Below are 51,979 nucleotides of genomic sequence, written 5' to 3'. Positions count from 1 at the left end.
TGAACCAGATCGTGCGACACGAAGTCGCTTGAGAAGAGTGGTATTCACCGAGGAGGTTCGACTGATGTCGAAGGTGTAGGACCCGAGCCAGTGCGCAGGGCTCGTTCCCGCCTCAGCGTGCGTTGCGAGTAATCGCGGGGTGCGAAGCCTGAGGAACTGCCCAAGGATCCTCGTTCCATCCGGGGGTTACAGGCTGGGAAATGCCGGACGGGTGAATGCGAATGAACCCTTGATGATGCCTCGTCATGAACACTCTCGCCGATGGGTTGTTTCAGCGGGAGATAGGGACTGGCCGTTGTAAAGCGGCAGGCGCCGACTGGAGATATCTGACCGGTCGGGAGTGCACCGCCGTCCCCGGGGTGCAGAGGGCACCCTCCCCGGCAGCATCTCTCTCATGCGGAACGTGACAACCCCGATGGAGTCCAGGCCATGCATTTGTGGTCTGGTAAGCCGACCGCAAGGAAGGCCCAACTCTCCAGCGGGCGCAGGAAGACCCAGCAAGCGAATGCCGGTCGCCGAAAGGCAGCAGGAAACCGGGAACCACATGCCGACACCTTCGTCGGTGGTCCCCGCATAACTGGCCGGATAGGGGCTGATGCCCCGACCTGAAAGGGTGCTGACGTGGGTCTGGTGAGCTTGTGAAGGCACGATGACCGAAGACACCGGAACCGAAGGGCAAGTTGGACGCCATGACGATTCAGACGGCCGACGCGGCGCAAGCCGCAGCGACCGCCCCCGGCATGACGAACGGACCTGAGGACGAGATCACCGACTGGCCGTCGATCGACTGGCGGAGGGTCGAGGACGACGTACGGCGTCTGCGGCAGCGCATCTTCACGGCATCGCAGGCAGGAGACCTGGCCAAGGTCAGGAATCTGCAGAAGCTGATGCTCCGCTCCCGCGCCAACACACTCGCGAGTGTGCGGCGGGTCACGGAGGTCAACGCTGGCCGCAAGACGGCGGGCATCGACGGGAAAGTCGTCCTGCTGCCCCAGGGCAAGGCCGAGTTGGCCGACTGGGTGCAGCATGACGCGGCCCCGTGGAAACCCAGGCCCGTCAGGCGGGTGTATATCGCCAAGGCGAATGGAAAACAGCGTCCGCTCGGAATTCCCGTGATCGCCGACAGATGCCTCCAGGCTCTGGCGCTGAATGCATTGGAGCCCGAGTGGGAGGCACGGATGGAGCCGAAGGTCTACGGTTTCCGTCCCGGTCGTGGCTGTCATGACGCGATCGTGGCCATCCACACGACGGCGAGCGGCAAGAATGCCAAACGCCTGTGGGTGCTCGACGCCGACTTGAAAGCGGCATTCGACCGGATCGACCACGAGCACTTGCTCACGTCACTGGGTTCCTTCCCCGGAAGGGGAATGATCGCCGGGTGGCTGAAGGCGGGTGTGGTCGAGGAAGGTTGGTTCGCCCCCACGGTGGAGGGAACTCCCCAGGGCGGGGTGATCAGTCCCGCGCTGTTGAATATTGCTTTGCATGGAATGGGAAAGGCCGCTGGAGTCCGCTACCAGACTCTCGGCAGTGATGCCGTGATTTTGGCGCGTGACTCCCCGGTTCTGGTCGTCTATGCCGACGACCTCCTCGCCCTGTGCCATTCACAGGAACAGGCCGAGGAGGTCAAGGCGCGACTCGCCGTGTGGCTCGCGCCCCGGGGACTTGCCTTCAACGAGGACAAGACGCGCATTGTCCACCTCGACGAGGGCTGCGACTTCCTGGGGTTCAACATCCGACGCTATCGCGGAAAGCTGCTGACCAAGCCGAGCAACGCGGCCCTGCGGCGGATCCGGGAACGGCTCGCCGCCGAGATGCTGGCCCTGCGAGGGGCCAACGCCGACGCGGTGATCGCCAAGCTCAACCCGATCATCAAGGGCTGGGCTGCCTACTACCGGATCGGGGTGTCCAAGCGGGCATTCAACTCGCTGGACGCCTACGTGTGGAGGCTGGTCTACAAGTGGGCCAAGTTCTCCCACCCGAACAAGTCGAAGCGCTGGGTGACCGACCGGTACTTCGGCATGTTCAACCCGTTCAGGCAGGACAGGTGGGTGTTCGGGGACCGCACCAGCGGTTTCTACCTCTACAAGTTCGCCTGGACACCGATCGTCCGGCACCGGATGGTGCCAGGAAAGGCGTCGACCGACGATCCCGCCCTGGCCGACTTCTGGGCCAAGCGGCGTCGCCGCGGCAAACTACCGCTGGGCAAAGGCACCCTGCATCTGCTGCAGAAGCAGGACGGCCGATGTTCACTCTGCGGAGGGCTGCTGCTGCACGCCGACCACGAGCCGCAAACCCCCGACCAGTGGGAACAGTGGCTCAAGGTCACCCGCACGGCGATCCGCAAACACGCGATCACCGCCGATGCAGGCAACGGCAAGCCGGACAAACCCACCGCCCCGCGACTGATCCACACTCACTGCCACCGTCGGCTGACCACCGGCATCGGCAAGACGTCAGCACTTTTGACCAGCCCGCGAGCCATAGAGCTTGCTTGAGCCGGTTGCCCGGAAATCGGGCACGGCCGGTTCTGAGGGGGGACCGCTGCAGCAATGCAGCGGTCCTACCCGACGAGACCTGGTTCGGAATCCTGACCCGGCAGTCGATCCGCCGCGGCACCTTCGCCAGTGTCAACGTCCTGATCACACAGATCCACAACTACATCGACTCCTGGAACTCCGAAGCCAGGCCCTTCACTTGGACCGCGACCGCCGACGAGATCCTTGCGAAGGTTCGCCTCGTCCAGACCAACATCAAGAAGCTCGTCGCAAACAACTCAAAGTAATGCAAACGGGATCACGAGACAACTAGGAGGTGTCGCCATGAGCGACGCAGAACCGATTTCCGAGGCCACGCCGGCCGACCCCTCCGATTCCATTAGGGCTGAGGTCGAGCGGGAGTATGCGGGAAAGCTGGCTCGGGCTGAACTCAAGGGCCATGCCGCCCAGGCCGGGATCAATCTCCCGGACGGATTCACCGATTACCTGGATGCTTCCAAGTTGCTTGGCGAAGACGGTATGCCTTCGGCGAAGGCAATTGATAAGGCCCTGGCGCCTTTCAAGTCCAGTGAACCGAAGTTCCCTCAGCTTGTCGGCACAGGGCACAATCGCGATGGCAGCCCGATTCCGGAGCGTCGCCGTCTCTCTCTCGATGTTCGTAAGCGATAATTAGGAGTACTTGTATGAGCTTTGCCTATCAGCAGCCCGGCACCACGACCTTCATTCCGGAAATTTGGGACGCAGAGCTTCTCGTCGCCTTCGATCCGCTTCTTGTCTGGGCCTCCCCTATTTGCTCTAACAACAAATATGAGGGTGAGATTCGAAAGAAGGGCGATGTTGTCCACATCAACAGCCTTCTTCGGCCAACCGTGGGTGACTACACGATCGCTGACGGGATGACGGCCCAGCGGCCGGAAACTGTCGACCAGAAGCTCACCATTACTGAGGCGAAATATCTTCAAGTTCTCGTCGAAGATGCGGAACGGGTCCAGCTCGCTGGGGGCCTGAGCTCGCCGATCAATCAGCAGATGATTCGTGCCCTGGCCCGTGAGGCCGACACATTTATGGGCAACATCATCGTCACCGGGGCAACGGCGCTTCCGGCCGTCGTGCCGACTGCCGACAACATCCCCCAGAGCCTCTACAGTGCGATCCTGGACATGATGCTGGCTCTGGACGACAACGACATCCCGACGGGCCGTTACGTCGTTGTCTCGCCGCGCGTGAAGCGATACCTCATCGAACACCCCGCCGTGGCTAACGCCGCTGCGTATGGCGAAGGGGGCGTGACTGCAAACGGTGTCGTTGCCCGACTCGCCGGGTTCACCATCTTGACCACTACGGCCATGCCTGCCGGTGCCGACATCGTGGCCGGTCACTCGGAGTTCTCCACCTATGCAAGCCAGTTCACAGGCTTCCGTGAGGGGCAGTCGGAAAAGTACCGGGCTGACTACATCGACACCCTGCACCTGTACGGCGGCAAGATCGTGCGTTACCCGGAGCTGGACACCAAGAAGGTCGACAGCACCTTTGATGAGTCCAAGCCGACCAAGGGAATCATCAAGGCCGCTGTCACGTGGCCCTCTGCCTAACCTTGATTAGTTCGGGCCCCTGCTGATGCGGCGAGCGGGGGCCCGTTCTTTTTACTGTCCGTCGATCAGAAGCCTGCGCCGGCCGTCGACCGCACGTAATGGAACCGGAGGACCTATGCCAAAGATGCGTAACCCGAACTCACCGCACAGCCGATATCAGGGATTGCTGGAGTTGCCCTGGGAGCACGGTCTACCAGTGCCGGATATCCCAGCCGGTAGGGAGTGGACAAGTGCTGAGCTTGAGCAGTGGCGGCAATGGTGGAGCAGTCCGCAAGCTGCTATGTGGGACGAGTCATTCATACCGACCGTGGCTGTGATGCTCACCTACTTCGGAAAGATCCTGGACAGCACAGCAACCAGCACACACCAGATGGAATACCGACACCTAGCGGGGTCATTGGGGCTGACTGCCGAGGGAATGAAGCGGCTTGGATGGACTTTCCCGGGGGATGTGCGGTGAGCGCGCGGAGAGCGGCCAAGGCCGGGGCAGCCGCGCATGACGGGCTTCACCGGACCGGCGTGGAGTGCCCTTGGGATGAGCGTCAATGTTCTGACTGCCTCCAAGAGTTCGCCGCCCATGTGGGCTGGTTCCTTACGAAGGAGGCTAGGCCCTGGGCTGATGACGTGATCCACGATCCGGACCGGTGTGCACAGTGTCGGTGGTTGCCCTAGCCGACGTCAGCCTTGATGTTGGCCACTGCGTCGCCCGTGGTCCCGCATGCAGGCCCAGTCCACGCACTTCTCGCAGTGTCGGCACTCGGTGCGCTTACTGTCGGACGGCAAAGAGACTCCGCAGTCGGCGCACTTCTTTTCGCTGGCGGTTGTGGGCTGGTCACTCATTGATGTGGGCTCCTCCCCTTGGGCTGCACATCCTACCAACACGATTAATCGGCAACCCGTCGGCTCTGCGATTAGATATTTTGATTGCCAAACGCCGTTCTAGAACGGCACCCCCGGTGGGTCCTATTCCTTTCTAATTAGAAATTACCCCCGCCATTCATAAACATTTGAGTAATGCTTCAGTTATTTGTTAGTTACCGTTCCGTGATGGGAGTGAGGAAGAATGGAGGTCAAGCGGGCAGCCGTAGAGCAACGCTCCGGACGCTCGCTGAGACCTCCGCCCTAACAAAGGAATGCAGCGCTATGCGTAAGACCGTGCTCATGCCCGTGGAAAAGGTTCTGTGTGACGCTCACATAGCGCGTGATGGCAGTGAGGAAGAAGCGGGCACGACTCTTATCCTGGGCGCGCACACATGGGACCTCTGCCTTGAACACGACATCCTGTTCGGCAGGTACCTGATGGACGCTCTTGGTGTGCCTGGGACTGCCAAGGGTGCGCCGGTTGAGCCTGGGCCGGTTGTTGAGGCTGCCCCGGAGCCGGAGCCGGAGCCGGAGCCGGAGCCGGTGGGGGAGCCTGCACCCGAGCCTGTTCGGTCCGTGATGATCGCTGGTGAGGTGCCGGGTTACGAGTGGGACGACGCACGGGAAGCGGTGCGGAACCTCGGCTATGACGTGGTCGGCCGTGCGGATGACAGCACGGTCCTGCTGATCCTCGGAGAGGGTGGCGATCGAAACGCCACCAAGCTGCGGGACGCATCGGAGCGTGGCATCCCGTGCATGGACGTGCGGGAACCTGGACGCTTCAAGTCGGCTGTTCGCTCGGGTGAGTTGGGCGGTGGCGACCCGCTTCCGGAGCCGCCAAGGTTGACCGCTCCGGGATGAGCGAACGTGAGCGGAACCGTGCCGTACGGGCCTGGGCACGGGACAACGGCTACGCAGTTCCCACCAAGGGACGCATCCCCATGCATGTCCGTCACGCCTACGAACTGACCCACCGGGACGCATCCGAGGGAAAAGCGGCAGCGGCCTAACCGCCGCCCCCGCCGTGCCGGGCGTCGAGCGCGCCCGGCCTCCCCGGCCAGAGGCCACCCAACCAACCCTTTTCGAGATAGAGGCAGCATGAGCACCCCCGTTCTGTACGGTCCCATCGGTCGCGCGGTCCGCAAGATCGCTCCCTTCCTGGAAGCGGACCCCCTGGGGGTGTATGTGGCTGCCCTGTCCATGTGGTCGGCTGCGATCGGTGGCACGGTCAAGGTCTCGTCCCGTGGCAGTGGTCGGCCCGTGCTGCTGTGGTCCGCCCTGGTGGCCGGAACGGGCAGAGGCAAGGGAACCGCCCTCCGGGCCGCTCATCACGTCCTGGACAAGTCCCTGGGCCGTTTTGTTGCCACGCACACCACATCCGGGATCACGTCCGGGGCAAGCATGGTGAATCACCTCTGGGAGCAGCAGGAAGCGACCGCCGAGACCGAGCATGGGCGGGACGTCCGCAGTTTCGTGTGTGAGGAAGAGTGGTCAGAAGTACTGCGCAGAGTGAAGCGGGATGCGTCGTTCACGACCAAGCTGCGGAGCGCATGGGATGGTGCAACGCTGCGGAACACCACCAAGGATGAGGCGCAAGAAGTACGCGACCCTGCCATGGTCCTGCACTGCCACGTCACGCCCTCCGACTGGACCAAGTACGTGGGCGAGTCGGAAGCGGCGGGCGGCTCGTACAACCGCATTCTTCCCTTCCTGCTGGGCTCTGTGCCCCTGCTGGATGACGACCGGGTGAGCCTGCCCGAGGTGGACGGGAGGGACCTGTCCGACGCATACGGCTGGGCCACTGCACGGCCGCGCGTGATCACGCTTGCGGAAGACGCCCGGCCGCTGTGGCGGACCGTGCGCCGATACGCCCGCATCCTGGGCGAGACCCTGCCCGAGGGACAGGCCGTGTTCATCGAGCGGACCGCAGAACAGACGCTCAGGGTTGCGGCCTGCCTGGCAGCCTCCGAGTGCTCCGAGACAGTCACGGAAGAGACGCTGTCGGCCGCCTTCACCCTGGTCCGCCGGTCAGTACAGGACGCCGTGCGCATCACCAAGGGCGCCACATCTCCGAAGGTGCAGCGACAGCCGCTCAGCCTTGAGGACAAGGTGCGGGCCCGGATCGAAATGCACGGAGGACGCGCCACGTCCTCTCAGGTACTCCCGTACGTGGGAGCGACGGCCGCCGAGGTCAAGGAACTGCCCGGAATCGTCGTGACCGTGGAACGGGTAGGGAAGACCGGCCGACCGGCCACCGTTTTCTCACTCCGCGGTGACACTTCCGGTGACTCTGTGCCGCAGCCGGCCAGCACGGACAGCGACAGGAACCGGGACACTTCCCGTCACGCAGAGGCGCAGCCGGCCAGCGCGGAGCGTGAGGAGAACCGCGCACACGTCGTTCGCCTGGACGCCTACCGTCCAGCACCCAAGCAGACCCCCAAGCCTGCGCCGGAACCGAAGCGGTCGGAACCGCACGGGGACTCCAATCCGTTCCTCGCACTGCTCTAATCAACCAAATAAACCGCCCCGACCGCATGGTCGGGGCTTTCTTCGTTTACGGGACGGTGGCGAGGTGTCGAATCGTTGTTATCCCTTTTCCTTCTCAATCGACTTGAGGCCCTGGTATGCCTCCCGCAGGTCTACACTCTCGGGGAGTTGCCGAGCCTCAACAGCCTTGACGACTTCCAATGCGCGCCAATGATTTGAGGGAACTACCCTCCCGGACAGAATGGCTTTCTGCGCCGAATCACATGCTTCGTCGAGCCGGTCTGCCTTGAGAAGAACCAAAGCCAGATCGATATTCGCGGAAGCTACACGTCGTGGCCACTGGCTTACGTCGTCACTCGGACTCAGCCTCTTGATTACTTCCCTGGCGTAAGGTTCGGCCGCTGAATCACCGAGCCATGCAAGTGTCGTAGCTGTATAGGACAGAGCCTTTCCAGGGTCATAGCGGTAATGGTGCTCTGGTGTATCGATGGAACCGATAGCGGCAGAGAGATCCTGTACCTGTTCAACGGCTGAGTAGGTCTCTTTCCCGTTGCCTAGCCGTGCGCTTGCTCGGCCCTCTTGCGCTGTAGCCTGAATGATTGCGGAGCCATCAGCGGGAGCTATCTCCTGCGCGGCTCGGGAAAGGTCAAAGGCTTGAACGTAATCCCCATCGGTGAGGACCCGCCAAGCCTCGGTCTCATAGCACCATGCCTCAATCTCACGGTGTCCGGCTTCCCTGGCAAGCGTTGCGGCTGTCTCTAGAAGAGCCGTAGCGGCACCGTCTTGCATAATGTCGATATGGGCCGTTGCCCCGAGCAGAGACAGCCAGCCCCCGACGACCAGCAATCGACGATGTTGCGAAAGGGTCTTCCGGCCATCGAGCAATTTTCCGACGTAGGCAGAGTGTTTGCGTACCTGCCTCAGCAAGTCTTCCGGCTTGGCTTTGGGATAGGCCATGGCCAGACCATCAAAGGCACGCTCTAGACGCTCAAGGGTGGCATTCCCTACGTCGCTGACCTGTGCGCGTCGAGCCAATTCCCAAGCGTCCATCTCATCGTCATGAGTGCCGCTGTCTTCTACTTCCAGGGTTAGACCGAGGTATTCGTTAATGGCTTGTGTCAACTCAGAAGAGGGAGCTTGTTTCCCGTTGAGTACCCGGCTCAGATAGGCAACGTCGTAATGGAGTTCCTTGGCCGCACCTCTCAGGCTCTTCCCCTGTGCCTTGAGTGCCGTCCGTACCTCAGACCCGAAGTCGATCATGGTGCAGCTCCCGTTGACTGTTGACTGCCATCGTAGTCAACGCCGGTCAACTGCCCTATGCATGCGCGGAATCGGTTGAGTAGACAGACGCAACAGAAGACCCCCGCGACGGGCGAACGTCCGGGGGCGTGGCCACCAACCATCAAGGGGTTGACGACAGTGCCCAAAGCTACCGCCAGACCGCCCGAGCGGCACGAGCGGGCGGAGGCTGAGACCGACGCGCCCAGGCTGCCAGAGGGGTGGAAGCCGTTTGAGTCGGCCCCTGCCAGTGACGGCACGCGGTACTGGTATGCAACAGCGCCGTTCTCTGCGGAAGCGCTCAGGGAGCAGTACGGCGACGAAGCGGCCGGACTGGTTCAGACGGTCGACGGCCCTTCCTGGCAGCGCCTTTGTGCCGAGGCTTGGAGTCAGGATGAGCAGTACAAGCGGCTGACTGGCGGTGAGGCATGACGATCCCCGCGAAGCGCGCAAGTACTCGTGTGAGCGCCCTGCCCGACCCTGAGCTAGTCAGTGTGGTTGAAGGCTCAGGCGACGGCTGGTGGGAGGAGTACGGCGGCACCCTTGACCCGGCGTCCGGCGTGATTGCCTTCCCGCCCAACTCCCTGCCCCTCTGCCCGTTCCCGTGTGAGCGCTGCGCCCAGCGAAAGGGGACGTGACCCGCACCCCACGGCATAGGTTGAGTCAGGCACGCAAGCGCCCAACGCGCTTGCCCTATCGAAAGGGTGCGCATGAAGCGAATCATTGCCCGAGTGTGGAAACTCATTCGCGGCCCTCTGCAATGGCGCGTCCTATGGTTCGCGCACGCCAAATTTATGATTGGCGTGACGGGCGTAGTACGGAACGAGACGGGGGAAGTCCTACTCCTCAAGCACCGAATGTGGCCCGCAGACCGGCCATGGGGACTTCCGACCGGCTACGCAATCAAGAGCGAGGAGTTCCCGAAGACCATCGTTCGAGAGGTCCGGGAAGAAACCGGCCTTGAAGTCGTTCCGGGGCGACTGGTTCAGGTAACCAGTGGCTACAAGCTTCGCGTGGAAATCGCATATGAAGCGCTTCACATTGGTGGAACTCTCAAGCTCGACGGCTTCGAGATTCTGGAGGCGAAATGGTTCAGCCCGGACGCACTCCCGGAGGGGATGCAAGAGTCTCACATTCAGCTCATCAAGAAAGGTGCGGCGACTTAACGGAACTCGCCCCGAATGAGTCCGTAACCGGCGCTAAGGCAATGGCGGCGCTGGCGGCCTTGCGCGCCGACGCGTCCCCGCTCACGGGAAAGCACCCTGACCACGTGTTCCGGCCCTTGTCGGAAATGATCAGCTGGTGGGCGGCAGACGGCATCGACACCACGCCTTTCCATTCGGGCGTCGAAAACGCCAAACGCCGGTACGCCGGGTACGGGCTGACGAAGATACTGCCGCTTGACCGCGTGTTGGTCGGCTGCGAATCCTCGCGGGTCGGTGCCTTCGGTGGATTCCACCACCCGGACCAGGGATACCGGCATCTTCAAATGGTGGCCGTCATCACCATGTACGGGCCTTTGGAACGCCGGAATCCCGAGCGCCCCACGCTGGCCCTTCTCGATCTACTGCGTGCGTACGCGCATGACTGCCTTCACTATGGGTCGCGTAGGCGGTACGTGGAAGTGGCAGGGGTGCCCGTCCGCACTCAGTACGGAATCAACTACCGCCGCACAAGCGGACAGTCCTACTCGGCTGCCGACCAGCGCGGAAGCCACCACACGCGGAACCTCGGAATCGTCATGGAAGGCGCGTGCGACAAAGAGGCGCGCGCCATCACCCGGCAGACAGCAGAACGCTTCGGCGTGACGGAACCCTCAGACGTTCTCGGCGCACTCGCGTTCCGGGACGTGACGGGGACGCTGAAGACAGAGGACGCCGGGCGCGTGGTGGCCGTGCCGGAAAGCGAAGAGCAGACTCGATACGCGGCGGCCCTCAGTGGCTATGAGAAGGGCGTCAATCGCCGGTACACGCACTTCCTTGATGAGTTCGCCCCTGGGGAAGAGAGAGAGTGCCACATGCTCCTTCTCGCGGCCATCATCAGCGGTGACGTGACGGCGCTCGGAACGTGGCTGGACGAACGGCACGGCCCCGGCACCTTCACGGGCCTGTTCCGAACGCCGGGGTACTTCGACTCCGGCCTGACCGCCTGAGCGGTCCGTCGGCGGCCCCGTCCGTGCGTCCCTCCCCCGTGACGCATGGGCGGGGCTCTTCACTGCTCAGACCCGGTTGGCCACGTGACCAACGCATGACCAACAGCGGCCAGGAACGGGCAGAAACAGCAGGTGAGCATGGCCAACCCCCGCAGCCTCAATGGGAGCTCAGAGGGTATGTTTCCGCAGGTCAGCTAACTAATGAGCTGGTGCCCGAGTGGAGAGTTCAAGTCCCCCCTCGGACACCGCATGAGACATGACACCCCTGTTCACCGGGGGTCTTCTGCTTTTCCGGGTGCTCCCGCGCGCAGTCCGTCCATGACGAGGTCCAGCAGTCGGGCGGTGCGCGTGGGCCAGTCTCCGCGGGGATCGATCTGCCAGAGGCCGGCTATGGCGAGGAAGAAGTCGTCCGCGGTGACTCCCGGGCGGATGGTGCCGGCCTCCTCGCTCGCGCGGAGCAGCAGTCCGGCCGCGGCCGTGATGGGGGCGTGGCCCGGTTTCGCCGGGCCGTCCGATGCGCTGACAGCCCGCCGGATCGCTTCCGCCATGCCGGCCTTGGCCATCGCGAACTGGGCCAGCCGGTCCATCCACTCGCGCAGCGCCCGGTCGGGCGCGTGCGTCATGAGCAGCTGGGACGCGGCGTCGGCGACCTGCTGCATCTCGTAGCGGTAGACCTCCAGGACGAGCGCCTCGCGGTTGGGGAAGTTCCGGTAGAACGTGCCCTGTCCGACGCCCGCCTTCTTGGCGATCGCGCTCAGCGGGGCGTCCGCGGAGTGCGTCAGCTCGGCCAGCGCCACTTCCAGGATGCGCTCGCGGTTGCGTTGCGCGTCCGAGCGCAGAGGCGCGTCCTTCTTCTGCTGCACTCGTCCTCCCGGTGGGCGCGGCCGAAAGCCGTCCTTGCTGACCGGACAGTTGTCCACTACGTTCGAGGTAAGCGGACAGCTGTCCATTTGAGTCCACTCTAGCGCCGATACGACGGCGTTGCTCCCCCGCGTCCACCCGAAACGTCTCCTGACTCGGTTGCCTGCGGAGCGTGCCCGCCACGTGCTCCGGATACGCGAAAGAAGGCTGATCATGGCCCCACCCCCCTCGTCCACGTCCAGCGCCGTCACCTTGAAGATCAACGGCGACAAGCACACGCTGTCCGTCGACCACCGCACCACCCTCCTCGACGCCCTGCGTGAGCGCCTGGACCTGACCGGCACGAAGAAGGGCTGCGACCAGGGGCAGTGCGGTGCCTGCACGGTCCTGCTCGACGGACGCCGCGCCGTGGCCTGTCTGCAACTCGCGGTGGCGGCCGAGGACCGCGAGATCACCACCGTCGAAGGGCTGGCCGAGGCCGGGCAACTCCACCCGGTGCAGCAGGCGTTCCTCGACCTCGACGGCTACCAGTGCGGCTACTGCACACCGGGCCATATCTGTTCCGCCGTCGCGGTGATCGAGGAACACGCGGCGGGCTGGCCGAGCGCCGTCACCGACGACCTCCGCCCCGAGACGGGAGTGCCAGCGTTGACCGCCGACGAGATCCGGGAGCGGATGAGCGGCAACCTGTGCCGCTGCGGCGCCTACGTGTCGATCGTCCAGGCGGTCGCCCGGGCGGCCGAGGCGCAGGTCGCCGAGGAGGCGGCCGTATGAGGGAGTTCGACTACCGGCGCGCCGTCGACGTCTGTGGCGCCCTCGCACTGCTCGACGCCGATCCCGAGGCACGCTTCCTCGGCGGCGGCACCAACCTCGTCGACCTGATGAAGACCGGCGTCGAGCGGCCCGCCCGGCTCGTCGACGTCCGCGAACTCCCGTTGAACGGCATCGAGTCGACGGAGAACGGCGGGTTGCGCATCGGCGCGACCATCACCAACAGCGACCTCGCCGCCCACCCCGAAGTCCGGTGCCGCTACCCGGCGTTGACCCAGGCCGTCCTGGCCGGCGCCTCCGGGCAGCTGCGCAACATGGCCACGGTCGGCGGGAACCTGCTCCAGCGCACCCGCTGCGGTTACTTCGCCGACGTGACCAAACCGTGCAACAAACGCGTCCCCGGCAGCGGTTGCCCCGCAGTCGAGGGCGAGCACCACAACCACGCCATCCTGGGCACCTCCGAGCACTGCGTAGCCGTCCACCCCTCCGACATGGGCGTCGCGCTGACGGCCTTCGACGCGGTCGTCTCGTACGAAACAGCCCAGGGGCCGGGCGAGTTGCCCCTTGCCGAGTTCTACCGGCCGGTGGGCGACACCCCGCACCTGGAGACCGCGCTGCCGCCCGGAGCGCTGATCACCGGCGTCACCCTGCCGCCCGTCCCCGTCGCCGCCCACTCCCGCTACCGCAAGGTGCGCGAGCGTGCCTCGTACGCCTTCGCGATCGGCTCGATCGCCGCCGCGCTCGACATCGAGGACGGTGTCGTACGCGAAGTGCGCCTGGCGTTCGGGGCGGTCGCGTCCCGGCCGTGGCGGGCCCGGACGGCCGAACGCGCGCTGACCGGCGCACCGGCGGACGCCGAGACCTTCGCGGCCGCCGCGGACGCCGAACTGGCCGCCGCGAAGCCGCTGCCGCACAACGGATACAAGGTGACCCTCATGCGCAACCTCGTGGTGGCCGTGCTGACCGAACTCGCCGAGGAGGCCGCCCGATGACCACCGCCCCCACGCGCCGGCACTCCGTCGGCACCGCGCACACCCGCGTCGAGGGCCGCGACAAGGTCACCGGGGCGGCCCGCTACGCGAGCGAGATCCCCTTCGATCAACTCGCCCACGGCTGGCTGGTGTTGTCCACCGTCGCCCGCGGCCGCATCAGCTCGGTGGAGGACACCCCCGTCCTGGCCATGCCCGGCGTGGTCGCCGTCCTGCACCACGGCAACGCCCCGCGCGTCGACACCGACTACACCGGCCTGCTCGGCACCGCGCCGGACCCGACCGCGGCTCTCTTCCAGCACGACCGGGTACCGCACGCGGGCTGGCCGGTCGCCCTGGTCGTCGCCGACACCTCCGAACAGGCCAGAGAGGCCGCCGAAGCGCTGGTCGTGCAGTACGAACAGGAGCCGCACGACGTCGACTTCACCGCCGAGCACCCGGACGCCTACCCGCTCGACAGCCATCTGCCGGCGGTGGTCGAGAAGGGCGACCTGGAGGCCGAACTCGCCGCGTCCGCCGTCGTCGTGGACGCCGAGTACACCACCCCGGAGGAGCACCACAACCCGATGGAGCCGCACGCGGCGGCGGCCCGCTGGGACGGCGGACGGCTCGACGTCGTCGACTCCAACCAGGGCACCCTGTGGGTCGCGAGCGAACTCGCGAACCTGTTCTCGCTCGACCCGGCCTCGGTGCGGGTACGGTCCGAACACGTCGGCGGCGGCTTCGGCAGCAAGGGCCTGCGCGCCCACCAGGTGGCCGCGGTGATGGCCGCGACCGTCCTGCAGCGCCCGGTCCGGGTTGTCATGACACGTCGTCAGATGTTCTCGCTGGCCGGCTACCGCAGCCCGACCCGGCAGCGCCTCAGGCTCGGCGCCGACGCCGACGGCCGGCTGCGCGCGCTGGAGCACCGCTGCCTGAGCCTCACCTCGACCGTCCACGAGTTCGTCGAACCGGGCGCGGGCCCGGCCCGGACGATGTACGACGCCGACGCCCACCACACCGCCAACCGGGTCGTACGACTCGACGTGCCGACGCCGACCTGGATGCGCGCGCCGGGCGAGGCACCCGGGTCGTTCGCGCTGGAGTCGGCGCTCGACGAACTCGCCGAGAAGCTGGGGACCGACCCGATCGAGCTGCGCGTCCGCAACGAGCCCACGCTGGGTCCCGTGTCCGGGCTGCCGTTCAGCGGCCGCAACCTGCTCGCCTGCTTCCGGGAAGGCGCCCGCAGGTTCGGCTGGGCCGACCGGGACCCGCGGCCCGGTCTGCGCCGCGACGGACGCCGGCTGCTCGGCACCGGCACCGCGGCGGCCTCCTTCCCCGCCGGCGCCGCACCCTCCACGGCGGCCGTGACGGCCGAGGCGGACGGCACCTTCACCGTGCGGATCAACGCGGCCGACATCGGAACCGGTGCCCGCACCGCGCTCACGCTGGTCGCCGCCGACGCGCTGGAGGCGGCGCCGGAGCGGGTCCGGGTACGCATCGGCGACAGCGACTTCGGGCCCGCGTTCATCGCCGGCGGATCGATGGGCACCCGCTCCTGGTCGTGGGCGGTCACGGTCGCGGCCGAGGAACTGCGGGAGCGGCTCGCCCTCGGCGCCGCCGTCCCGCCCGAGGGGATCACCGTACGGTCCGACACCACCGAGGCCGTCGGCGCCCTCGCCCGGAAGGAACGGCACTCCTTCGGCGCACAGTTCGCCGAGGTCGCCGTGGATGTCGACACCGGCGAGGTGCGGGTGCGCCGCATGCTCGGCATCTTCGCGGCCGGCCGGATCGTCAACCCGCTCACCGCACGGGGCCAGTTCGTCGGCGGAATGACATGGGGCATCTCGATGGCCCTGCACGAGGAGGCGGTACGGGACGCCGGCACGGGCGGCCACTACGGCGCCGACCTCGCCGGCTACCACGTGGCCGCGCACGCCGACGTCCCGCTCGTCGAGGCGGACTGGATCGACGACCCGGATCCGGACGACCCGGTCGGCATCAAGGGTATCGGCGAGATCGGCATCGTGGGCGCGGCGGCGGCCATCGCCAACGCGGTCTGGCACGCGACCGGCGTACGCCACCGCCACCTGCCCATCCGGCCCGACCGCGTCCTGACGGCAGGCCGGCATGCTTGACATCGCCGCGGAGCTGCACCGCTGGGCCGAGGAGGGCCGCGCGTTCGCCGTCGCCACGGTCGTTGCCGTCGGCGGCAGCGCCCCGCGCGGCCCCGGTGCCGCCCTGGCGGTCGACAGCGCCGGCACGGTGATCGGCTCGGTCTCCGGAGGCTGCGTGGAGGGAGCGGTGTACGACCTGTGCGTCACGGCGCTCCAGGACGGCGAGACGGTCGTCGAACGCTTCGGGTACAGCGACGAGGACGCCTTCGCGGTCGGGCTGACCTGCGGCGGGGTCATCGACGTCATGGTCACGCCGGTCCGGACGGACGGACCGGCACGCACCGTCGTCCGCTCGGCGCTGTCCGCAGTCGTCCGGGGAGAGCCGGCCGCGCTCGCCCGAGTGGTCCGAGGACCGGCCGAGCTCCTGGGCGGGGCACTGTTCGTGCGCCCCGACGGGTCCTACGAAGGCGGTCTCGGCGAACTCGACCGCACGGCGGCGGCCGAGGCCCGGGCCCTGCTGGACGCCGGCCGTACCGGCACCGTCGAACTGTCCGCGGACGGCTCGCACTGCCCCGGCGGCCTGACCCTGCTCGTCGAGTCGAGCGTGCCGCCGCCCCGCCTGATCGTCTTCGGCGCGATCGACTTCGCCGCGGCGCTGGTACGCGTCGGCACGTTCCTCGGCTACCACGTGACCGTGTGCGACGCCCGCCCCGTCTTCGCCACCCGGGCCCGCTTTCCCGAGGCCGACGACGTCGTCGTCGACTGGCCGCACCGCTATCTGCGGGGCACCACGACCGACGCGCGCACGGTGCTGTGCGTCCTCACCCACGACGCCAAGTTCGACGTACCCCTGCTCAAGGAAGCCCTGCGGATGCCGGTCGCGTTCGTCGGGGCGATGGGCTCGCGTCGCACGCACGCGGACCGGGAGCGCCGACTGCGGGAAGTGGGCCTGACTCCACGGGAGTTGGCGCGGCTGCGGTCGCCGATCGGACTCGACCTCGGCGCCCGTACGCCCGAGGAGACCGCGCTGTCCATCGCGGCGGAGATCGTCGCGCACCGGCGGGGCGGGACGGGCGTTCCGCTCACCGGATCGGGGACGCCGATCCACCATGACGGGGGAGAAGGGAATGCCGTGGCGGCGGCCTGAAAGCCTTGGGGGCGCTGTGGCGGCACTTGACTTGACAGGCCTAAGCAGCGTCGTGGCGGGGCCTGAAGGTCATGTACGGGTTCGAGTGGTAGGGCTTCGGAGACGGGCGTACCGTCGAACGGTGAACACAGCAGTGGACGCAAGCGTTCACTGCCCCCTCGCGAGGGTCCACCCCGACGCGGGGGTTCACCCCGAGAGTGCGACATGCCATGACGAGCCCGCAGCCAAGCCCCTCAGCGCAGACCACCACCGGGGAATCCGGCGGTGGCGGAAACGCGATGGCGTTGCTGGTCATCGCGTCCTGTCAGCTCATGGTGGTCCTGGACATCACCATCGTGAACATCGCGCTGCCGGACATCCAGCGCTCCCTGGACTTCTCCACCACCAGCCTGGCCTGGGTGGTCAACGCCTACACCCTCACCTTCGGCGGTCTGCTGCTGCTCGGCGGCCGGACCGGCGACATCCTCGGCAGACGGCGCGTGTTCATCTTCGGCGTGCTGCTCTTCGTGCTCGCCTCCCTGCTCGGCGGCCTCGCCCAGAACGAGGCCCAACTCCTGGCCGCACGAGCCCTCCAGGGCGTCGGCGGCGCCATCGCCTCCCCGACCGCCCTCTCCCTGGTCAGTACGACCTTCCGCGAAGGCCCCGAGCGCAACCGGGCCTTCGGGGTCTTCGCCGCGGTCTCGGCGGGCGGCGGCGCGATCGGGCTGCTCGCGGGCGGGATCCTCGTGGAGTGGCTGAACTGGCGGTGGGTGCTCTTCGTCAACGTCCCGATCGGGCTGCTCATCGCCCTCGCCACACCCCGCTGGATCAAGGAGTCCGAACGCCATCCCGGCCACTTCGACGTTACCGGGGCGCTCACCTCCACCGTGGGCATGGTCCTGCTGGTGTACGGGTTCATCAGGGCGGCGCAGGAAGGCTGGCGGGACGCGCTCACGCTGGCCTCGTTCGCCGCGGCCGTCGTCATCCTCGTGGTATTCATCCTGGTCGAGAAGCGTTCCCGGCAACCGATCACCCCGCTCCACATGTTCGCCGACCGCAACCGGGCAGGCACGTACGGCGTCATGCTGTGCCTCGCCGCCGCGATCTTCGGCATGTTCTTCTTCCTCACCCTCTTCGTGCAGAACGTGCTGCAATTCAGCCCGCTGGCCACCGGATTCGCCTTCCTGCCGGTCAGCGCGGTCATCGCGGTCGGCGCCGGACTGGCCTCGAAGTTCCTGCCCACCTACGGACCCAAACCCTTCATGGTGGTGGGCGCGATCCTCGCCGCCGTGGGCCTGGCCTGGCTGACCCTGACCGACGTCCACTCCACCTACGCGGGCAGTGTCCTCGGCCCGATCCTCGTCTTCAGCCTCGGCATGGGCATGGAGTTCGTCTCGCTCACCCTGATGGCGCTCTCCAACGTCTCCGTCCGCGAGACCGGCGCGGCCTCCGGACTCCTCAACGCCACGCAGCAGGTAGGCGGTTCGCTCGGCCTGTCCATCCTGGTCACGGTGTTCGGTACGGCCAACACCAACGAGGCGGAGAAGCAGATCCCGCTCTTCCTCGAGCAGGCCACCCCGGCCGAACGCCTGCGCTTCCAGCGCACCGGGGAGCTCCCGCGTCCCTTCTCCGACGAGATCCTCACCGCCGGAGTGTCGGCCGCGTTCGTCATGGCGGCCATCTTCACCGCGGTCGCCGCGCTGATCGCCGTTCTGGTCATCCAGGTGCGGCCGTCCGACCTGGAGCGACTCAAAGGTGGGGCGGGGCCGGGGCCGGTCTGAGCGCGGGGGACGCCGGTGGTCATCGGTCATCGGTCATCGGTCCTCAGGTTCGGGCGGGCTTGGGCGCGGTGGGCGCGGAAAATCACGTGCCCCTCTCCTCGCCGGTTCTCTACACTCGCCAAGGACCAGGCACCGCCCACCAGTTCGCGGCGGGTGCCATGACGTGGAACGACGAGTGAGGGGAGACGGTCATGCGTGAGTGCACCGCTGTCGTCGTCCCCCGGTCGCAGTACGACGTGATCCTCGTGTCCTCGTCCGTCCGGTGCCCGCTGCGCGGCTGGTACCGGATGTCCCGGACGAACGACTGACCACCACGACGCCTGACGACGCCCGCCCCGAACTCCGGGCGCGTGTGTCCAGGTACTGACGTTCCGTCAGAGGCGTCGTACAACAGCCCCGTCCGGGAATCGCGCTGCCCTGTCACCGACCCTTTCGAAAGGCCACGGGCCGTGCGCACCAACCTCAACACCCTCACCGCCGTCCGCAACCTCGGCATCCTCGCCCACGTCGACGCCGGCAAGACCACCGTTACCGAGCGGATCCTGTACGCCACCGGGACCACGCACAAGCGTGGCGAGGTCCACGACGGCACCACCGTCACCGACTTCGACTCCCAGGAGCGCGATCGCGGGATCACGATCTTCGCCGCGGCGGTGAGCTGCGCCTGGGACGGTCACCGGATCAACCTGATCGACACCCCGGGCCATGTCGACTTCGCCGACGAGGTGGAGCGCTCGCTGCGCGTGCTCGACGGAGCGGTCGCGGTGTTCGACGCCGTCGCGGGCGTCGAGCCGCAGAGCGAGTCGGTGTGGCGGCAGGCGGACCGGCACGGCGTGCCGAGGATCGCGTTCGTCAACAAGCTGGACCGGGCCGGAGCCGATCTCGACACGGCCGTCGAGTCGATCCGGGAGCGGCTGCACCCGGCTCCGCTGGTTGTGCAGTTGCCCATCGGGAGCGAGGACGGGTTCGTCGGCGTCGTCGATCTGCTGCGGATGCGGGCGCTGACCTGGGTCGACGGCAGTGAGACGGTCGAGGAGGGGCCGGTGCCCGAGGAACTGAGGGAGGAGGCGTACAGGCGCCGTCGGCTGCTGGAGGAGGCGGTGGCGGAGCTGCATCCAGGCGCGCTGGAGGAATTCTGTATGCAGTCGACCGGCGACGCGCGGTCTACGGGAGACGATATACAGACGATGGTCGAGGGCATCCAGTCGCCGGTCGACGGCATCCAGTCGGCGCTCGACACGCGCACGCTCGTCGACGCCCTGCGCGACCTCACCCGCACCGGCGAGGGCGTGGTCGTGCTCTGCGGCTCGGCCTACCGCAACCGGGGGATCGAGCCGCTGCTGGACGCCGTCGTGGCGTACCTGCCGTCGCCGCTCGACGTGCCCGCCGTACGCGGCACGGGTGACGACGGAACGGAGCAGGAGCGGGCCGCCGATCCGCAGGCGCCCTTCGCGGCGCTGGCGTTCAAGGTGAGTGCCACCCCGACGGGACGGCTGACGTATCTGCGGGTGTATTCGGGAACGATCGAGAAAGGGGCCACGGTGATGGACGCGGGTACACGGCGCACCGAGCGGATCGGGCGGATCCTGCGAGTGCAGGCCGACCGGCACGCCCAGTTGGAGCGGGCGGTGGCCGGGGACATCGTCGCCGTGGTCGGGCTGAGGTCGGCCCGGGCCGGCTCGACCCTGTGCGCGCCGGACGCCCCGCTCGTTCTCGAACCGCCCAGCGTGGCCGACCCGGTGGTCTCCGTGGCGGTCGAGGCGCGCAGGTCCACCGACACCGACCGGCTGGCCACGGCGCTCGCCCGGCTGGTCGAGGAGGACCCGTCGCTGGTGGTCCGGACCGACCCCGAGACCGGTCAGACGCTGCTGTCCGGCATGGGCGAACTGCACCTGGAGGTCGCGGTGGAGAAGGTCCGGCGCGAGCGCGGGCTGGAGGTCGCCGTCGGCCGGCCGAGGGTGGCCTACCGGGAGACGGTCGTCCGCGGGGTGTCCGGCCTGGTGTACCGGCACGTCAAACAGGACGGCGGAGCAGGGCAGTTCGCGCATGTCGTCCTCGACGTGGAGCCACTGGATCCGGAGGCCGGTACTGGTACTGGTACTGGTACCGGCTTCGAGTTCCGGTCCGCTGTCGTGGGCGGGCGCGTGCCGCAGGAGTACGTCCGGGCGGTCGAGGCCGGCTGCCGGGACGCCCTTGTGGAGGGGCCGATCGGCGGGCACCCGGTGACCGGGCTGCGTGTCACCCTCACCGACGGGGCGACGCATGTGAAGGACTCCTCGGACACGGCCTTCCGCACCGCCGGCCGGTTCGCGCTCCGGGAAGCCCTGCGGGCCTCGGCGATGACCCTGCTGGAACCGGTCGTCGAGGTCACGGTCACCGTGCCCGAGGACGCCGTCGGTACCGTCCTCGGCGACCTCGCCGCACGGCGCGGGCGGGTCTCCGGCTCGGCCACGCGCGCGGGGTCGGCGGTCGTCACCGCGACCGTGCCGCTGGCCGAACTGTTCGGCTACGCCACCCGGTTGCGCAGCCGGACCCAGGGCCGCGGCACCTTCACCACCCGGCCCACCGGCTATGCCCCGGCACCGGTCGCCACGCCGACGCGGTGACGCGGTGAGGCGGTGAGGCGGTAACGCGAGACCCGGTGACGCGGTGACGCGATGCCGACAAGGCGGCCCCACCCCACCCGCGGGTGGGGCCGCGCCGGGCTCACAGGCAGGACACGACAGTTGACGGCCCCCGGGCCCCCGGCGCCGCCGCGCCCCCGGCGCCCCCGCCGCAATCCAGTTGCCGGGAAGGGAACCCGTTGAAAGGCTCGCCCGCATGCCCACCTTCTCCGCACCAGACGGCACCCGCCTCGCCTACCACGTGTCCGGCGACGGCCCGCCCCTGGTCTGCCTGCCCGGCGGCCCGATGCAGGACTCGGCCTATCTCGGAGACCTGGGCGGTCTGACCGCCCACCGCACCCTGATCCGCCTGGATCTCAGGGGCACGGGCGGCTCGGCGACACCGGACGAGCCGGCGTCGTACCGCTGCGACCGCCTGGTCGACGACGTCGAGGCGCTCCGCGAGGAACTGGGCCTGGACCGGGCGGACTTCCTCGCGCACTCCGCGGGCGCGAACCTGGCCGTCCGCTACGCGGCCCGGCACCCCGACCGCGTCGCGCGCCTCGCCCTGATCACCCCGAGTGTCTACGCGGTCGGCATCGAGATCACCGCCGAGGACCGCCTGAGCACCGCGCGCCTGCGCCGGGACGAACCGTGGTTCACGCCGGCGTACACGGCCCTGGAAGCGATCACCGCCGGCCGGGCGGGCCCCGACGACTGGCAGGCCGTCGCCCCCCTCTGGTTCGCCCGCTGGGACGACGAGGCGAAGGCCGTACGAGAGGCGGAGGCGAAGCAGCGCAACGACGAGGCGGCCGCCGTGTACGGGTCGGCGGGCGCGTTCGACCCGGCCGCCACCCGCGCGGCCCTCGCCGGGTTCGCCGCGCCGGTGCTCGTGCTGGCCGGTGAGGTGGACGTGGCGGCGCCGACGCGCGCGGTGGCTGAGTACGCGGGTCTGTTCCCCAACGGCGAGCTGGTCGTCCAGCCCGGCGCCGCGCACTTTCCGTGGCTGGACGATGCGGGGCGGTTCGTGACGGCGTTCCTGGAGTGGGGGCAGTAGTCCCGGAACTCCGGCGACTGATGCGGCAGCTGCGGCCGTCCCGACAGCAGACGCGGGCCCGTTGATCACCCCTCCGCCTTAATGCATATGATGTGCAAGTGCGTAACTACAGCATCAGGGCGGCGAGCTCCGACGACCTCGATGGTGCGCGAGCCGTGATGCTCGACACCGTCTACCGCGACTTCGGGACCGGCTATGTGCCCCACTGGCACGCCGACATCGTCGACCCGGCCGCCGCCTATCTCGCCCCCGCCCGCCACACCCTCCTGGTCGCCGTCGACCCGGGCGACGGAACCGTCGTGGCCACCGCCGCGCTCGACTCCCGCGGCCCGGCGCACCCGCCGAACCCGCGCCACCTCGCCGACCGCTACCCCTCCGGCGAGACCGCACAACTGCGCCGGGTGTACGTCCGCCCCGAGCACCGCAGGCGCGGTCTTGCCCGGCGCCTGGTCGACGAACTGCTGGCCTTCGCCGCCGCCGACGGCGGCTACCGCAGCGTCTACCTGCACACCGACCCTGCGGTACCGGGAGCCGAGCCCTTCTGGCGGTCGCTCGGCAAGGTCGTGCACGACGAGCGCGAGGACCCCGACGGCGGCAACGGGGTCCTCCACTTCGAGATCCCGATGGGGCGGTGAGAACATGCGACGCCGTCACCTACTCGGTTCCCTGCTCCTCGCCCCGCTCCTGACCGCCTGCTTCGCCTCCGGCGGCGGCAGCGACTCGTCGGGCGACGCGAAGGAAGGCTCCCGGCTGCGGGTCGCCCTCGCCTTCCCGCCCGCCGAGAACCTCTCGCCGTACGGCGCCGACGCCACCATCCTCAGCCGCCTCGGCGTCACCGAGGGCCTGACCGCCCTCGACGCCAACGGCGCCGCCGCCCCCGCGCTCGCCGAGTCCTGGCGCCGCGAGAACGACCGCAGCTGGCTGTTCACCCTGCGCGAGGCCACCTTCCAGGACGGCTCGGACGTCACCCCGACCGCGGTCGCCGCCGCCCTCACCCACGCCACCGAGGCCAAGCCCGCCCCCGCCGCCCTCTTGGGCGTCACGCTCACCGCCAAGGCCGCGGGCGACACCGCCGTACGCATCACCACTACTGCCCCCGACCCCGTACTGCCCCTGCGCCTGGCCGGCCCCAGCCTCGCCGTCCTCTCCTCGAAGGCCTACGACGACAAGGACCGCGTCGACCCCGTCGGCACCGCCACCGGCCCCTTCGCGCTGACGAAGGCCACCGGATCCACCTCCGCCGCCCTCGACCGCTACGACGACTACTGGGGCGGCCGCGCCCAGGCCTCCGGCCTCGACGTCCGTTTCATCGCCGACGGCACGGCCCGCGCGAGCGCCCTGCGCACCGGCGAGATCGACATCGCCGAAGCCGTACCCGTCGCCCAGGCCGCAACCCTGGACGAGGCCACCCGCAAGGAGACGGCCACCACCCGCACCACGAGCCTGCTCCTCAACTCCGCGTCGGGCCCCTTCAAGGACGCGGCACTGCGCGCCGCCGCCCGCGAGGCAGTGGATACCTCGGCTCTCGCGGAGGGCGTCTACGAGGGGTACGCCGACCCCGGCGCCGGCATCTACGGACCCGCCGTGACCTGGGCCGAGGGCAAGCGGCAGCAGCCGGCCGGACGCGCGAAGGCCGGCGACCCCGACGGCACGGACATCACCCTCGCCACCTACGACAACCGGCCCGAACTCCCCGAAGTCGCCCAGGTGTTGAAGCAGCAGCTGGAGAAGGCCGGGTTCAAGGTCACGCTGGAGGTGCGTGAGTACTCGCGGCTCGAGAGCGACGCGCTGGAGGGCAAGTTCGACGCCTTCGTCCTCGCCCGCAACACCCTGGTCGACACCGGCGACCCCGTCGCCGTGCTCGCCGGCGACTACACCTGCGACGGCGGCTACAACATCGCCCAGCTCTGCGACCGGAACGTCGACCGGGCCGTCGCCGAGGCCGAGCGTCTGGCTGACACCGGCCAACGCCAGGACGCCGCCATGGCCGCCGAAGCAGCCGTCCTCGGTGCCGACGCCGTCGTCCCGCTGGTCCACCAGCGCATCATCACCGGCGTCGCCGCCTCGGTCAGCGGCGTGCTCCTCGACCCGTACGAGCGCACCCTCGTCGGTACCGGAACCCGGCGCTGAACCGTGCGACGACACGTGGCCGCCCTCGTGTGGCGTGCCGCCCTCGCGGCCGCCCTCGTCTGCGGCATCGGCCTGCTGCCCTGGCTGACACGGACCGACCCGGCGCTCACCGTCCTCAAGGCCCGCTCGGCCGACCGCGACCCCACCCCCCAGGTACTCGCGGACATCCGGGCCCAACTCGGCCTGGACGAGGGCCCGTCGCGGCTGCTCGGGCAGTGGCTCGGCGGGCTGTGGCGCGGGGACACCGGACGGTCGTGGCTCTCCGGAGAGGCGGTCACCCCCGCCGTGCTCCAGGCCCTCGGCGCATCCCTGCTGCTCATGGCGGTGGCCCTCGCGGTCGCCGCCCTCACCGCCGCCCTGATCTGCGCCCGCACGCTGCGGCTCGGCGCGCACCGACGCCTCGACGGCCGCCGCGCGGGAGGCAGCGGCTCGGCGGTGCTCGCCGCGCTGCCCGAGTTCCTCACCGCGTCCGTCCTGGCCACCGTCGTCGGCGTACAGCTGGGCTGGCTGCCCGCCCTCGGCTGGTACGGGCCCCAGTGGACGGTGCTGCCCGCCCTCGCCCTCGGCCTGCCCGCCGGCGCGGTCATCGGGCGGCTCCTCGACGACCTGCTGCCCGGCGCCTTCGCCGAGCCCTGGGCACTGGCCGCCGCCGCGCGCGGACTGCCGGGCCGCAGCATCGCCCGCCAGGCGGTACGCCGCTGCCTGCCCGGACTGCTCCCCAACCTCGGCCTGTTCGTGGTCGGCCTGACCGGCGGGGCCGTCGCGGTGGAGCAGATCTTCGACATCCCCGGCCTCGGCCGCACCACTCTCCAGGCCGCCCTGGCCCAGGACCTGCCCGTCCTCCAGGCAGGCACGCTGGCCCTGGTCCTGCTGGCGGCGATCGCGGCGGGACTCGCCGCCCTCACGACGCGGCTCCTCGTCGGCCCGGCCCTGCGCGACGGCGCGTTGTCCTCACTCCACCGTCGATCGCCGCCTGTCCGCAGGATCCTGCCTTTTGCATACGGTCTACTGCTGACGGTCGTCGTCGCGCTCGGCCTGCCCCGCGACCCGCTCGCCCTCGACACCGGCGAACGCCTGCGATCCCCTTCCGTGAGCCACCCGTTCGGCACCGACGCCCTCGGCCGGGACGTCCTCGCCCGGGTCGCCCACGGCGCCGTCGACACCCTCGTGCTCGCCCTCGCGATCGGCGCCGCCACGCTGTTCACCGGCGTGCTGCTCGGACTGGTGCCCCGGCTCTCGGGGCCGCTCGTCGACACCGTCAACGCCGTCCCGCCCGTCCTGCTCGCGCTCCTTGTCACCGCGGTCGCCGGCAGTGGGCCCGCCACACCCGCGCTCGCCGTGGGCGCCGTCGCCTGGGCGCCCCTGGCCGCGCACACCTCCGCGCTGCTGCGCCAGGAACGCGCCGCCCTCCACGTGACCGCCACCCGGGGTCTCGGCGCCGGCCGCTGGTACCTGCTGCGCCACGAACTCCTGCCCGCCGCCCTGCCGTCCGTCACCCGCCACGCCCTGCTCCGCCTGCCCGGCATCGCCCTCGCGCTCGCCTCCCTCGCCTTCCTCGGGCTCGGCGCCCAGCCGCCCTCCCCGGAGTGGGGCCTGCTCCTCGCCGAGAACCAGCCCTACGCCGAGCGCGCCCCCTGGGCGGTCCTCGCCCCCGCCGCCGTACTCGCCCTGCTCGGGGCGCTCGCGGTGAGTGCGGCGGGCGGAGTGCGGCTGCCGAGGCGGACCCGGCCGGCGCGTACCCCCGAGCCGCCGTCGGCCGAAGAACCGTCACTCACAAAGGAGTTGGTGGGAACCCGATGACCTCACCGTCGATCGGCCTGCGACGCAAGGCGCCACCCGGGGCATCCGGGCGCACCCGGCTCTCGCCCCTGCTACGGCTGCTGATCCTCACCCAACTCGCCTTCAACATCGGCTTCTTCGTCGTGCTGCCCTTCCTCTCCGAACACCTCGGACAGGCCATGGGCATGGCCGGCTGGCTCGTCGGCCTGGTGCTGGGCCTCAGGACCTTCAGCCAGCAGGGGCTGTTCGTGGTGGGCGGGGCGCTGGCCGACCGGTACGGCATCCGGCCGGTGGTGCTCGCGGGCTGCGTCCTGCGGATCGCGGGATTCGCCTGGCTCGGCTACGCGGAGGAGACCTGGTCCGTCATCGGCGCCGTCCTGCTCATCGGGTTCGCCGCCGCGCTGTTCTCACCGGCCGTGGAGTCCGAGGTCGCCCGGCAGGCGGTGGCGTGGGAGTCGACGGGCGGCGGCTCCCGTACCCGTGTCCTGGCCCTGTTCACCGTGGCCGGACAGGCGGGGGCGTTCGTCGGCCCGCTCCTCGGCGCACTGCTCCTGTCGGTCGACTTCCGCACGGTGTGCCTGGCCGGAGCGGGGATCTTCGTCCTGGTCCTCGCCGGACACGCGTGGCTGCTGCCGCAGCGCATCCCGGGCCGGGAACGCGTCCAAGTCCGGGGCGGCGTGGGGCCGTTGCTCCGCAACCGCCGCTTCCTCGCGCTGTGCTGCGCGTACGGCGCCTACCTGCTCGCCTACAACCAGCTCTACCTCGCCCTCCCCGACGAGGTGCAGCGCGCGGCCGGCTCCCAGGCCCCGCTCGCCTGGCTGTTCGCCCTGTCGTCGCTGCTGGTCGTGACCGCCCAACTCCCCGTCACCCGCTGGGTGGGAGGCCGCCTCACCCTGCGCCGCTCCATGGCGACCGGCCTGTTGCTGATCGCGGCCGGCTTCGCGGTGGTGGCCCTCGCCCGCCCCGCGAACTGGACGGACACCGCGGGCCTGCTCCCCGCCGCGGGCTTCGTCGTCCTGCTCACCTTCGGCCAGATGCTCGTCGCCCCCGTCGCCCGGGCCTGGATCCCCGACCTCGCCGAAGAAGGCCGACTCGGTCTGTACACGGGAGCGTTGTCCTCGGTCTCCGGCCTGATCGTCCTCGTCGGCAGTGCGATGACGGGAATGCTGCTCGACAGCGGACTGCCGGCCGCGGTGCCGTGGCTGGTGCTGGCGGCGCTACCGGCTGCGGCGGTCGGGCTGTTGCCGCGGCGATAGAGTCCACGCCATGGAGACCCAGGACATCCGGGTGGAGATCGTCCGGGAGGCGGACCAGGCACTCGTCGACGCCTTCGACCGGATGCTGCCGCAACTGTCCTCGACCGCTACACCTCTCGACCTCGCGGCGGTCGACCGCATCCTTCGGTGCGACGCGAACACCGTGCTGGTCGCCCGCTCGGCCGACGCGATCGTCGGCACCCTCACGCTGGTGATGTTTCCGGTGCCGAGCGGCTTGCGGGCCCGCATCGAGGATGTCGTCGTCGACGTCGCGGCGCGCGGCCACGGAATCGCCGGGCTGCTGACGCGGGAGGCCCTGCGGCTGGCCCGGGAGGCGGGTGCGCGGACCGTCGACCTCACCTCGCGCCCGGACCGGGCGGCGGCCAACCGACTGTACGAACGGCTGGGTTTTCGGGCCAGAGGGTCGACGGTGTATCGGATGCCGCTGGGCGACTGACGACCGTATACCGCATTCTGTATGACGGCTGTCGACGGTATACCGGACACCGCATTCTCAAGACGCCACCGGCTCCGGCTCCGGCATCAGCTCCAGCACCTTCGCCACCGAAGCCTCCTCGGTCCGCGACGTCCGAGACGTCCGCCACAGCCACAGGATGTCCCGGCCGAACGACCACACCAGCAGCACCAGCGCGATCGCGGCGACCGCGAACGTCGCCGTGTACGGAAGGAGGGCCGAGGCGGCCACGAGGAGCAGGACGCCCTGGAGTGCGGCGACCGTCTTGCGGGCCGTGCTCGCAGGGAGTGGGGCGTTGAGCCAGGGGAGGGCGCGGGCCGCGGCGACGAAGGCGTAGCGCATGGCGCCGATCAGCAGGACCCACGGGCCGAGGGCCATGGAGACGTACACGCTGAGCACCAGGATGAGGAACGCGTCGACCTCCATGTCGAAGCGTGCGCCCAATGGTGTCGAGGTACCCGTGCGGCGGGCGACCTTGCCGTCCACGCCGTCGAGGATCAGCGCCACCGCCGTCAGGCCGACGAACAGTGTCACCGGTGGTGAGCTCTCGAAGGAGTCGGCGACCAACGCGGTCACCGCGCCGACCAGGGTCGCCCGGCCGAGGGTGACCCGGTTGGCCGGGCCGAAGGAGCGCAGCCGGGACCGGTGCAGGGCTCGGGAGAGCACCGCCCAGGTGGCGATGGCGAAGGCGAGGCCGGTGAGCCAGCCCGCCGGCCCCATGCCGATCGCCGTGCCGAGCAGGGCCAGCAGCAGGATCTGCAGTCCCGCTCCCACCGCGGTCTCCTGCTGGACCAGCCTCGCGTCGTAAGTGTTGTTCAGGGCCACCGCACATTCCTCCGGCCAGGTGACAGAGTGGATCAAGGCCGCGTACTGTGCGCGACCTGTGCACACCTCGGTACGTGAACAGCTTCCCGATCGTTCAGGAGGATGCCGATGAAGCGCACCGGACGTGCGTTCTGGCTCAGCTCTCCGGGGCATGGCGCCCTACGCGAGATGGCCCTGCCGGATCCGGCCGAGGGCGAGGTCGTCGTCCGCTCGCTGTACTCCGGGGTCAGCCGGGGCACGGAGACCCTCGTGTTCCGTGGCGGAGTACCGGAGAGTCAGTACGCGGCCATGCGGGCGCCGTTCCAGGAGGGCGACTTCCCCGGGCCGGTGAAGTACGGCTACCTCAACGTGGGTGTGGTGGAGGAGGGGCCGGACGACCTCCTCGGGCGGACCGTGTTCTGCCTGTATCCGCATCAGACGCGGTACGTCGTCCCCGTGACCGCCGTGACCCCCGTACCCCCCTCCGTACCCGCCGAACGGGCCATTCTCGCGGGCACCGTCGAGACCGCCGTGAACGCCCTCTGGGACGCGGCGCCCCTGGTCGGCGACCGGATCGCGGTGGTCGGCGGCGGCATGGTCGGCAGTTCGGTGGCCGCCCTGCTGGCCCGCTTCCCCGGCGTGCGCGTCCAGTTGGTGGACGCCGACCCGGCCCGGGCCAAGACCGCCGAGGCCCTCGGCGTCGACTTCGCCCTGCCCCCGGACGCCCTCGGCGACTGCGACCTCGTGGTCCACGCCAGCGCCACCGAACAGGGCCTCGCCCGCGCGCTGGAACTGCTGAGGGCCGAGGGCACCGTCCTCGAACTGAGCTGGTACGGCGACCGGCAGGTCAGCCTCCCGCTCGGCGAGGCCTTCCACTCCCGGCGGCTGGTCGTCCGCAGCAGCCAGGTCGGTTCCGTGTCGCCCGCCCGCCGCTCCAGCCGTACCTACGCCGACCGGCTGGCCCTCGCCCTGGAGTTGCTCGCGGACCCTGCGCTCGACGCCCTCGTCACCGGGGAGAGCGCCTTCGGCGAACTGCCCGACGTGCTGCCGCGGCTTGCCTCCGGCGAGATTCCCGCCCTGTGCCACCGGGTCCGCTACGACGCGGACGAGTGAACGGGCGACACACAGGTTCAATCCCGTATGACCCACCCCAGGCGCGCAAGAGCGCCTGACCTGAGAAAAGAGTGAGAGGAGGCTGAACAACGGGGGGCGAGGAGCCGTACTACACGGCATCCCCCGGCAGGGATCAGCGGGGGACAAGACGTGCCGCACCTGGAGGGTCGTCCGTTGTTCAGCATCACCGTCCGCGATCACATCATGATCGCCCACAGCTTCCGCGGCGAGGTCTTCGGACCCGCGCAGCGCCTGCACGGAGCGACGTTCCTGGTGGACGCCACGTTCCGGCGCGAGCAGCTGGACGACGACAACATCGTCGTCGACATCGGACTCGCCACACAGGAACTCGGCGCGGTAGTCAGCGAGCTGAACTACCGGAACCTCGACAACGAGCCCGACTTCGCCGGGGTCAACACCTCCACGGAGTTCCTGGCCAAGGTCATTGCGGACCGGCTCGCCGAGCGGATCCACAAGGGCGCGCTCGGCGAGGGCGCCAAGGGTCTGGCGGGGCTCACCGTCTCGCTGCACGAGTCGCACGTCGCCTGGGCGAGTTACGAGCGTGCCCTGTGACCGACACGACGATGGAGCGGGCCGCCACGCTCGACTATGTGCCCGTGCAGCACTCCGCTCTCAAGAACGCGGAGATCATCCCCATGTCCCTGCGCTCCGTGCACTTCGTCCTGCCGGGCGGTGTGGACGACCCGACCGCCCCCAGCGGGGGCAACGCCTACGACCGGCGCGTGAGTCTGGACCTGGCCGGCTTCGGCTGGCAGGTGCACCAGCACGCCGTGCCCGGCGACTGGCCCCGCCCGGCAGCCGCGGCCCGTACGCAACTCGCGCAGACGCTGCGGGACCTGCCGGACGGCGCGGTCGTCCTGCTGGACGGGCTGGTCGCCTGCGGTGTCCCGGAGGTCGTCGTTCCCGAGGCGGAACGGCTGCGTCTGGCCGTCCTCGTCCACCTCCCGCTCGGCGACGAGACCGGGCTGGACCCGGCGGTGGCGGCGGAGCTGGACGCCAAGGAACGCGCCGTGCTGCGGGCCGTCCCCGCCGTCATCGCGACCAGCGACTGGGCCGTGCGCCGCCTCGTCTCCCATCACGGTCTCGCCCCCGACCGGGTCCATGTCGCCGCCCCCGGCGCCGACATCGCGCCGCTCGCCTCCGGCACCGACGGCGTGTCCCGGCTGCTGTGCGTCGCCGCGGTGACCCCGCGCAAGGGCCAGCACCGGCTGGTGGAGGCGCTGGCCGCGGTGACCGATCTGCCGTGGAGCTGCGTCTGCGTCGGCGGACTCACCCAGGATCCGCAGTACGTCGCCGGGCTCAGGGTGCTGATCCGCAAGTACGGCCTCCAGGACCGCCTGCACCTCGCGGGCCCGCAGTCCGGCGCCGCACTCGACGCCAGCTACAACGCCGCCGACCTCATGGTCCTCACCTCGTACGCCGAGACGTACGGAATGGCGGTCACCGAGGCCCTGGCGCGCGGCATCCCCGTGCTGGCCACGGACGTCGGCGGCCTCCCCGAGGCGGTCGGCCGCGCCCCCGACGGCGGCGTGCCCGGCATCCTCGTCCCGCCGGAGGACCCCGCCGCCCTCGCCTCGGAGCTGCGCTGCTGGTTCGGCGAGGCGGACGTACGACGCCGGCTGAAGTCCGCCGCCAGGGGCCGTCGGTCCGCCCTGGGCGGCTGGGCGGCAACGGCCCGCAGCCTGGCCGGAGTACTGGGCCGGCTGCCGAGCGAACCCAGGAGGGCGGCATGAGGAAGACGGCAATGACACAACAGGCGGGGAAGATCCCGACGCAGCTCGGCCCCGACGAGGCCGTCGAGTCGAGGAGTTCCGTGGTTGCCGGTCCTGGAGGAGCGTCCGTGCAAGCTGCCGTAGCCGGACCCGGGGAAGTCCCCGGCGAGGCCGAACACGTCATCCCCGGCGCCGGCCCCACCCTGCGCCCCGGCGAGCGGCCCACGGTGCGGCTGCGGAACGCCGGGCCCGACGATCCGCCGCGCTACGCCCCCGAGTGGCTGGAGCTGCGGGAGGGCGCCGACGCCGCCGCGCGGGCGGTCGAGTTGCTCGATCCGCTGCGGATCCGGCTCGCGAACCTGCCGGGGAAGGCCGGCATCGTCGTCCACGACCTGGGCTGCGGCACCGGCTCGATGGGCCGCTGGCTGGCCCCTCGTCTGGACGGCGCCCAGCACTGGATCCTGCACGACCGCGACCCCTACCTCCTGCACTTCGCCGCCGTGTCCGCCCCGCGTTCCAGCGCCGACGGCAGCCGCGTCTCGACCGAGACCCGCCGCGGTGACGTCGGCCGGCTCACCCCGGACGCCCTGGCCGGCGCGTCCCTGGTGACGGCATCCGCGCTGCTCGACGTCCTCACCCGCGAGGAGATCGACACTCTCGCCGCCGCCTGCACCGGAGCGGGCTGTCCGGCCCTGCTGACGCTCTCCGTGGCCGGCCGCGTCGACCTCACCCCGTCCCACCCGCTCGACGCGGAGATCGCCGAGGCGTTCAACGCCCACCAGCGCCAGGGCGGCCTGCTCGGCCCGGACGCGGTCACCGCTGCGTGCGAGGCGTTCTCCGAACGCGGCGCGACGGTACGGCTGAACCCGAGCCCCTGGCGCCTTGGCCCCACCGAGTCCGCGCTGACCGCCCAGTGGCTGCGCGGCTGGGTCGGCGCGGCCGTCGAACAGCGCCCGGAACTGCGGGAACGCGCCGACCGGTATCTCAGCGAGCGCCTCGCGGCCTGCGCGGCGGGCGAGTTGCGGGTCGTGGTCCACCACACCGACCTGCTGGCGCTGTCCCGGCCGACGGGCGGGGCGTCATGAGCGTGGAGACGGTACGGACCTGGGGCGGCCTGCCCGGCGTGGAGCCGCGCGAGCGGCACACCGACCTGGCCGTGGCGCCCGCCCGGCCCGGCGGCAAGACGGTGGCCCCCACCGGTGCGGCCGTCTCCGAGGACCGTATCGGCGTGATCGTGCCGGCACCCCGGGCCGGCGCCGCCCGCTCCTCCTTCTCCCGCTCCTTCTTCGCCCGCTTCAACTCCCGTGCCGTCCGGACCCACTTCGGGACCGTCGCGGGCGTGGCCATCCTCGCCGTCCTCCTCTGGCGCCTGGGCACCGGCGTCTTCCTGGACGGCCTGCGCCGCATCGACGGTCCGACGCTGCTCGTGGCACTCGGCATCGGCCTCGTCACCACCGTCTTCAGCGCCTGGCGCTGGCAGTTGGTGGCCCGGGGCCTGCGCATCCGGCTCCCGCTCGGCCCGGCCGTCGCCGACTACTACCGTGCGCTGTTCCTGAACGCGGCCCTGCCCGGCGGCGTCCTCGGTGATGTGCACCGGGCGGTACGGCACGGGCAGAGCGCCGGTGACCTCGGCCGCGGCGTCCGCTCGGTCGTCATCGAACGGGCCGCGGGGCAGATCGTCCTGGCTCTCGTCGGCGTCACCGTACTGCTGACCATGCCGTCCCCGGTGCTGGCCGACGCCCGGCACTTCGCGCCCCTGGCCGCGTTCGCCGCACTCGGCGCGCTCGCCGTCGTCGTCGCCCTCCGCATGAACCGGGCCCCCTCCCGCCGCGGACGGGCCCTGCGGGCAAGCCTCGGCGAGGCGCGCGAGGGACTGCTGTCACGCCGCAACCTGCCCGGCGTCGCCCTCTCCTCCACCGTCGTCCTCGCGGGCCACCTCGGGATGTTCGTCGTCGCCGCCCGCGTCGCCGGCTCGGCCGCCTCCGCCGCCGTACTGCTGCCCCTCGCGGTCCTCGCCCTGCTCGCCATGAGCCTCCCGCTGAACGTCGGCGGCTGGGGCCCCCGCGAGGGCGTCACCGCCTGGGCGTTCGGCGCCGCGGGACTGGGCGCGAGCAGCGGCCTGGCGGTCGCGGTGGTGTACGGGGTGCTGAGCTTCGTGGCGAGCCTGCCGGGCGTCATCGTCCTCGTCGTCCGCTGGTACGCCGGCCTGCGCGCCGGGGCGGGGGAGGAGACCGGCGAGACCGGCGCCGGGACCGTCGTGACGGACCCGGAAACCCGTCGTACGCCCACGCGTTACTCGGTGGGCCCGCTGCCGGTCAGCATCGAGAAATACGGGCCGAAGGATTCCGCCAGACTCGCCAGGAGCGCCTTCCCCTTTTCCGCGGAGCCCAGCGAGGGGCGGCCGATGACACCCGAATCGGTATAGCCGGACATACCGAGGGTGAGGAGATGCCGACGGTCGTCCGCGACGAAATCGGAGGTCTCATAGCCGGGCCGCACACATTCGGGATGAGCGTGCAGAAGAATGGAGGTCTCTATTTCCCCCGCATGCATGTCGGTGAGCAGCGAGGTGGCCACCTGCGCCCGCTCCCGCGCCGTCTCCCAGTCCTCCTCGGCCGGGAAGAGCGCCATCCGCTCACCGCGGGCGGAGGATTCCTGAACGACGTTGCCCAGTACGTAGTTCCCGCCGTGCCCGTTGACCACCACCAGGGTGTCGACGCCGGACCGGCGCAGCGAAGCCGCTATGTCCCGTACCACCGCGTGAAGGGTGACGGAGGAGATGCTGACGGTTCCCGGCCAGGCAGCGTGCTCGTGCGAGCAGGAGATCGTCACCGGTGGGAGCAGGTGCACCGGGTACGCGGCGGCGATCTCCCGGGCGACGGCGCAGGCGACCAGCGTGTCGGTCGCCAGCGGCAGGTACGCACCGTGCTGCTCGAAGCTCCCGACCGGAAGGACGGCGACCTGCGTTGAGACGTCCGCCCCCCGCGTCCGTACGTCTTCCGTAGTGTCCGCCGGCACCAGACCGTACGCAGCCGACCGTATATGCGAACCACTCATCTTTTCACGGCCTTTCGTCTCTGCTTAGGAACCAGATCATGACAGAAAAAATTGGCGTGCTCGGCAAGAAGTCGCCACAGCGCACCGGTGTGGAACGCGTGGTGAATGCCCCGTTGCCCACCGTGTACGGGAAATTCCAGGCGGTCGGCTACCTCGATCACGACCGCGGTGACGAACAAGTGGCCCTGGTCTACGGTGAGATCGGCACGGACGACGTTCTGACCCGGCTGCATTCCGAGTGCCTGACCGGTGACGCCTTCGGTTCCCAGCACTGCGAGTGCGGCGACCAGCTCGCCTCCGCGCTGCGCGCGGTCGTCGCCGAGGGCAGCGGCGTCGTCGTCTACCTCAGAGGGCATGAGGGCCGGGGCATCGGCCTGCTCGGCAAGCTGCGGGCGATGGCGCTGCAGGCGGAGGGCCTGGACACCGTCGAGGCGAACCTGGCGCTCGGTCTGCCGGTGGACGCCCGCGACTACGGGGTCGCCGCCGGGATCCTGCACGACCTGGACGTGAAGTCGGTCCGTCTGATGTCGAACAACCCGCGCAAGCGCGAGGCGTTGGTGCGGCACGGCATCGAGGTCGCCGAGACGGTGCCGCTGCTGATACCGCCGTGCGAGAACAACATCACCTATCTGCGGACGAAGCGGGAGCGGCTGGACCATCATCTGCCCCATCTGGACGCGGTGGCGCACCTGTCCTGATTCCCGGGCGGCGCGCGGGGACAGGAAGAGGGAATGACCGACGACGTCCTCTTCCTCTCCGGGCGGCAGGTGGCACGCCTCCTCGACGCCGACACGGCGATCGCCTCGCAGCGCGCGGCCTTCACCGCGCTCGGCACGGGAGGCGTCGACCTCCCCGGGAAGATCATGCATCCCAGCCGCTTCGACGACAGTGTCGTCTTCGCGTACGTCTCCCGGCTGTCGGCGGACACCGGGGCGGTCGCGAAGGTCGGCAGCGTCAACCCGGGCAACGCGGCGGCCGGGCTGCCGACCGTGCACGCCGTCGTCACCGTGCTCGACCCGGTGACGGGCCGCCTCACCGCCGTCATGGACGGCATGGCGGTGACGACCCTGCGCACGGCCGCGGCGAGCGCCGTCGCCGTCGACGCCCTGGCCGGTCCCGACGCCGCCGACCTGACGATCCTCGGCTCGGGCACCCAGGCCCTCGCCCACGCCCGGGCGATCGCCCGGGTGCGGGACCTGAAGTCCGTACGGCTGTGGAGCCCGACCCCGCGGCATCGCGCCCGCGCCGCCGAGGCCCTGGCCGCCGAACTGGGCCTGCCCGTCGAGCCGGCCGACAGCGCCGAGGCGGCCGTGCGCGGGGCGTCGCTGGTCGTGGCCTGCACGCTCAGCACCACACCCGTGGTGCGCGGCCAGTGGCTGGATGCCGGGTGCACGGTCGTCAGCGTGGGGTCGTTCGAGCCCACCCGCCGTGAGGTGGACAGGGAGGTCGTACGACGATCCGCGGCCGTCGTCGTCGACGACCCGAAGACCGCGGCCGAGCACGCCGGACCGGTCGTGGACGCTGTGCGGGAGGGGCTGCTGACCCCTGAGGACCTCGTCCCGCTGGGCGAGGTGCTCACCGGGCGCCGCGCGGCACGGACCTCGCCCGAGGACGTCGTGTACTACAACAGCGTCGGCCTCGGTGTGCAGGACGCGGCGGCCGCCTGGGCCGTCGTCGAGGCGGCGAAGGCCGAGGCAGCGAAGGGGGAACACGGGTGACCATGCGCGCGGGTGTCGTCGTGATCGGCGGCGGGGTGATGGGCACCAGCATCGCCTGCCACCTGGCCCGGGCGGGCGTACGGGACGTCGTGCTCGTCGAGCGGGACGAACTCGCCTCCGGGTCCACCTCGAAGGCGGCGGGCGGGGTGCGGGCGCAGTTCTCCGACGAACTCAACATCCAGCTCGGGGCGCGCAGCCTGGAGGCGTTCGCCCGCTTCGAGGAGGACACCGGGTACGACATCGGGCTGCACCGGGTCGGCTATCTGTTCCTGCTGTCGAGGCCCGAGGACGTCGCCTCCTTCGAGGCGGGCGTACGACTGCAGAACTCCCTCGGCGTGCCCAGCCGCATGATTGACCCGGCAGCGGCCCGGCGGCTCTCCCCGCTGATCAGTACCGACGGCCTGCTCGCGGCGGCCTTCTCGCCCGACGACGGCCACTGCACGCCCGAGGCGGTCGTCCACGGCTACGCGGCCGCCGCCCGCCGCCACGGCGCTACGATCCTGCGGCACTGCGAACTCACCGGCATCGAACTCCACGGCGACGACATCACGGCCGTCATGACGAGCCGGGGCCGGATCGCCACCGACACGGTGATCTGCGCGGCCGGCGCCTGGTCGCGGGCGGTCGGCGCGATGGCCGGCGTGGACCTGCCGGTCGAGCCGCTGCGCCGCCAGATCGCGGTCACCGAACCGGTCGACGGACTGCCGCCCGGCCTCCCCATGACCATCGACTTCACCACCAGCCTCTACTTCCACACCGAGGGCCCCGGCCTCCTCGTCGGCATGTCCGACCCCGACGAGCGGCCCGGCTTCGCCACCGACACCCACGACCGCTGGATCCCCCGCCTGGGCGCGGCCATGGAACAGCGCGCCCCCGCCCTCCTCGACCTGCGCCGCACCGGCGGCTGGGCGGGCCTGTACGAGCTCACGCCGGACCACAACGCCCTGATCGGCGAGGCGACTTCAGTATCACGTTTTCTGTATGCAACCGGCTTCTCCGGCCACGGTTTCCTCCAGGGACCCGCCGTCGGCGAGGTCGTCCGAGACCTGTATCTGGGCCGCGTACCCTTCGTGGACGTCAGCCCGCTGAGCGTCGGCCGGTTCGCGTCCGACGCCCTTCGCCCGGAGGCCAACCGCGTATGACCGAGCTCCACCTGTGGCTGCGCCACGAGGTCCGCACCACCGAGCGGCGCACCCCGATCGTGCCGTCCGACGCGCGCCGGCTCGTCGACAGCGGGGTGTCGCTGACCGTCGAGGAGTCCCCGCAGCGGATCTTCCCCGTGGAGGAGTACGAGGCGGTCGGCTGCCGGATCGCGCCCGCGGGCTCATGGCTGTCGGCGCCCGCCGACGCCGTCGTCCTCGGCCTGAAGGAACTCCCGGACGGGCCCTCTGACCTGACCCACCGGCACATCTTCTTCGGGCACGCCTACAAGCGGCAGCCCGGAGCGGCCGACCTGCTCCGGCGGTTCGTGCGCGGGGGAGGGACACTGCTCGACCTCGAATACCTCGTGGACGACCACGGCCGCCGCCTCGCCGCCTTCGGATTCTGGGCGGGGTACCTGGGGGCCGCCCTGGCCGTCCTCCAGCACCGGGGCAGGCTCCTCGCGCCGTTGACACCCACCGACAAGGACGCGCTGGACGAGACGCTGCGCCCGGTGGCCGGGGACGAGGAGTTCACCGCCCTGGTCGTCGGGGCGCTCGGCCGCAGCGGGCGGGGCGCACGTGTCGCCTTCCGCGAGGCCGGCGTCGATCCCACCTGCTGGGACCTCGAGGAGACCCGCGACCTGGACCGGGGAGCCCTGCTGGCCCACGACGTCATGGTGAACGCCGTCCTCGCCACCACCCCCGTCCCGCCCTTCCTCCGCGAGGAGGACCTCGACGCTCCGGCCCGCCGCCTGCGCACCCTGTGCGACGTCACCTGCGACGTGGGCTCGCCCCTGAACGTCCTGCCGGTCTACGACCGCACCACCGACTGGACGGACCCGGCCCGCAGGCTGCGCAAGGAACCGCCGCTGGACCTGATCGCCATCGACAACCTGCCGTCGCTGCTGCCGAAGGAGTCCAGCACCGACTTCTCGGCCGCCCTGCTGCCCCAGCTCCTCGACCTCGGCGTCGGCGGGCCGTGGGGGCGCTGTCTGGACCGGTTCCATCAGGCCTGCCGTGAACTCGGCATCGTAGAAGGGCAGTCGCGTGATGTCTGAGGTGGTTCCCGCGAGCGGCACCGTCCACTGGATCGGCGCCGGACTGTCCACCGGCAGCGGTCTGGCCGTGCTGTGCGAGGCGGCCGAGCGGGTACGGCTGTGGCACCGCACCGAGGAACGCGCCGCCGAGGCCCTCGACGGGCTCGGCCTCGCCTCCCGCGCCGAGCCGCGCGCGTACACGCCGGACGCGCTCGCGGCCGACCTCGCGCCCGGGGACGTGGTGGTGTCGATGCTGCCCGCTCCCGAACACGCCGCACTGCTGGCCCTGTGCGTCCGCGAGCGGGCGCACTTCGCCTGCTCCAGCTATGTGTCCGACGCGGTGCTGGAGCAGGTACCCGCGGCCGCGCGGGCCGGGGTCGTCGTCCTCACCGAGGCCGGACTCGACCCGGGCATCGACCACCTCTTCGCGCACAGCCTCGTCGCCCGCGCCAGGGAGGCCGTCGGCGACGGTACGCCGGCCTCGTACAGCCTCACCTCCTACTGCGGCGGCGTCCCCGCCGTCCCGAACGACTTCCGGTACCGCTTCAGCTGGGCCCCCGCGGGTGTCCTGAACGCCCTGCGCGCGCCCGCCCGTTACCTCGAGGACGGCGCCGAGACCACCGCCGACCGGCCCTGGGAGGCGACCCGGCGGCACGTCGTCGACGGCGAGACCTTCGAGGTCTACCCCAACCGGGACAGCCTCCCCTTCGTCGAGCAGTACGGACTGCCGACGGCCTGGAAGCCGCGCACCTTCGTCCGCGGCACCCTGCGTCTGGACGGCTGGCTGCGTGCCTGGGACGGCGTCTTCGCGGAGCTGCGGACCGGCGACGACGCCCGGATCGCCGCCCTGGCCCAGGAGTTGGCCGCGAAGTACCCGACCACGGACGCCGACCGCGACCGGGTCGTCCTCGCCGTCTCGCTGGAGGTGCACGGCGGGGCCGGCGGGGACTGGTCGGGCGGCTACCTCCTGGACCTGGTGGGTGACGAGCAAGAGAGCGCGATGGCCCGCTGTGTCTCCCGCCCCCTCGCGCTCGGTGTCCGGCACATCCTGGACGGCTCCCTGCCGCCGGGCCTCAGCCGCGCCGCCGAGACCGGGGCCCGCTCCCAGGAGTGGCTGGCCGAACTCGCCCGGGAGGGCGTCCACTTCACCCTCCGGGTCGATCAGTAGTCGGGCGCGGCACGTGCGCGACCGATCCGGGCCCGGTTCCTACTCGGCGACCGCCTCGTGCACCAGCCGCTTCAGATCCGGGAAGATCGTGTGCGAGCTCTTCGGCCGCACCTGCGTCATGAACTGCACCGTCAGGTCCCGGCTCGGGTCCACCCAGAACGTCGTGGTCGCGACGCCGCTCCAGCCGTACGTTCCGAGCCCCGAGGGTGCCTGCGTGCGGGCCGGGTCGATGACGACGGAGACGCCGAGGCCGAAGCCGACGCCGTCGTTGCCGGGTTCGTCGTGGGCGGGGTGGCTGCCGAAGGAGCGCAGGTCGGCGCCGCCCGGGAGGTGGTTCGACGTCATCAGGTCCACCGTCCCGGGAGCGAGGAGGCGGGTGCCGTCGAGTTCGCCGCGGCGGCGCAGCAGTTCCATGAAGCGGTGGATGTCGTGGGCGGAGGCCACCATGCCGCCGCTGCCCGACAGGAAGCGTGGGCGGCCGTGCAGCGGGAGGCCGGGGATCGGCTCGATGCCGCCGTCGGCTTCGCCGTACAACTCGGAGAGTCTGGGCGCCTGGTCCTCGGTGACGCGGAAACCGGCGTCGGTCATCCCGAGCGGGCCGAAGATCCGCTCGGCGAAGAACGTGTCCAGCGACTGCCCCGACGCCACCTCGATGATCCGGCCCAGCACGTTGGAGGCGACCGAGTAGTTCCACTGCGCGCCCGGTTCGAACTGCAGCGGCAGGCTCGCGTACACCTCGGTCGTTCGGGCCAGGTTCGAGCCCGGCACCACCGACGACTCCAGACCGGCCTCGCGGTAGAGGGCGTCGACGGGGTGCGCGTGGTAGAAGGCGAAGGTCAGGCCCGAGGTGTGGGTCATCAGATGCCGCACTCGTATCGGACCGTCGGCCGGGCGGGTCACGGTGTCGGCGCCGGAACCGCTGACGTACACCCGCGGCTCCGCGAAGGACGGAACGAACCGTTCGACCGGGTCGTCCAGCGACAGCCGACCCTCCTCCACCAGGATCAGCGCGGCGACCGCGGTGACCGGTTTGGTCATGGAGTAGATCCGCCACAGGGTGTCCGGCTCGACGGGAAGCCCGGCCGCGATGTCCCGGCGGCCGTGCGTCGTGAGGTGGGCGACGCGTCCGCCGCGGGAGACGGCCACGAGGTAGCCGGGCATGCGGCCCTCGTCGACGTAGTGGGCGAAGTGCTGGTCGAGGCGGTCCAGCGCCTTGGCGTCCAGCCCGACCTCACCCGGGTCCACCTCTTGTCGCAGCAGTGCCATCGTTCTCCTCCGTCGCGTTCGTCGAGGTGGTCCGGCAAATACCCCGCCGTGACGACCTCAGACATCATCGTCGCGCAGGAACGGCCCTACGGTCCCCCGCATCAGCATGATCGTCGATCGCTGTGAGGGAACGCACCAAGCAGCATCCCGCAGGCCGTCGCACCGGCCACGGCCACGACGGGACACACGGAATACACGGCTCGGTCCGCCGGGTTGATCCGGGCATGACTCAGGACGCGCTGCTGCACCTGCTCTCCGAAAGCCACGGCGGGGTCCTGGTGACCCTCAAGCGTGACGGGCGGCCCCAGCTGTCGAACGTCAGCCACGCCTACTACCCGGACGAGCGGATCATCCGGGTCTCGATCACCGACGACCGCGCCAAGACCCGTAATCTGCGCCGCGATCCGAGGGCGTCGTACCACGTGACCAGCGCCGACCGGTGGGCGTACACGGTCGCCGAGGGCACGGCCGACCTCACGCCCGTGGCGAAGGACCCGTACGACGAGACGGTGGAGGAGCTCATCCGCCTCTACCGTGACGTCCTGGGTGAGCACCCCGACTGGGAGGACTACCGCGCCGCGATGGTCCGCGACCGCCGGCTGGTGCTGCGGCTGAAGGTGGACCGGGCGTACGGGGTTCCCGAGAGGAGTTCTCAGGGGTGATCAGGGGATGAGTGGCGGGGGCGGTTGTTCTTGAGCGCGCAGGGGGCGGCCGCCGTTCCCCTCACGTCCCACCCCGCGGCAGGGCGGGCGACCGGCATTACTCCGCGCGCACCGGCCGCCCCTGAAACCGGCCGGTGCGCGCGGAGGTTCTCCCCCTCGGGGTCAGGGATGTCGCAGCGCGCGCAGAGGTGTTCTTTTCTGCTTGGTTCGGCCGATGTTCTTGCCCAGGACGTCATCTGTCAACGGGGCGCATGGGAGCACGCCCGGCACACGACATGCCCCCGGAACCCGTCGCGGCTCCGGGGGCACACGGGAAACGGCGGGATCAGGCGGTCGCCTTCTCCGGCTGCCGCGCCCCCTGGGGCGACCGCTCGCCGAGCTGCTCCGTCGGGACCTTGTGGGTCTCGCGGGCCGTGAGGGCGGCGACGACCGGCGGGACGCACAGGGCGGCGGTGAACAGGGCCACCGCCGACCAGTCGTCGCCGTCCGGGCCCGCGATCTGCGCGGCGAAGGTGACCGCGAAACCGGCCACGGCGAAGCCGATCTGGGTGCCGATCGCCATGCCGGACAGCCGGACGCGGGTGGAGAACATCTCGCCGTAGAAGGAGGGCCAGACACCGTTCGCGGCGCTGTAGACAACACCGAAGGTGACGATGCCGAGGATCAGGGTCAGCGCGTAGGAGCCCGTGGAGATGGCCCACAGGTACAGGAACATCATGACCGCGCTGCCGACGGCTCCCACCAGGAAGACCGGGCGGCGGCCGATGCGGTCGGACAGGGTGGCCCACAGCGGGATCGCGGCGAGCGCGACGAGGTTGGCGAGCGCGCCCACCCACAGCATGGAGGACCGGCTCATGCCGACCGCGTCGCTGGTTGCGTACGACAGCGCCCACACCGTGAAGATCGTGCTGACCGAGGCGATGAGGGCGGCGGCGACGACCCGCAGGACGTCCGCCCAGTGCTCGCGCAGCAGGATCGCCAGCGGCATCCTGACGACGCCCTCCTTGGCGGTCTGCTGGGCGAAGGCCGGGGTCTCGTCCAGCTTGCGGCGGATGACGAAGCCGACGACGGCGACCGCGACGCTCATCCAGAACGGCACCCGCCAGCCCCAGGACATCAGCTGGTCGTCGGGCAGCGCGGCGACGGGGATGAAGACCAGCGTGGCGAGCAGCTGGCCGCCCTGGGTGCCGCTGAGGGTGAAGCTGGTGAAGAAGCCGCGCCGCTCGGGCGGCGCGTGTTCCAGCGTCATGGAGTTGGCGCTGGCCTGCTCGCCGGCCGCCGAGATGCCCTGCAGGACACGGCACAGCACGAGCAGGACGGGGGCGAGGGTGCCGACCTGGTCGCGGGTGGGCAGACAGCCGATGAGGAACGTCGACACGCCCATCAGGATCAGCGTGAAGACCATGATCTTCTTGCGGCCGAGCTTGTCGCCGAAGTGCCCGAGGAAGAGCGCGCCGACCGGGCGGGCCGCGTACGCGACGCCGAACGTGGCCAGCGACAGCAGGGTCGCGGTGGCCGGGTCGGACTCGTCGAAGAAGACCTCGGGGAAGATCAGCGCGGCCGCGCTGCCGTAGATGAAGAAGTCGTAGTACTCCAGGGCGCTGCCGATCCAGGCCGCAGTGGCGGCTTTTTTCGGCTGGCCTGGGGGCGCGGCGACGGGGACGGACACGGCGTGCTCCTTCGGGGGAACCCCACCATAGGCGGAGTGAGCGGAGGGGAGAGGGGCCGGATCTTCGGATAATTAACCCACTGGATAGTTAGTGGCGGTGGGTGGGATGTTGCGCCGACGTTTCCCGCGTGTCAAGAGGCCGTACCGAAGGATCTTCCTGTTCAGGAGCTTCCCGGTCCGCCCTCAGTCCGTCGCACGCTCCGCCGTCAGGTAGGCGATCACCATGTCGCCGAGCATCGCGCGGTAGTGCTCGCGCTGGGCGGGATCGATCAGGTCGCGGCCGAACAGGGCGCCGAAGGTGTGCCGGTTGGCGACCCGGAAGAAGCAGAACGCGCTGATCATCGCGTGCAGGTCGACGGCGTCCACGTCGGCCGTGAACAGCCCCGACTTCTGCCCCTGTTCCAGGATCCGGCGGATCACGTCGAGCGCCGGCGAGCTGATCTTGCCGAGCTTCTCGGAGGCGGCGATGTGCACGGCCTCGTGGATGTTCTCGATGCTCACCAGGCGGATGAAGTCGGGGTGCTGCTCGTGGTGGTCGAAGGTGACCTCCGCCAGGCGCCGGATGGCGGCGACCGGGTCCAGGTGTTCGACGTCGAGCCCCTGCTCGGCCTCGCGGATCACGGCGTACGCCCGCTCGAGCACGGCCGTGAACAGCTGTTCCTTGCCGCCGAAGTAGTAGTAGATCATCCGCTTGGTGGTGCGGGTGCGGGCCGCGATCTCGTCCACGCGGGCCCCGGCGAAGCCTGCCCGGGCGAACTCCTGGGTCGCCACGTCGAGAATCTCGGCCTGGGTGCGGACGGCGTCACGGATGCGCCCGTTGGGTCGTGCCGGTTCTTCGACGCTGGTCATCGGGTTCCTTCGGCTTACGGGTCTGTGCCGCAGATTGTAGAAGGAGGGGTGCCGCGCAGGACCTCGGTCATCGTCCGAGGGCTTCCCGTGGACCGGTGAGGCTGATATAGCTAACGTACTAGTTCGTACATTGTGACCGCTCAGGAGGTCCCGCGTGGTGCCCAAGGACTCGTATCTCGTCGGTCTGATCGGTTCCGGTATCGGGCCCTCGCTCAGTCCCGCGTTGCACGAGCGGGAGGCCGACCGTCAGGGTCTGCGCTATGTGTACCGGCTCATCGACATCGACACCCTCGGGGTCCCGCCCGAGGCGGTGGGCGACCTGGTCCGGGCGGCCCGGGAGCTGGGCTTCGACGGGCTCAACATCACGCACCCCTGCAAGCAGCAGGTCATCCGGCACCTGGACGCCCTCGCCCCGCAGGCCGAGGCGCTGGGCGCGGTCAACACCGTTGTCTTCGAGGAGGACGGCCGGGCCGTCGGCCACAACACCGACGTCACCGGCTTCGCCGCCTCCTTCGCGCGCGGTCTGCCCGACGCACCGCTGGAGCGGGTCGTGCAGCTGGGCGCGGGCGGTGCGGGCGCGGCCGTCGCGCACGCCATGCTCACCCTCGGCGCCGAGCGGGTCACGGTCGTGGACGCGATGCCCGAGCGGGCGGCCGCTCTCGCCGACTCCCTGAACCGACACTTCGGCGAGGGGCGGGCACTCGCCGCCACTCCCGGCCGGCTGGCGGAGCTGCTCGCCCGGGCCGACGGCCTGGTCCACGCCACCCCCACCGGAATGGCCGCCCACCCCGGCCTGCCCTTCCCCGCCGCACTCCTGCACCCCGGCCTGTGGGTGGCCGAGGTGGTATACCGCCCCCTGGAGACCGAACTGCTGGGCACCGCCCGCGCGCTCGGCTGCGCCACGCTCGACGGCGGCGGCATGGCCGTCTTCCAGGCCGCGGACGCGTTCCGCCTGTTCACCGGCCGGGAACCCGACAGCGCGCGGATGCTCGCGGACATCGCGGAGCTGGCCGGCGCCGTACCGGCACCGAAGTAGTACCGGGCGTCTCGACAGACAGAGGTACCGACATGCGTACGTCCATCGCCACCGTCTCCCTCAGCGGATCCCTCACCGAGAAGCTCACGGCCGCCTCCCGGGCCGGCTTCGACGGCGTCGAGATCTTCGAGAACGACCTGCTCGCGAGCCCTCTCACCCCGGAGGAGATCCGCACCCGCTGCGCCGACCTCGGTCTCACCATCGACCTCTACCAGCCGATGCGGGACATCGAGGCCGTGCCCGAGGACGAGTTCGCCCGCAACCTGCGCCGCGCCCGGCACAAGTTCGAGCTGATGGACAGGCTCGGCGCCGACACCGTCCTCGTCTGCTCCAGCGTCTCCCCGCTCGCGGTCGACGACGACGCCCTCGCCGCCGCACAGCTGGGCCGACTGGCCGACCTGGCGCAGGACTTCGGCATCCGGGTCGCCTACGAGGCGCTCGCGTGGGGACGGCACGTCAGCACCTACGACCACGCCTGGCACATCGTGGAGACCGCCGGCCACCCGGCGCTCGGCACCTGCCTGGACAGCTTCCACATCCTCTCCCGGGGTTCGGACCCCAAGGGCATCGAGGACATCTCCGGCGAGAAGATCTTCTTCCTCCAGCTGGCCGACGCCCCGCTGCTCGCGATGGACGTCCTGCAATGGAGCCGCCACTACCGCTGCTTCCCGGGGCAGGGCGGCTTCGACGTCGCCGGACTCGTCCGCAGTGTTCTGCATACGGGATACGACGGTCCGCTCTCCCTCGAGATCTTCAACGACGTCTTCCGCCAGGCCGAGGCCGGTCCCACGGCCGTGGACGCCCGGCGTTCCCTCCTCGTCCTCCAGGAGACGGTCGGTATCGCCGCACCGCCCGCCTCGGTCGCCCCGACGGGCATCGCCTTCGCCGAACTCGTGACACCCGACGCCGAACCGCTCTCGGCGGTGCTCGGCGCGCTGGGCTTCGCCCGCACCGCACGGCACCGCAGCAAGCCCGTCGACCTGTGGCAGCAGGGCGAGGCCCGACTCCTGGTCAACACCGGGACGGCCGTACGCCGTGACGGCACCGGGCTCGCCGCGATCGGGCTGGAGTCACCGGACCCGACGGCCGCCGCCCGTCGCGCCGAGGCCCTGCTGGCCCCGGTGCTGCCCCGCCGCCGCGCCCCGGAGGACGCCCAGCTGGACGCGGTGCTCGCCCCCGACGGCACGGAGCTGTTCTTCTGCGCGACGGACCGCCCCGAACTCCCCAACTGGCGGGCCGACTTCGAGGACATCGCGCAGGCGCCGGCACCCGGACACGCGGCCCGCATCGACCACCTCGCGCTCACCCAGCCCTGGCACCACTTCGACGAGGCGGCCCTCTTCCACCGCAGCGTGCTCGGCCTGCACGCGCAGGAGAGCGTCGACGTCGCCGACCCCTACGGGCTGATGCGCAGCCGCGCCGTCACCACCGACGACGGCAGCGTCCGGATCGCCCTCACCGTCGGCGCGGCCCCCACCGACGACACGGTCCACGCCCAGCACATCGCCCTGGCCACCGACGACGTCGTCGCCGCGGCCCGCCGCTTCGCCGAGGCCGGCGGCCGGCTGCTGCCGATCCCCGCCAACTACTACGACGACCTGGCGGCCCGGTACGAGTTCGCCGACGGCGAGCTGGAGACGTACCGCGAACTCGGCATCCTCTACGACCGCGACGCACACGGCGAGTTCCGCCACTGCTACACGCCCACCATCGGCCGCGTCTTCTTCGAGCTGGTCCAGCGTGACGGCGGCTACCGCGGCTACGGCGCCCAGAACGCCCCCGTCCGCCTGGCCGCCCAGCACGCGGTGCGGCGGCTCACTGGCGGCTGACGGTCCGGGTCACGCCGGCGAAGACCGTCGTGGCCAGGATCCAGCCGGCGATCACCAGGGCGTACGACAGCGTCTGGTACCCGCCCTCCGGTGCGAAGGCGCCTTCCTGACCGAAGGAGATCACCGGCAGCAGCAGGTCGAGCGTGTAGAACACCGGGTTGAAGTCGGGGGCCTCGGACGGCTTGAGCGGGCGCGGGTGGTGCAGCGCGTACGCGACCGAGCCGATCGCGAGCAGCGACAGCAGCCACCCGAAGGCGCGCAGCGGGCGGAAACCGTAGCCGACGGCGGCGTCCTGGACATGGCCCCACACACGGCCGTACCAGGGGAGCGTGGTGCGGTGCCGGCGCTGCTTGGCGAGCTGGACGAGCCGGGCGGCGTGGTCGTCGCCGATGCGCAGGTAGGCGGCGGTCAGCTGCTCGTAGGCGTGCGGGACGTAGCCGTCGCCATCGCGCTCCAGCATCGGCAGACGGCGAGCGGCGGGCTCGTGCGGGGTGAGCGAGGTGTAGACAAGGCTGTTGAGCAGCACCCTGTCGGGCACCATCTCCGGCTCCAGGAACAGGACTTCGACATGGGCGCGGCGCAGGTTGAGGAAGCCGTCAGGAGGAGGCCCCTTCCGCAGCCAGAGCTCCCCGATGGTGCAGCTGGTGGCGCGCAGTGCCGCGTCCCCGGGGTTCGACAGACGTGCGTACGACAGGTCGAGGCGGCCGGTGACACGAACGCCGCGCAGGCCGATCCAGCCGCGTACGTGGGTGTTCCGCAGCAGGAAGTCGCCCTCGACGGTGAGAGTCTGGGCGTCGAGGGCGACGTGGCCGGGGCAGCTGAGGCGCGCGCCCCTGAGATCGACCGATCCGTTGACGGTGGCGCCGTTGAGCCGTACCTCGCCGTGTGCGCGCAGCTCCGGTGCCCGCAGACCGTCCTCTATCAATGTCTGGTTGAGCTTGAGTACCGGCTCCGAGGTGTCCTGCGTGGTGAGTTCGGCGTGATCCAGGACCAGGGCGCCGGATATGTGGGCCCCGCTCAGTTGCACCCGCCCTCGCACCCGGCAGTCCGCCATCTGCACCACGCCGTCGACCCGCGCGCTGCCGAGGTCGAGGGCGGGCAGCACGGAGCCGCGCAGGCTGAGCCTGCGCAGCTGGCTGCCGTACAGGTCGGGCGGGCCGGTGAAGTGACAGTGGGCCAGGCGGACCGGATGGTCGACGACGGCGTGGGTGAGGTCGAGCGCGCCGGTGATCAGTGCGCCGATGACCCTGAGGGCGGCGATCTCGCCGTCCTCCTGGGGCGCGCTGACCAGCAGCGCCCTGAGCACCGAGGCGCGCAGTGTCCGTTCCGGTCCCCAGTCGGCGCCCGCCGCCGGGTCCTCGCCCTCCGCCGTACGAAAGTCCACGGCCTCGCCCCGGGGGAAGGCACGCCACACCCGCAGTTCGGCCGGCGTCAAGTTGTCGATCTCCATCAGCCGCGACTCTGACGTGCCGCTCCCCGGGTGTCAACTCGCCCCCGTGGTCGGCGGTTCCGGACGCGGTCATGCTCACCACCCGCGTCCGGAACGTGCTGCAGTGCGGGTCCCGCCTCGGCCTACGGCCTGGTGTTCCACTCCGCGATCACCGGTCGACCGTGTTCTGTGGACAGTCGACTGAATGTTGCCGTCGCCAGTTGGAACAGTCGACCGTCCGCGGGATCCAGTCCCAGCCGGCGTGCCGTCAGCACGCGCAGGAAGTGGGCGTGCGCCACGAGGATGACGTCGCCGTCGGGCAGGGCGGTGTCCACGCGGGCGAGCACCCGGTCGGCACGCAGTCCCACCTCGGCGGGCGACTCGCCGGGATGCCCGTCCGGGCCGGGCGGCACGCCGTCGGTCCACAGATACCAGTCGGGCCGGGTGCGGTGGATGTCCACGGTGGTGACGCCCTCGTAGCCGCCGTAGTCCCACTCGTGCAGGTCGGGGTCGGACACGACCCCGGTGAGGCCCGCCAGTTCGGCGGTGCGTATCGCGCGGCCGAACGGGCTGGACAGGGCGAGAACGAAGGTCCGCGACGAGAGGAGCGGAGCGAGCAACTTGGCCTGTTCCTCGCCGTGCTGGGTGAGGGGCAGGTCGGTCCAGCTGGTGTGCTGGCCCGACACGCTCCACTCCGTCTCACCGTGACGGACCAGAAGAAGATCCCCCACGGCCGGACTACTCCTTCGCCGACTCGACGGCGTGGCCGCCGAACTGGTTGCGCAGCGCCGCGACCATCTTCATCTGCGGAGAGTCGTCCTGGCGGGACGCGAACCGGGCGAACAACGACGCCGTGATCGCCGGCAGCGGCACCGCGTTGTCGATGGCGGCCTCGACGGTCCAGCGGCCCTCGCCGGAGTCCTCCGCGTACCCGCGCAGCTTGTGCAGGTGCTCGTCCTCGTCGAGGGCGTTGACGGCCAGGTCGAGCAGCCAGGAGCGGATGACGGTGCCCTCCTGCCAGGAGCGGAAGACCTCGCGCACGTCGGTGACCGAGTCCACCGCCTCCAGGAGCTCCCAGCCCTCGGCGTACGCCTGCATCATGGCGTACTCGATACCGTTGTGGACCATCTTGGAGAAGTGCCCGGCGCCGACCTTGCCCGCGTGGACGAATCCGGACGGCCCTTCCGGCTTGAGGGCGTCGAAGATCGGCCGCAGCCGGTCGACGTGCTCCTTGTCGCCGCCGACCATCAGGGCGTAGCCGTTCTTCAGGCCCCACACCCCGCCGGATACGCCCGCGTCGACGAAGCCGATGCCCTTGGCGCCGAGTTCGGCGGCGTGCTGCTCGTCGTCGGTCCAGCGGGAGTTGCCGCCGTCGACGACCGTGTCGCCGGGGGAGAGGAGGTCGCCGAGCTCGTCGACGACGGACTGGGTGGGAGCGCCGGCCGGGACCATCACCCACACCGTGCGCGGGGCTTCGAGCTTGTCGACCAGTTCGGCCAGGCCGCTCACGTCGGAGAGTTCGGGGTTGCGGTCGTAACCGATGACGGTGTGGCCGGCGCGGCGGATCCGCTCGCGCATGTTGCCGCCCATCTTGCCGAGGCCGATGAGGCCCAACTGCATCGTTGCCATGTCAGCGCACTTCCTTCAGTTCACGATAGGTGGCCACGAGGGCGGCGGTGGAGGGGTCGAGACCGGGCACGTCGGCGCCTTCGGTGAGGGCGGGCTCGACGCGCTTGGCGAGGACCTTGCCGAGCTCGACGCCCCACTGGTCGAAGGAGTCGATGTTCCAGATCGCGCCCTGGACGAACACCTTGTGCTCGTAGAGGGCGATCAGCTGGCCGAGGACGGACGGCGTGAGTTCCTTCGCCAGGATCGTGGTCGTGGGGTGGTTGCCCTTGAACGTGCGGTGCGCGACCTGGTGTTCGGCCACGCCCTCCGCGCGTACCTCTTCCGCGGTCTTGCCGAAGGCGAGCGCCTGGCCCTGCGCGAACAGGTTGGCCATCAACAGGTCGTGCTGCGCCTTGAGTTCGTCGCTCAGCTCGCCCACCGGGCGGGCGAAGCCGATCAGGTCGGCCGGGATGAGCTTGGTGCCCTGGTGGATCAACTGGTAGTAGGCGTGCTGCCCGTTGGTGCCGGGCGTGCCCCACACCACGGGGCCGGTCTGCCACTCCACCGGGTTGCCGTCACGGTCCACCGACTTGCCGTTGGACTCCATGTCGAGCTGCTGCAGGTACGCGGTGAACTTCGACAGATAGTGGCTGTACGGCAGGACCGCGTGCGACTGGGCGCCGAAGAAGTTGCCGTACCAGACGCCCAACAGGCCCAGGATCAGCGGGGCGTTGTCCTCGGCGGGCTCGTTGCGGAAGTGCTCGTCGACGATCCGGAAACCGTCGAGCATCTCCAGGAAGTGGTCCGGGCCGATGGCGATCATCAGCGACAGGCCGATCGCCGAGTCGAACGAGTAACGGCCGCCGACCCAGTCCCAGAACTGGAACATGTTGTCCGGGTCGATGCCGAACTCGGTGACCTTCTCCGCGTTCGTCGACAGGGCGACGAAGTGCTTCGCGACGGCCTTGTCCTCGCCGAGGCCGCCGGGGCCGTGCAGCAGCCAGGAGCGGGCCGAGGTGGCGTTGGTGATGGTCTCGATGGTGGTGAACGTCTTGGACGCGACGATGAACAGGGTCTGAGCAGGGTCCAGGTCGCGGATGGCCTCGTGGAGGTCGGCGCCGTCCACGTTCGACACGAAGCGGAACGTCAGGTCCCGTGCGGTGTACGCCCGCAGGGCCTCGTACGCCATCGCCGGGCCCAGGTCCGAGCCGCCGATGCCGATGTTGACGACGTTCCTGATCCGCTTGCCGGTGTGGCCGGTCCACTCGCCGGAGCGCACCCGGTTGGCGAAGGAGGTCATCTGGTCGAGGACCGCGTGGACCTTGGGGACGACGTTCTCGCCGTCGACCTCGATCACCGCGTTCGCGGGCGCCCGCAGCGCGGTGTGCAGTACGGCGCGGTCCTCGGTGATGTTGATCCGCTCGCCGTCGACCATGGCGTCGCGCAGCCCGAACACGTCGGTGGCGGCGGCGAGTTCCTGGAGCAGGGCGAGGGTCTCGTCGGTGATCAGGTGCTTGGAGTAGTCGATGCGCAGGTCGCCGACGCGCACGACGTACCGCTCCGCGCGCCCGGGGTCCGTCGCGAACAGCTCACGCAGATGCGGGTGCCACTGGGCGCGGTGGTCCTCCAGGGCCGCCCACTGGGGTCGCCGGGTGAGGCTGGGGGAGCCGGCAGGGGAGCCGGTGGGGGAGTCAGACATGTGCGGGGATCTCCTCGGTGGCCTCGCCCCGCAGGGCGACGGCGTACATCTCGTCCGCGTCGAGGCGCCTGAGCTCCTCGGCGATGAGTTCGGAGGTGGTGCGGACCTTCAGCGCGAGGGTGCGCGAGGGCTGCCCCGGCAGGGACAGCGTGGCCAGCGGGCCCTCGGGGCGGTCGATGACGATCTCGCCGTTCTCGGTGCCCAGGCGCACGGCCGTGACGACCGGTCCGGCGGTGACGACCCGGTCGACCGTGACGCCGAGGCGGGCCTCCAGCCAGCGGGCCAGCAGCTCGGCCGCGGGGTTCTCCTCCTCGGCCTCCACGGCCGCCGAGATCACCTTCACGCGGGCCTGGTCCAGGGCCGCGGCCAGC

46 protein-coding genes and 1 pseudogene (1 of these 47 only partly in view) are annotated in these 51,979 nt (G+C 70.2%); 35 read left to right on the top strand and 12 right to left on the bottom strand.

Annotation, left to right across the window (positions count from 1 at the left end; all coding sequences use genetic code 11):
- Positions 1-689: 689 nt before the first annotated feature.
- From ltrA to AC5P09_RS11095, 7 genes are all read left to right on the top strand, one after another.
- Positions 690-2,495: a group II intron reverse transcriptase/maturase gene (ltrA, locus tag AC5P09_RS11125; protein ID WP_493873690.1), complete on the top strand. Its 1,806-nt coding sequence runs from the start codon at positions 690-692 to the stop codon at positions 2,493-2,495.
- A complete protein-coding gene (locus tag AC5P09_RS11120; protein WP_493873689.1) occupies positions 2,492-2,782 on the top strand; it encodes an integrase core domain-containing protein in 291 nt (96 codons plus the stop codon). The genes ltrA and AC5P09_RS11120 overlap by 4 nt, the downstream gene beginning before the upstream one ends.
- 37 nt (positions 2,783-2,819) lie before the next feature.
- Positions 2,820-3,164, top strand: a complete 345-nt coding sequence (locus AC5P09_RS11115) for a hypothetical protein (protein ID WP_493873688.1) — start codon at positions 2,820-2,822, stop codon at positions 3,162-3,164.
- A 14-nt stretch (positions 3,165-3,178) separates the two neighbouring features.
- Positions 3,179-4,087 (top strand): phage major capsid protein, encoded by a 909-nt coding sequence (locus AC5P09_RS11110; RefSeq protein ID WP_493873687.1) that lies wholly within the window; start codon positions 3,179-3,181, stop codon positions 4,085-4,087.
- Between the two features lie 1,143 nt (positions 4,088-5,230).
- A complete protein-coding gene (locus tag AC5P09_RS11105) occupies positions 5,231-5,809 on the top strand; it encodes a hypothetical protein (protein ID WP_493873686.1) in 579 nt (192 codons plus the stop codon).
- The gene (locus AC5P09_RS11100) at positions 5,806-5,958 is read left to right on the top strand and encodes an Lsr2 family DNA-binding protein (RefSeq protein WP_493873685.1); all 153 of its coding nucleotides are present in this window, start codon (positions 5,806-5,808) and stop codon (positions 5,956-5,958) included. Before AC5P09_RS11105 ends, AC5P09_RS11100 begins: the two co-directional genes overlap by 4 nt.
- A gap of 88 nt (positions 5,959-6,046) precedes the next feature.
- Positions 6,047-7,456: a DUF3987 domain-containing protein gene (locus AC5P09_RS11095; protein ID WP_493873684.1), complete on the top strand. Its 1,410-nt coding sequence runs from the start codon at positions 6,047-6,049 to the stop codon at positions 7,454-7,456.
- 78 nt (positions 7,457-7,534) lie between these two features.
- On the opposite strand, the gene AC5P09_RS11090 is transcribed toward AC5P09_RS11095, so the two are convergent.
- Positions 7,535-8,695 (bottom strand): helix-turn-helix domain-containing protein, encoded by a 1,161-nt coding sequence (locus AC5P09_RS11090; RefSeq protein ID WP_493873683.1) that lies wholly within the window; start codon positions 8,693-8,695, stop codon positions 7,535-7,537.
- Positions 8,696-8,845: 150 nt separating this feature from the next.
- On the opposite strand from AC5P09_RS11090, the gene AC5P09_RS11085 reads away from it, so the two are divergent.
- The 3 genes from AC5P09_RS11085 (at position 8,846) to AC5P09_RS11075 (ending at position 10,865) form a co-directional block, all read left to right on the top strand.
- Positions 8,846-9,145, top strand: a complete 300-nt coding sequence (locus tag AC5P09_RS11085; protein WP_493873682.1) for a hypothetical protein — start codon at positions 8,846-8,848, stop codon at positions 9,143-9,145.
- A 278-nt stretch (positions 9,146-9,423) separates the two neighbouring features.
- On the top strand, positions 9,424-9,879 hold the full coding sequence (locus AC5P09_RS11080) for an NUDIX domain-containing protein (protein ID WP_493873681.1): 456 nt from the start codon (positions 9,424-9,426) through the stop codon (positions 9,877-9,879).
- A gap of 41 nt (positions 9,880-9,920) precedes the next feature.
- Positions 9,921-10,865 (top strand): hypothetical protein, encoded by a 945-nt coding sequence (locus AC5P09_RS11075; protein WP_493873680.1) that lies wholly within the window; start codon positions 9,921-9,923, stop codon positions 10,863-10,865.
- A 269-nt stretch (positions 10,866-11,134) separates the two neighbouring features.
- Here the strand turns inward: AC5P09_RS11075 and AC5P09_RS11070 are convergent, their stop codons facing one another.
- Positions 11,135-11,728 (bottom strand): TetR/AcrR family transcriptional regulator, encoded by a 594-nt coding sequence (locus AC5P09_RS11070; RefSeq protein ID WP_493873679.1) that lies wholly within the window; start codon positions 11,726-11,728, stop codon positions 11,135-11,137.
- Positions 11,729-11,939: 211 nt separating this feature from the next.
- Here AC5P09_RS11070 and AC5P09_RS11065 point away from each other — a divergent pair, with 211 nt between their 5' ends.
- The 12 genes from AC5P09_RS11065 (at position 11,940) to AC5P09_RS11010 (ending at position 27,771) form a co-directional block, all read left to right on the top strand.
- Positions 11,940-12,500, top strand: a complete 561-nt coding sequence (locus AC5P09_RS11065; RefSeq protein ID WP_493873678.1) for a 2Fe-2S iron-sulfur cluster-binding protein — start codon at positions 11,940-11,942, stop codon at positions 12,498-12,500.
- Positions 12,497-13,489, top strand: a complete 993-nt coding sequence (locus AC5P09_RS11060) for an FAD binding domain-containing protein (protein ID WP_493873677.1) — start codon at positions 12,497-12,499, stop codon at positions 13,487-13,489. Before AC5P09_RS11065 ends, AC5P09_RS11060 begins: the two co-directional genes overlap by 4 nt.
- Positions 13,486-15,603, top strand: coding sequence for a xanthine dehydrogenase family protein molybdopterin-binding subunit (locus AC5P09_RS11055; protein ID WP_493873676.1), 2,118 nt, complete (start codon positions 13,486-13,488; stop codon positions 15,601-15,603). The genes AC5P09_RS11060 and AC5P09_RS11055 overlap by 4 nt, the downstream gene beginning before the upstream one ends.
- Positions 15,596-16,729 carry an XdhC family protein gene (locus AC5P09_RS11050; RefSeq protein WP_493873675.1) on the top strand — a complete coding sequence of 378 codons (1,134 nt, stop codon included), beginning with the start codon at positions 15,596-15,598 and terminating at the stop codon, positions 16,727-16,729. Before AC5P09_RS11055 ends, AC5P09_RS11050 begins: the two co-directional genes overlap by 8 nt.
- Positions 16,730-17,007: 278 nt before the next feature.
- On the top strand, positions 17,008-18,489 hold the full coding sequence (locus AC5P09_RS11045) for an MFS transporter (protein ID WP_493873674.1): 1,482 nt from the start codon (positions 17,008-17,010) through the stop codon (positions 18,487-18,489).
- Between the two features lie 449 nt (positions 18,490-18,938).
- Entirely contained in the window at positions 18,939-21,095 is a 2,157-nt protein-coding gene (gene fusA / locus AC5P09_RS11040; RefSeq protein ID WP_493873673.1) for an elongation factor G, read from the top strand.
- Between the two features lie 214 nt (positions 21,096-21,309).
- A complete protein-coding gene (locus AC5P09_RS11035; protein WP_493873672.1) occupies positions 21,310-22,149 on the top strand; it encodes an alpha/beta fold hydrolase in 840 nt (279 codons plus the stop codon).
- 98 nt (positions 22,150-22,247) lie between these two features.
- Positions 22,248-22,784, top strand: a complete 537-nt coding sequence (locus tag AC5P09_RS11030; protein WP_493873671.1) for a GNAT family N-acetyltransferase — start codon at positions 22,248-22,250, stop codon at positions 22,782-22,784.
- 4 nt (positions 22,785-22,788) lie between these two features.
- Positions 22,789-24,279, top strand: coding sequence for an ABC transporter substrate-binding protein (locus AC5P09_RS11025; RefSeq protein ID WP_493873670.1), 1,491 nt, complete (start codon positions 22,789-22,791; stop codon positions 24,277-24,279).
- Between the two features lie 3 nt (positions 24,280-24,282).
- Positions 24,283-26,079: an ABC transporter permease subunit gene (locus AC5P09_RS11020; protein ID WP_493873669.1), complete on the top strand. Its 1,797-nt coding sequence runs from the start codon at positions 24,283-24,285 to the stop codon at positions 26,077-26,079.
- Positions 26,076-27,314: an MDR family MFS transporter gene (locus AC5P09_RS11015; RefSeq protein ID WP_493873668.1), complete on the top strand. Its 1,239-nt coding sequence runs from the start codon at positions 26,076-26,078 to the stop codon at positions 27,312-27,314. Before AC5P09_RS11020 ends, AC5P09_RS11015 begins: the two co-directional genes overlap by 4 nt.
- A 10-nt stretch (positions 27,315-27,324) precedes the next feature.
- A complete protein-coding gene (locus AC5P09_RS11010) occupies positions 27,325-27,771 on the top strand; it encodes a GNAT family N-acetyltransferase (RefSeq protein WP_493873667.1) in 447 nt (148 codons plus the stop codon).
- A gap of 57 nt (positions 27,772-27,828) precedes the next feature.
- On the opposite strand, the gene AC5P09_RS11005 is transcribed toward AC5P09_RS11010, so the two are convergent.
- Entirely contained in the window at positions 27,829-28,614 is a 786-nt protein-coding gene (locus AC5P09_RS11005; protein ID WP_493873666.1) for a CDP-alcohol phosphatidyltransferase family protein, read from the bottom strand.
- A gap of 108 nt (positions 28,615-28,722) precedes the next feature.
- On the opposite strand from AC5P09_RS11005, the gene AC5P09_RS11000 reads away from it, so the two are divergent.
- From AC5P09_RS11000 to AC5P09_RS10980, 5 genes are all read left to right on the top strand, one after another.
- Entirely contained in the window at positions 28,723-29,706 is a 984-nt protein-coding gene (locus AC5P09_RS11000) for a zinc-dependent alcohol dehydrogenase (protein WP_493873665.1), read from the top strand.
- Positions 29,707-29,880: 174 nt separating this feature from the next.
- On the top strand, positions 29,881-30,279 hold the full coding sequence (locus AC5P09_RS10995) for a 6-pyruvoyl trahydropterin synthase family protein (RefSeq protein WP_307678399.1): 399 nt from the start codon (positions 29,881-29,883) through the stop codon (positions 30,277-30,279).
- Positions 30,276-31,460, top strand: coding sequence for a glycosyltransferase family 4 protein (locus AC5P09_RS10990; RefSeq protein ID WP_493873664.1), 1,185 nt, complete (start codon positions 30,276-30,278; stop codon positions 31,458-31,460). The genes AC5P09_RS10995 and AC5P09_RS10990 overlap by 4 nt, the downstream gene beginning before the upstream one ends.
- On the top strand, positions 31,457-32,524 hold the full coding sequence (locus AC5P09_RS10985) for a class I SAM-dependent methyltransferase (RefSeq protein WP_493873663.1): 1,068 nt from the start codon (positions 31,457-31,459) through the stop codon (positions 32,522-32,524). The genes AC5P09_RS10990 and AC5P09_RS10985 overlap by 4 nt, the downstream gene beginning before the upstream one ends.
- On the top strand, positions 32,521-33,864 hold the full coding sequence (locus tag AC5P09_RS10980; protein WP_493873662.1) for a lysylphosphatidylglycerol synthase transmembrane domain-containing protein: 1,344 nt from the start codon (positions 32,521-32,523) through the stop codon (positions 33,862-33,864). Before AC5P09_RS10985 ends, AC5P09_RS10980 begins: the two co-directional genes overlap by 4 nt.
- On the opposite strand, the pseudogene AC5P09_RS10975 reads toward AC5P09_RS10980, so the two are convergent.
- Positions 33,753-34,496, bottom strand: a pseudogene (locus AC5P09_RS10975) (creatininase family protein); the annotation flags it as partial. The gene AC5P09_RS10980 and the pseudogene AC5P09_RS10975 sit on opposite strands and share 112 nt — an antisense overlap.
- A gap of 38 nt (positions 34,497-34,534) precedes the next feature.
- Between AC5P09_RS10975 and ribA the strand changes: the two are divergent.
- The 5 genes from ribA to AC5P09_RS10950 are packed head-to-tail and all read left to right on the top strand — an operon-like array spanning position 34,535 to position 39,561.
- Positions 34,535-35,194 (top strand): GTP cyclohydrolase II, encoded by a 660-nt coding sequence (gene ribA / locus AC5P09_RS10970; protein ID WP_493873661.1) that lies wholly within the window; start codon positions 34,535-34,537, stop codon positions 35,192-35,194.
- A gap of 33 nt (positions 35,195-35,227) precedes the next feature.
- Positions 35,228-36,214, top strand: a complete 987-nt coding sequence (locus tag AC5P09_RS10965) for an ornithine cyclodeaminase family protein (protein ID WP_493873660.1) — start codon at positions 35,228-35,230, stop codon at positions 36,212-36,214.
- A gap of 2 nt (positions 36,215-36,216) precedes the next feature.
- Positions 36,217-37,356, top strand: coding sequence for an NAD(P)/FAD-dependent oxidoreductase (locus tag AC5P09_RS10960; RefSeq protein WP_493873698.1), 1,140 nt, complete (start codon positions 36,217-36,219; stop codon positions 37,354-37,356).
- Positions 37,353-38,414 carry a saccharopine dehydrogenase gene (locus AC5P09_RS10955; RefSeq protein ID WP_493873659.1) on the top strand — a complete coding sequence of 354 codons (1,062 nt, stop codon included), beginning with the start codon at positions 37,353-37,355 and terminating at the stop codon, positions 38,412-38,414. Before AC5P09_RS10960 ends, AC5P09_RS10955 begins: the two co-directional genes overlap by 4 nt.
- Entirely contained in the window at positions 38,407-39,561 is a 1,155-nt protein-coding gene (locus AC5P09_RS10950) for a saccharopine dehydrogenase family protein (protein WP_493873658.1), read from the top strand. Before AC5P09_RS10955 ends, AC5P09_RS10950 begins: the two co-directional genes overlap by 8 nt.
- Positions 39,562-39,600: 39 nt before the next feature.
- Here AC5P09_RS10950 and AC5P09_RS10945 read toward each other — a convergent pair whose 3' ends face one another.
- Positions 39,601-40,827 (bottom strand): serine hydrolase domain-containing protein, encoded by a 1,227-nt coding sequence (locus tag AC5P09_RS10945; RefSeq protein WP_493873657.1) that lies wholly within the window; start codon positions 40,825-40,827, stop codon positions 39,601-39,603.
- 224 nt (positions 40,828-41,051) lie between these two features.
- Between AC5P09_RS10945 and AC5P09_RS10940 the strand changes: the two genes are divergently transcribed.
- Complete coding sequence (locus AC5P09_RS10940) at positions 41,052-41,489, top strand: PPOX class F420-dependent oxidoreductase (RefSeq protein ID WP_493873656.1); 438 nt, start codon at positions 41,052-41,054, stop codon at positions 41,487-41,489.
- A 325-nt stretch (positions 41,490-41,814) separates the two neighbouring features.
- Here AC5P09_RS10940 and AC5P09_RS10935 read toward each other — a convergent pair whose 3' ends face one another.
- Both AC5P09_RS10935 and AC5P09_RS10930 read right to left on the bottom strand, forming a co-directional pair.
- Positions 41,815-43,158, bottom strand: coding sequence for an MFS transporter (locus AC5P09_RS10935; protein WP_493873655.1), 1,344 nt, complete (start codon positions 43,156-43,158; stop codon positions 41,815-41,817).
- A 183-nt stretch (positions 43,159-43,341) separates the two neighbouring features.
- Positions 43,342-44,007 carry a TetR/AcrR family transcriptional regulator gene (locus tag AC5P09_RS10930; protein ID WP_266450194.1) on the bottom strand — a complete coding sequence of 222 codons (666 nt, stop codon included), beginning with the start codon at positions 44,005-44,007 and terminating at the stop codon, positions 43,342-43,344.
- 157 nt (positions 44,008-44,164) lie between these two features.
- Here AC5P09_RS10930 and AC5P09_RS10925 point away from each other — a divergent pair, with 157 nt between their 5' ends.
- Entirely contained in the window at positions 44,165-45,043 is an 879-nt protein-coding gene (locus AC5P09_RS10925) for a shikimate dehydrogenase (RefSeq protein WP_307680279.1), read from the top strand.
- Between the two features lie 32 nt (positions 45,044-45,075).
- The gene (locus AC5P09_RS10920; protein ID WP_493873654.1) at positions 45,076-46,872 is read left to right on the top strand and encodes a bifunctional sugar phosphate isomerase/epimerase/4-hydroxyphenylpyruvate dioxygenase family protein; all 1,797 of its coding nucleotides are present in this window, start codon (positions 45,076-45,078) and stop codon (positions 46,870-46,872) included.
- Here the strand turns inward: AC5P09_RS10920 and AC5P09_RS10915 are convergent.
- From AC5P09_RS10915 to opcA, 5 genes are all read right to left on the bottom strand, one after another.
- Entirely contained in the window at positions 46,859-48,322 is a 1,464-nt protein-coding gene (locus tag AC5P09_RS10915) for a membrane-associated oxidoreductase (RefSeq protein WP_493873653.1), read from the bottom strand. The genes AC5P09_RS10920 and AC5P09_RS10915 overlap by 14 nt on opposite strands.
- Positions 48,323-48,444: 122 nt before the next feature.
- Positions 48,445-49,032, bottom strand: a complete 588-nt coding sequence (locus AC5P09_RS10910; RefSeq protein ID WP_493873652.1) for a histidine phosphatase family protein — start codon at positions 49,030-49,032, stop codon at positions 48,445-48,447.
- Between the two features lie 7 nt (positions 49,033-49,039).
- Complete coding sequence (gene gnd, locus AC5P09_RS10905; RefSeq protein WP_307680280.1) at positions 49,040-49,921, bottom strand: phosphogluconate dehydrogenase (NAD(+)-dependent, decarboxylating); 882 nt, start codon at positions 49,919-49,921, stop codon at positions 49,040-49,042.
- A 10-nt stretch (positions 49,922-49,931) separates the two neighbouring features.
- Positions 49,932-51,608 (bottom strand): glucose-6-phosphate isomerase, encoded by a 1,677-nt coding sequence (gene pgi, locus AC5P09_RS10900; protein WP_493873651.1) that lies wholly within the window; start codon positions 51,606-51,608, stop codon positions 49,932-49,934.
- Positions 51,601-51,979: the 3' portion of a glucose-6-phosphate dehydrogenase assembly protein OpcA gene (gene opcA / locus AC5P09_RS10895; protein ID WP_307678414.1), read on the bottom strand. The gene runs 557 nt beyond the window's last position; 379 of the gene's 936 nt are visible here — the last part of the coding sequence; its start codon lies beyond the right edge, outside the window — the gene reads right to left on this strand; its stop codon occupies positions 51,601-51,603. Before opcA ends, pgi begins: the two co-directional genes overlap by 8 nt.

The organism is Streptomyces sp. a15 (assembly GCF_059026085.1).
Note: the sequence above shows the minus strand (reverse complement) of the source record. Positions and strands in the feature narration are given on the sequence as shown.

Coding starts and splice junctions, on each gene's coding strand:
- AC5P09_RS11050 (WP_493873675.1), top strand. CDS start 15,596: ATGCTTGACATCGCCGCGGAGCTGCACCGCTGGGCCGAGGAGGGCCGC.
- ribA (WP_493873661.1), top strand. CDS start 34,535: ATGACAGAAAAAATTGGCGTGCTCGGCAAGAAGTCGCCACAGCGCACC.
- AC5P09_RS11055 (WP_493873676.1), top strand. CDS start 13,486: ATGACCACCGCCCCCACGCGCCGGCACTCCGTCGGCACCGCGCACACC.
- AC5P09_RS11060 (WP_493873677.1), top strand. CDS start 12,497: ATGAGGGAGTTCGACTACCGGCGCGCCGTCGACGTCTGTGGCGCCCTC.
- AC5P09_RS11065 (WP_493873678.1), top strand. CDS start 11,940: ATGGCCCCACCCCCCTCGTCCACGTCCAGCGCCGTCACCTTGAAGATC.
- AC5P09_RS11000 (WP_493873665.1), top strand. CDS start 28,723: ATGAAGCGCACCGGACGTGCGTTCTGGCTCAGCTCTCCGGGGCATGGC.
- AC5P09_RS10945 (WP_493873657.1), bottom strand. CDS start 40,827: ATGGCACTGCTGCGACAAGAGGTGGACCCGGGTGAGGTCGGGCTGGAC.
- AC5P09_RS11090 (WP_493873683.1), bottom strand. CDS start 8,695: ATGATCGACTTCGGGTCTGAGGTACGGACGGCACTCAAGGCACAGGGG.
- AC5P09_RS10920 (WP_493873654.1), top strand. CDS start 45,076: ATGCGTACGTCCATCGCCACCGTCTCCCTCAGCGGATCCCTCACCGAG.
- AC5P09_RS10915 (WP_493873653.1), bottom strand. CDS start 48,322: ATGGAGATCGACAACTTGACGCCGGCCGAACTGCGGGTGTGGCGTGCC.
- AC5P09_RS11035 (WP_493873672.1), top strand. CDS start 21,310: ATGCCCACCTTCTCCGCACCAGACGGCACCCGCCTCGCCTACCACGTG.
- AC5P09_RS11010 (WP_493873667.1), top strand. CDS start 27,325: ATGGAGACCCAGGACATCCGGGTGGAGATCGTCCGGGAGGCGGACCAG.
- AC5P09_RS11045 (WP_493873674.1), top strand. CDS start 17,008: ATGGCGTTGCTGGTCATCGCGTCCTGTCAGCTCATGGTGGTCCTGGAC.
- AC5P09_RS10985 (WP_493873663.1), top strand. CDS start 31,457: ATGAGGAAGACGGCAATGACACAACAGGCGGGGAAGATCCCGACGCAG.
- AC5P09_RS10960 (WP_493873698.1), top strand. CDS start 36,217: ATGCGCGCGGGTGTCGTCGTGATCGGCGGCGGGGTGATGGGCACCAGC.
- AC5P09_RS11110 (WP_493873687.1), top strand. CDS start 3,179: ATGAGCTTTGCCTATCAGCAGCCCGGCACCACGACCTTCATTCCGGAA.
- AC5P09_RS10940 (WP_493873656.1), top strand. CDS start 41,052: ATGACTCAGGACGCGCTGCTGCACCTGCTCTCCGAAAGCCACGGCGGG.
- ltrA (WP_493873690.1), top strand. CDS start 690: ATGACGATTCAGACGGCCGACGCGGCGCAAGCCGCAGCGACCGCCCCC.
- AC5P09_RS10955 (WP_493873659.1), top strand. CDS start 37,353: ATGACCGAGCTCCACCTGTGGCTGCGCCACGAGGTCCGCACCACCGAG.
- AC5P09_RS11025 (WP_493873670.1), top strand. CDS start 22,789: ATGCGACGCCGTCACCTACTCGGTTCCCTGCTCCTCGCCCCGCTCCTG.
- AC5P09_RS11015 (WP_493873668.1), top strand. CDS start 26,076: ATGACCTCACCGTCGATCGGCCTGCGACGCAAGGCGCCACCCGGGGCA.
- AC5P09_RS11095 (WP_493873684.1), top strand. CDS start 6,047: ATGAGCACCCCCGTTCTGTACGGTCCCATCGGTCGCGCGGTCCGCAAG.
- AC5P09_RS11115 (WP_493873688.1), top strand. CDS start 2,820: ATGAGCGACGCAGAACCGATTTCCGAGGCCACGCCGGCCGACCCCTCC.
- AC5P09_RS11080 (WP_493873681.1), top strand. CDS start 9,424: ATGAAGCGAATCATTGCCCGAGTGTGGAAACTCATTCGCGGCCCTCTG.
- AC5P09_RS10930 (WP_266450194.1), bottom strand. CDS start 44,007: ATGACCAGCGTCGAAGAACCGGCACGACCCAACGGGCGCATCCGTGAC.
- AC5P09_RS10965 (WP_493873660.1), top strand. CDS start 35,228: ATGACCGACGACGTCCTCTTCCTCTCCGGGCGGCAGGTGGCACGCCTC.
- pgi (WP_493873651.1), bottom strand. CDS start 51,608: ATGTCTGACTCCCCCACCGGCTCCCCTGCCGGCTCCCCCAGCCTCACC.
- AC5P09_RS11105 (WP_493873686.1), top strand. CDS start 5,231: ATGCGTAAGACCGTGCTCATGCCCGTGGAAAAGGTTCTGTGTGACGCT.
- AC5P09_RS11100 (WP_493873685.1), top strand. CDS start 5,806: ATGAGCGAACGTGAGCGGAACCGTGCCGTACGGGCCTGGGCACGGGAC.
- AC5P09_RS11075 (WP_493873680.1), top strand. CDS start 9,921: ATGGCGGCGCTGGCGGCCTTGCGCGCCGACGCGTCCCCGCTCACGGGA.
- gnd (WP_307680280.1), bottom strand. CDS start 49,921: ATGCAGTTGGGCCTCATCGGCCTCGGCAAGATGGGCGGCAACATGCGC.
- AC5P09_RS10950 (WP_493873658.1), top strand. CDS start 38,407: ATGTCTGAGGTGGTTCCCGCGAGCGGCACCGTCCACTGGATCGGCGCC.
- AC5P09_RS10980 (WP_493873662.1), top strand. CDS start 32,521: ATGAGCGTGGAGACGGTACGGACCTGGGGCGGCCTGCCCGGCGTGGAG.